The sequence below is a fragment of the uncultured Schumannella sp. genome (genome assembly GCF_905479755.1).
In the GTDB taxonomy this organism is placed as follows: Bacteria; Actinomycetota; Actinomycetes; order Actinomycetales; family Microbacteriaceae; genus DCRR01.
Window position 1 is genome coordinate 1 of record NZ_CAJQNT010000019.1, and the last position, 41,403, is coordinate 41,403.

Annotated in this window: 49 protein-coding genes, 1 tRNA gene and 1 pseudogene; 34 read left to right on the forward strand and 17 right to left on the reverse strand. The window is 69.7% G+C overall.

What is annotated here, in order from left to right; translation table 11 throughout:
• Together QZ258_RS05410 and upp are read right to left on the reverse strand one after the other, a co-directional pair.
• Nucleotides 1-180: pseudogene (locus QZ258_RS05410) on the reverse strand (winged helix family transcriptional regulator); the annotation flags it as partial.
• Between the two features lie 324 nt (nt 181-504).
• Entirely contained in the window at nt 505-1,137 is a 633-nt protein-coding gene (upp, locus tag QZ258_RS05415; protein ID WP_294179668.1) for a uracil phosphoribosyltransferase, read from the reverse strand.
• Nucleotides 1,138-1,246: 109 nt separating this feature from the next.
• Between upp and QZ258_RS05420 the strand changes: the two genes are divergently transcribed.
• On the forward strand, nt 1,247-1,696 hold the full coding sequence (locus QZ258_RS05420) for a nucleoside deaminase (RefSeq protein WP_294179669.1): 450 nt from the start codon (nt 1,247-1,249) through the stop codon (nt 1,694-1,696).
• A gap of 16 nt (nt 1,697-1,712) precedes the next feature.
• On the opposite strand, the gene QZ258_RS05425 is transcribed toward QZ258_RS05420, so the two are convergent.
• Nucleotides 1,713-2,066: a hypothetical protein gene (locus QZ258_RS05425; protein ID WP_294179670.1), complete on the reverse strand. Its 354-nt coding sequence runs from the start codon at nt 2,064-2,066 to the stop codon at nt 1,713-1,715.
• Nucleotides 2,067-2,084: 18 nt separating this feature from the next.
• Nucleotides 2,085-3,047: a cation diffusion facilitator family transporter gene (locus QZ258_RS05430; RefSeq protein ID WP_294179671.1), complete on the reverse strand. Its 963-nt coding sequence runs from the start codon at nt 3,045-3,047 to the stop codon at nt 2,085-2,087.
• Nucleotides 3,048-3,105: 58 nt separating this feature from the next.
• Between QZ258_RS05430 and proC the strand changes: the two genes are divergently transcribed.
• Nucleotides 3,106-3,951 carry a pyrroline-5-carboxylate reductase gene (gene proC, locus QZ258_RS05435; protein WP_294179672.1) on the forward strand — a complete coding sequence of 282 codons (846 nt, stop codon included), beginning with the start codon at nt 3,106-3,108 and terminating at the stop codon, nt 3,949-3,951.
• A 21-nt stretch (nt 3,952-3,972) separates the two neighbouring features.
• Here the strand turns inward: proC and QZ258_RS05440 are convergent, their stop codons facing one another.
• Together QZ258_RS05440 and QZ258_RS05445 are read right to left on the reverse strand one after the other, a co-directional pair.
• Nucleotides 3,973-4,641: a TrkA family potassium uptake protein gene (locus QZ258_RS05440; protein ID WP_294179673.1), complete on the reverse strand. Its 669-nt coding sequence runs from the start codon at nt 4,639-4,641 to the stop codon at nt 3,973-3,975.
• Nucleotides 4,634-6,016 carry a TrkH family potassium uptake protein gene (locus QZ258_RS05445; protein ID WP_294179713.1) on the reverse strand — a complete coding sequence of 461 codons (1,383 nt, stop codon included), beginning with the start codon at nt 6,014-6,016 and terminating at the stop codon, nt 4,634-4,636. Before QZ258_RS05445 ends, QZ258_RS05440 begins: the two co-directional genes overlap by 8 nt.
• A 116-nt stretch (nt 6,017-6,132) precedes the next feature.
• On the opposite strand from QZ258_RS05445, the gene QZ258_RS05450 reads away from it, so the two are divergent.
• The 3 genes from QZ258_RS05450 to QZ258_RS05460 all read left to right on the forward strand — a co-directional run bounded on the left by QZ258_RS05450 (nt 6,133) and on the right by QZ258_RS05460 (nt 7,153).
• On the forward strand, nt 6,133-6,645 hold the full coding sequence (locus QZ258_RS05450) for a helix-turn-helix transcriptional regulator (RefSeq protein ID WP_294179674.1): 513 nt from the start codon (nt 6,133-6,135) through the stop codon (nt 6,643-6,645).
• A 108-nt stretch (nt 6,646-6,753) separates the two neighbouring features.
• Complete coding sequence (locus tag QZ258_RS05455) at nt 6,754-6,948, forward strand: helix-turn-helix domain-containing protein (RefSeq protein WP_294179675.1); 195 nt, start codon at nt 6,754-6,756, stop codon at nt 6,946-6,948.
• Between the two features lie 106 nt (nt 6,949-7,054).
• A complete protein-coding gene (locus QZ258_RS05460; RefSeq protein WP_003792170.1) occupies nt 7,055-7,153 on the forward strand; it encodes a 30S ribosomal protein bS22 in 99 nt (32 codons plus the stop codon).
• Nucleotides 7,154-7,227: 74 nt separating this feature from the next.
• Here QZ258_RS05460 and QZ258_RS05465 read toward each other — a convergent pair whose 3' ends face one another.
• Entirely contained in the window at nt 7,228-8,004 is a 777-nt protein-coding gene (locus QZ258_RS05465; protein ID WP_294179676.1) for an HAD family phosphatase, read from the reverse strand.
• 33 nt (nt 8,005-8,037) lie between these two features.
• Here QZ258_RS05465 and QZ258_RS05470 point away from each other — a divergent pair, with 33 nt between their 5' ends.
• The 3 genes from QZ258_RS05470 (at nt 8,038) to QZ258_RS05480 (ending at nt 8,848) form a co-directional block, all read left to right on the forward strand.
• Complete coding sequence (locus tag QZ258_RS05470; protein WP_294179677.1) at nt 8,038-8,292, forward strand: glutaredoxin family protein; 255 nt, start codon at nt 8,038-8,040, stop codon at nt 8,290-8,292.
• Nucleotides 8,289-8,588 carry a Dabb family protein gene (locus QZ258_RS05475; protein WP_294179678.1) on the forward strand — a complete coding sequence of 100 codons (300 nt, stop codon included), beginning with the start codon at nt 8,289-8,291 and terminating at the stop codon, nt 8,586-8,588. Before QZ258_RS05470 ends, QZ258_RS05475 begins: the two co-directional genes overlap by 4 nt.
• Nucleotides 8,589-8,668: 80 nt before the next feature.
• Nucleotides 8,669-8,848 (forward strand): YegP family protein, encoded by a 180-nt coding sequence (locus QZ258_RS05480; RefSeq protein WP_294179679.1) that lies wholly within the window; start codon nt 8,669-8,671, stop codon nt 8,846-8,848.
• Between the two features lie 4 nt (nt 8,849-8,852).
• Here the strand turns inward: QZ258_RS05480 and aspS are convergent, their stop codons facing one another.
• From aspS to QZ258_RS05495, 3 genes are all read right to left on the reverse strand, one after another.
• The gene (gene aspS / locus QZ258_RS05485) at nt 8,853-10,184 is read right to left on the reverse strand and encodes an aspartate--tRNA(Asn) ligase (protein ID WP_294179680.1); all 1,332 of its coding nucleotides are present in this window, start codon (nt 10,182-10,184) and stop codon (nt 8,853-8,855) included.
• Nucleotides 10,185-10,245: 61 nt separating this feature from the next.
• On the reverse strand, nt 10,246-10,602 hold the full coding sequence (locus tag QZ258_RS05490) for an HNH endonuclease (RefSeq protein ID WP_294179681.1): 357 nt from the start codon (nt 10,600-10,602) through the stop codon (nt 10,246-10,248).
• Nucleotides 10,603-10,613: 11 nt separating this feature from the next.
• Entirely contained in the window at nt 10,614-10,970 is a 357-nt protein-coding gene (locus QZ258_RS05495) for a MerR family transcriptional regulator (protein ID WP_294179714.1), read from the reverse strand.
• Nucleotides 10,971-11,160: 190 nt separating this feature from the next.
• Here QZ258_RS05495 and QZ258_RS05500 point away from each other — a divergent pair, with 190 nt between their 5' ends.
• From QZ258_RS05500 to ccsB, 6 genes are read left to right on the forward strand one after another with little or no spacing between them, the layout of a single operon-like run.
• Nucleotides 11,161-12,684, forward strand: coding sequence for a SulP family inorganic anion transporter (locus QZ258_RS05500; protein ID WP_294179682.1), 1,524 nt, complete (start codon nt 11,161-11,163; stop codon nt 12,682-12,684).
• Between the two features lie 42 nt (nt 12,685-12,726).
• Nucleotides 12,727-13,359: a histidine phosphatase family protein gene (locus tag QZ258_RS05505; protein ID WP_294179683.1), complete on the forward strand. Its 633-nt coding sequence runs from the start codon at nt 12,727-12,729 to the stop codon at nt 13,357-13,359.
• Nucleotides 13,359-13,955, forward strand: a complete 597-nt coding sequence (locus tag QZ258_RS05510; RefSeq protein ID WP_294179684.1) for a TlpA disulfide reductase family protein — start codon at nt 13,359-13,361, stop codon at nt 13,953-13,955. The genes QZ258_RS05505 and QZ258_RS05510 overlap by 1 nt, the downstream gene beginning before the upstream one ends.
• The gene (locus QZ258_RS05515) at nt 13,952-14,683 is read left to right on the forward strand and encodes a cytochrome c biogenesis CcdA family protein (RefSeq protein WP_294179685.1); all 732 of its coding nucleotides are present in this window, start codon (nt 13,952-13,954) and stop codon (nt 14,681-14,683) included. Before QZ258_RS05510 ends, QZ258_RS05515 begins: the two co-directional genes overlap by 4 nt.
• Nucleotides 14,664-16,319, forward strand: coding sequence for a cytochrome c biogenesis protein ResB (locus QZ258_RS05520; RefSeq protein ID WP_294179686.1), 1,656 nt, complete (start codon nt 14,664-14,666; stop codon nt 16,317-16,319). The genes QZ258_RS05515 and QZ258_RS05520 overlap by 20 nt, the downstream gene beginning before the upstream one ends.
• Complete coding sequence (gene ccsB, locus QZ258_RS05525) at nt 16,319-17,287, forward strand: c-type cytochrome biogenesis protein CcsB (protein WP_294179715.1); 969 nt, start codon at nt 16,319-16,321, stop codon at nt 17,285-17,287. The genes QZ258_RS05520 and ccsB overlap by 1 nt, the downstream gene beginning before the upstream one ends.
• Before the next feature lie 9 nt (nt 17,288-17,296).
• Here ccsB and QZ258_RS05530 read toward each other — a convergent pair whose 3' ends face one another.
• Together QZ258_RS05530 and QZ258_RS05535 are read right to left on the reverse strand one after the other, a co-directional pair.
• Nucleotides 17,297-17,920 carry a hypothetical protein gene (locus QZ258_RS05530; RefSeq protein ID WP_294179687.1) on the reverse strand — a complete coding sequence of 208 codons (624 nt, stop codon included), beginning with the start codon at nt 17,918-17,920 and terminating at the stop codon, nt 17,297-17,299.
• Nucleotides 17,921-17,985: 65 nt separating this feature from the next.
• On the reverse strand, nt 17,986-18,981 hold the full coding sequence (locus QZ258_RS05535) for an o-succinylbenzoate synthase (protein ID WP_294179688.1): 996 nt from the start codon (nt 18,979-18,981) through the stop codon (nt 17,986-17,988).
• A gap of 45 nt (nt 18,982-19,026) precedes the next feature.
• On the opposite strand from QZ258_RS05535, the gene QZ258_RS05540 reads away from it, so the two are divergent.
• From QZ258_RS05540 to QZ258_RS05550, 3 genes are read left to right on the forward strand one after another with little or no spacing between them, the layout of a single operon-like run.
• The gene (locus tag QZ258_RS05540) at nt 19,027-20,013 is read left to right on the forward strand and encodes a 1,4-dihydroxy-2-naphthoyl-CoA synthase (protein WP_294179689.1); all 987 of its coding nucleotides are present in this window, start codon (nt 19,027-19,029) and stop codon (nt 20,011-20,013) included.
• Nucleotides 20,014-20,029: 16 nt separating this feature from the next.
• On the forward strand, nt 20,030-21,154 hold the full coding sequence (locus QZ258_RS05545; protein WP_294179690.1) for an AMP-binding protein: 1,125 nt from the start codon (nt 20,030-20,032) through the stop codon (nt 21,152-21,154).
• A gap of 9 nt (nt 21,155-21,163) precedes the next feature.
• Nucleotides 21,164-22,177: a 1,4-dihydroxy-2-naphthoate polyprenyltransferase gene (locus QZ258_RS05550; RefSeq protein WP_294179691.1), complete on the forward strand. Its 1,014-nt coding sequence runs from the start codon at nt 21,164-21,166 to the stop codon at nt 22,175-22,177.
• Here the strand turns inward: QZ258_RS05550 and QZ258_RS05555 are convergent.
• On the reverse strand, nt 22,174-22,425 hold the full coding sequence (locus QZ258_RS05555) for a DUF4229 domain-containing protein (protein ID WP_294179692.1): 252 nt from the start codon (nt 22,423-22,425) through the stop codon (nt 22,174-22,176). The genes QZ258_RS05550 and QZ258_RS05555 overlap by 4 nt on opposite strands.
• A gap of 39 nt (nt 22,426-22,464) precedes the next feature.
• Between QZ258_RS05555 and QZ258_RS05560 the strand changes: the two genes are divergently transcribed.
• Genes QZ258_RS05560 through QZ258_RS05570 form a run of 3 tightly spaced genes read left to right on the forward strand, consistent with a single transcriptional unit; the run spans nt 22,465 to nt 25,291 of the window.
• Nucleotides 22,465-22,809: a PLD nuclease N-terminal domain-containing protein gene (locus QZ258_RS05560; protein WP_294179693.1), complete on the forward strand. Its 345-nt coding sequence runs from the start codon at nt 22,465-22,467 to the stop codon at nt 22,807-22,809.
• On the forward strand, nt 22,790-24,457 hold the full coding sequence (menD, locus tag QZ258_RS05565) for a 2-succinyl-5-enolpyruvyl-6-hydroxy-3-cyclohexene-1-carboxylic-acid synthase (protein ID WP_294179694.1): 1,668 nt from the start codon (nt 22,790-22,792) through the stop codon (nt 24,455-24,457). Before QZ258_RS05560 ends, menD begins: the two co-directional genes overlap by 20 nt.
• A 9-nt stretch (nt 24,458-24,466) precedes the next feature.
• The gene (locus tag QZ258_RS05570) at nt 24,467-25,291 is read left to right on the forward strand and encodes a PPK2 family polyphosphate kinase (RefSeq protein ID WP_294179695.1); all 825 of its coding nucleotides are present in this window, start codon (nt 24,467-24,469) and stop codon (nt 25,289-25,291) included.
• Here QZ258_RS05570 and QZ258_RS05575 read toward each other — a convergent pair.
• Nucleotides 25,288-25,914: a GyrI-like domain-containing protein gene (locus QZ258_RS05575; RefSeq protein WP_294179696.1), complete on the reverse strand. Its 627-nt coding sequence runs from the start codon at nt 25,912-25,914 to the stop codon at nt 25,288-25,290. The two genes, QZ258_RS05570 and QZ258_RS05575, sit on opposite strands and share 4 nt — an antisense overlap.
• Nucleotides 25,915-25,921: 7 nt before the next feature.
• Nucleotides 25,922-27,154, reverse strand: a complete 1,233-nt coding sequence (locus QZ258_RS05580; RefSeq protein ID WP_294179697.1) for an isochorismate synthase MenF — start codon at nt 27,152-27,154, stop codon at nt 25,922-25,924.
• Nucleotides 27,155-27,213: 59 nt separating this feature from the next.
• Between QZ258_RS05580 and ubiE the strand changes: the two genes are divergently transcribed.
• The 12 genes from ubiE to QZ258_RS05640 all read left to right on the forward strand — a co-directional run bounded on the left by ubiE (nt 27,214) and on the right by QZ258_RS05640 (nt 38,323).
• A complete protein-coding gene (ubiE, locus tag QZ258_RS05585; RefSeq protein WP_294179698.1) occupies nt 27,214-27,984 on the forward strand; it encodes a bifunctional demethylmenaquinone methyltransferase/2-methoxy-6-polyprenyl-1,4-benzoquinol methylase UbiE in 771 nt (256 codons plus the stop codon).
• A gap of 26 nt (nt 27,985-28,010) precedes the next feature.
• Nucleotides 28,011-29,048: a polyprenyl synthetase family protein gene (locus QZ258_RS05590; RefSeq protein WP_294179699.1), complete on the forward strand. Its 1,038-nt coding sequence runs from the start codon at nt 28,011-28,013 to the stop codon at nt 29,046-29,048.
• 35 nt (nt 29,049-29,083) lie between these two features.
• Entirely contained in the window at nt 29,084-30,460 is a 1,377-nt protein-coding gene (locus tag QZ258_RS05595; protein WP_294179700.1) for an FAD-dependent oxidoreductase, read from the forward strand.
• Nucleotides 30,461-30,469: 9 nt separating this feature from the next.
• Nucleotides 30,470-31,123 carry a prepilin peptidase gene (locus tag QZ258_RS05600; RefSeq protein ID WP_294179701.1) on the forward strand — a complete coding sequence of 218 codons (654 nt, stop codon included), beginning with the start codon at nt 30,470-30,472 and terminating at the stop codon, nt 31,121-31,123.
• Between the two features lie 155 nt (nt 31,124-31,278).
• On the forward strand, nt 31,279-31,458 hold the full coding sequence (locus tag QZ258_RS05605; RefSeq protein ID WP_294179702.1) for a Flp family type IVb pilin: 180 nt from the start codon (nt 31,279-31,281) through the stop codon (nt 31,456-31,458).
• 72 nt (nt 31,459-31,530) lie between these two features.
• Nucleotides 31,531-31,914, forward strand: coding sequence for a TadE family protein (locus QZ258_RS05610; protein WP_294179703.1), 384 nt, complete (start codon nt 31,531-31,533; stop codon nt 31,912-31,914).
• Nucleotides 31,902-32,897, forward strand: coding sequence for a pilus assembly protein TadG-related protein (locus tag QZ258_RS05615; RefSeq protein ID WP_294179704.1), 996 nt, complete (start codon nt 31,902-31,904; stop codon nt 32,895-32,897). The genes QZ258_RS05610 and QZ258_RS05615 overlap by 13 nt, the downstream gene beginning before the upstream one ends.
• A gap of 21 nt (nt 32,898-32,918) precedes the next feature.
• The gene (locus QZ258_RS05620; protein ID WP_294179705.1) at nt 32,919-33,650 is read left to right on the forward strand and encodes a Flp pilus assembly protein CpaB; all 732 of its coding nucleotides are present in this window, start codon (nt 32,919-32,921) and stop codon (nt 33,648-33,650) included.
• Entirely contained in the window at nt 33,647-34,909 is a 1,263-nt protein-coding gene (locus tag QZ258_RS05625) for an AAA family ATPase (RefSeq protein ID WP_294179706.1), read from the forward strand. The genes QZ258_RS05620 and QZ258_RS05625 overlap by 4 nt, the downstream gene beginning before the upstream one ends.
• Complete coding sequence (locus tag QZ258_RS05630; protein WP_294179707.1) at nt 34,906-36,480, forward strand: CpaF family protein; 1,575 nt, start codon at nt 34,906-34,908, stop codon at nt 36,478-36,480. Before QZ258_RS05625 ends, QZ258_RS05630 begins: the two co-directional genes overlap by 4 nt.
• Nucleotides 36,477-37,430 (forward strand): type II secretion system F family protein, encoded by a 954-nt coding sequence (locus tag QZ258_RS05635; RefSeq protein WP_294179708.1) that lies wholly within the window; start codon nt 36,477-36,479, stop codon nt 37,428-37,430. Before QZ258_RS05630 ends, QZ258_RS05635 begins: the two co-directional genes overlap by 4 nt.
• A gap of 8 nt (nt 37,431-37,438) precedes the next feature.
• The gene (locus QZ258_RS05640) at nt 37,439-38,323 is read left to right on the forward strand and encodes a type II secretion system F family protein (protein WP_294179709.1); all 885 of its coding nucleotides are present in this window, start codon (nt 37,439-37,441) and stop codon (nt 38,321-38,323) included.
• A gap of 7 nt (nt 38,324-38,330) precedes the next feature.
• Here QZ258_RS05640 and cls read toward each other — a convergent pair whose 3' ends face one another.
• Together cls and QZ258_RS05650 are read right to left on the reverse strand one after the other, a co-directional pair.
• Nucleotides 38,331-39,812 (reverse strand): cardiolipin synthase, encoded by a 1,482-nt coding sequence (gene cls / locus QZ258_RS05645; RefSeq protein WP_294179710.1) that lies wholly within the window; start codon nt 39,810-39,812, stop codon nt 38,331-38,333.
• A gap of 28 nt (nt 39,813-39,840) precedes the next feature.
• Nucleotides 39,841-40,329: a YajQ family cyclic di-GMP-binding protein gene (locus QZ258_RS05650; RefSeq protein ID WP_294179711.1), complete on the reverse strand. Its 489-nt coding sequence runs from the start codon at nt 40,327-40,329 to the stop codon at nt 39,841-39,843.
• A gap of 22 nt (nt 40,330-40,351) precedes the next feature.
• Here QZ258_RS05650 and QZ258_RS05655 point away from each other — a divergent pair, with 22 nt between their 5' ends.
• Both QZ258_RS05655 and QZ258_RS05660 read left to right on the forward strand, forming a co-directional pair.
• Entirely contained in the window at nt 40,352-41,092 is a 741-nt protein-coding gene (locus tag QZ258_RS05655) for a lytic transglycosylase domain-containing protein (protein WP_294179712.1), read from the forward strand.
• Between the two features lie 85 nt (nt 41,093-41,177).
• Nucleotides 41,178-41,262 (forward strand) — tRNA-Tyr (locus QZ258_RS05660).
• Nucleotides 41,263-41,403: the final 141 nt, after the last annotated feature.

The window sequence follows — 41,403 nt, forward strand, 5'->3', positions numbered from 1 at the left end:
GCCGACGTACAGGGCGAATCCGCGCGCCTCGGTGCCCTCCGGCACGGCACGGATGCGGGAGACGGGGCTGGTGGTTTCGTCGGCGCGCGCGGGCGCGGTGGGGAGGTCGTCCACCGGTCGCGGTCGTACAGGGGTGCGTGCCGGCGGCTTGCGGAGTGCGTCGAGAGTGGCGAGAGACATGTCGTCGAATCCTTCATGGGCGGGCGACGTGGGGGTGTGATCATCCACGGTGGTTCGCCTCGCGAGAGTGGAGCGGGTGTGCGGGGTGGCGGAGTCGATGCCCCGAACGGGCAGATTCCGGGAGTCCGTCGGGCTCAGACATGGGAGCGCATTCGGGACTCGGCGAGAGAGAAGAAGTCTCTACGCACACATTCGACAACAGGTGACCGCGCGCGCCGACATCATGTCGGCGGTCCCACAAGCCTCGAAGGAGGTCAGGACATGCGTACGGTCGGTGGTCATGCCTGTCAGTTTCTTGCACCGGGCCGCAAAACGCAACCTGGCTCAGACGGTTCCGTACAGCCGATCGCCCGCGTCGCCGAGGCCCGGGACGATGTAGCCGACCTCGTTGAGCTTCTCGTCGAGCGCGCCGAGCACGACGGTGACGTTGCGACCCTCGGTCGCCGCGCGCACGGCCTCGACGCCCTCGGGCGCCCCCAACAGGCAGATCGCGGTGACGTCGACCGCGCCGCGGTCGAACAGGAAGTCGATCGCTGCCACCATCGAGCCGCCGGTCGCGAGCATCGGGTCAAGGAGGAAGCACTGGCGGCCCGCCAGGTCATCCGGCAGGCGTGTCGCGTAGGTCGTCGGCTGGAGCGTCTCCTCGTCGCGCACCATGCCCAGAAAGCCCACCTCGGCCGTCGGGACGAGCGCGGTCATGCCGTCGAGCATGCCGAGGCCGGCGCGCAGGATCGGCACGACGAGCGGGCCGGGTTCGGCGATCTCGACGCCCATCGTCTCGGTCACCGGCGTGGTGACGCTTACCCGGGTGACCCGCACGTCGCGCGTCGCCTCGTAGGCGAGCAGCGTGACGAGTTCGCGCGCCAGGTTGCGGAACGTCGGGCTCGGGGTGCGCGCGTCGCGCAGCAACGTGAGCTTGTGCGTGATGAGCGGGTGGTCGGCGACGTGGAGGCGCATAGGCTCAATCTATCGGACCGCGCACCCCGCCCCGGCGGGTGTCCGTTTCGGATGGTGCCAATTCAGCTTGGCGCCAAGTTCAATTGGCACCACGGAAAAGGGAGGGTGGATGACCGACGACGAGGTCATGGAACTCGCCCTCGCCGAGGCGCGCGCCGCGCTCGCGACCGGCGATGTTCCGGTCGGCGCCGTCGTCCTGGACGGTGCGGGGCGCATCCTCGCGACGGGGCGCAACGAACGCGAGCTGCACCAGGATCCGACCGCGCACGCCGAGGTGGTCGCGATCCGCCGCGCCGCCGAAGCGCTCGGGGCCTGGCAGCTGGCCGACACGACCCTCGTGGTCACGCTCGAGCCGTGCGTGCTGTGTGCGGGGGCCATCCTCGCGGCCCGCATCCCGCGACTGATCTTCGGCGCCTGGGACGAGAAGGCGGGGGCGGTGGGCAGCGTGCACGACCTGGTCCGCGACCGACGCCTCCCGCACCGGGTCGAGGTGACCACGGGTGTGAGAGGCGTCGAGGCGGCGGAGCTGCTCCGCGAATTCTTCGAACAGCGGCGCTGACGGCGCCGCGCGCGACCTACTCCCAGAGCACCGCGATGACCACGTTGACGATCGCGAGTCCGCCCGCGGCGTGGAAGGCGGGCTTGATCTTGCGGTGCTTGCGTTGGTTGACGTTCGCGACGATCGCGGCGACGAGGACGACGAGGGCGACGATCAGCTTGACCGCGATCTTCGCGTTGTCGACGCCCAGGTCACCCATCTGACGCATGCCGACGAGGGCGAGACCGGTCACGACCTGCGTGATGGCCCCGGCGAGCAGGATGTCGGTGCGAAAGCCCGAGTTCGCCCGCATCTGCACCAGAAACACTCCGATGATCGCGGCGAGTCCGAGGAAGTGCAGGACGAGGACGAGGTTGAGGGCGAGTTCCATGGTGCTCCTTTGCGCGCCTCAGTCGGCGCTCTTGATGACGATGGCGTCGGTCGGCGGGTTGAAGTCGTCGGGGGAGTGGAACACGTCGGGTTCGATGTAGATGATGCGGGCGTGGGGAACAGCCTCGCGGACCTGCACCTCGACCGAATTGATCGCGCTGGCGACGTTCGACATCGAGGTGCCCTTGGGGAAGGCGAGCTTCGCGCCGACCATCAGCTCGTCCGGGCCCACGTACAGGGTCTTCATGTGGATGATCGTCTCGACCTGCGGGTGCGAGACGAGCGCTTCGCGGATCTTCGCGACGTTCGCCTGATTCGCGCCTTCGCCGACAAGCAGGCTCTTCGTCTCGATGCCGAGGACGAGGGCGACGAGCACCAGCAGGACGCCGATCGCGATGGTGCCGATCGCATCCCAGACGGGGTCGCCGGTCACGATGGTGAGGCCGACGCCGACGAGCGCGAAGGTCAGGCCGAGCAGTGCGGCGATGTCCTCCAGCAGTACGACGGGCAGCTCCGGCTGCTTGGCGTGGCGCACGAACGCGACCCAGCCCTGGTCGCCGCGGGCGAGGTTCGACTCGATGACCGCCGTGCGCAGCGAGAACGACTCGAGCACGATCGCGATGACGAGCACGACGATCGGGAGCCACGGCACCTCGAGCGGGTGCGGGTTCTGCAGCTTCTCGATGCCCTCATAGAGCGAGAAGACGCCACCGACGGAGAACAGCACGATGGCGACGACGAAGGCGTACACGTAGCGCTCGCGCCCGTAGCCGAAGGGGTGCTCGGCGTCAGCCTTGCGTTTGGCCTGCCGGCCGCCGAACAGCAGCAGGCCCTGGTTCGCCGCGTCGGCGACCGAGTGCACGCCTTCGGCGAGCATCGCGCTCGAACCGGAGAATGCGAACGCGACGAACTTGGTGATCGCGATGCCGGAGTTCGCCAGCAGGGCCGCGACAACGGCCTTTGTTCCGCCCGAGGTGCTCATCGATCAGGTCCCCTCTGCGCTCGAAACTGGGCGCGCGGTCCCAAGTTACACTCTGCGAGTGACCGCTTCCTCCTCCGAAACGACTCGTCTGCCCCGTATCGCGATCCTCGGCGCAGGGTCGATGGGAGGGGCGATCCTCGCGGGGCTGCGCCGCTCCGCGGCGGCCGACGATGGCGTGGTCGTCACGACGCGCAGCGCCGAGAGCGCCGCGCGCATGTCCGCAGACGGCATCGAGGTCCTCTCTCTCGAGACGGCGCCCGACGCGAATCGTCGCGCCGTGGCGGGCGCGGGGCTCGTTCTCCTCGCCGTCAAGCCGGCGATGATCGCCGACCTGCTGCGTGAGATCGCCGACGCGCTCGAACCCGACGCGATCGTGGTGAGCGTGGCCGCGGGCGTGACGACGGCGTCAATGGAGGCACTGGTCGCCAACCCGGTGGTTCGCTCCATGCCGAACACTCCGTCGCTGGTGGGCCTCGGGGTGACCGGGCTCTCGGCGGGCTCCCGCGTGGACGACGCCCAGGTGTCGCTCGTGGCGGCGCTCTTCGCGACGGTCGGAGAGGTCATCGTCGTGCCGGAGGCGCAGTTGGACGCGCTCTCCGCGGTGTCCGGCTCCGGCCCCGCCTACGTGTTCCTGCTGATCGAGCGCTGGACGCAGGCCGCGATCGATCTCGGCTTCGCTCCCGAGCAGGCGCGGCTGATGGTCGAGCAGACGGTGCGCGGCGCGAGCGAGCTGCTGGCGGGGGCCGACGTCGATGCCACCGAGCTGCGTCGCCGCGTGACCAGCCCGAAGGGCACGACCGAGCGCGCGGTCGCCGTGCTCGAGGAGGCCGAACTTCGCGACCTGTTCACGCGTGCCGCCGACGCTGCCGTCGCGCGGGCGAAGGAGATCGCCGCAGGGTCCTGACCTGAGCGGGCGTTCGGCGACTCAGCCGAGGGTCGCGAAGCGGTCGAGGTCGGCGACCTTTCCGCTGGCGATGATGAGGTCGTGGTTCGAGACCACCGTGTCCGCTGTCGCGTAGGTGAACTCCTTGCCGGGGCTCTTCACGCCGACGACGGTGATGCCGTACTTGGTGCGCACGTGCGAGTCGGTGAGACTGAGTCCGCGGATCGGCTTCGGCGGGTACATCTTGACGATCGCGAAGTCGTCGTCGAACTCGATGAAGTCGATCATGCGGCCCGACACGAGGTGGGCGACGCGCACGCCGGCCTCCGCCTCCGGGTAGATCACGTGGTTGGCGCCGATGCGCGAGAGGATCTTGCCGTGCGACTGGCTGACGGCCTTCGCCCAGATCTGCGGGATGCCGAGGTCGACCAGGTTCGCGGTGATGAGCACGCTCGCCTCGACGTAGGAGCCGACCGCGACGACCGCGACCTTGAAGTCGGCGGCGCCGATCTGCCGGAGCGCGTCGATCGAGCGCGCATCCGCCTGCACGGCGTGCGTGACACGGTCTGCCCACTTCTGCACGAGGTTCGGATCTTCATCGACCGCGAGCACCTCACGGTCGAGTCGCTGAAGCTGCCCGGCGGTCGCGGCGCCGAATCGGCCGAGGCCGAGCACCAGAACCGGGGCGTCGTGCGGGATTCGCTCAACCAACGATGGGCCTCTCTTCGGCGCGCGTGAACAGCTGACGGCGTTGGCTCGCCGCGAGTGCGGCGGCCAGTGTCACGGTACCAACTCGGCCCGCCCACATGGTGGCCGCGAGGACGTACTTGCCCGCATCCGGCAGGGTCTCGGTCAGCCCGGTGCTCAGCCCGCAGGTGGCGAAGGCGGAGATCACGTCGAACAGCACGCGGTCGAGCGGCTCATCGGTGATCCGCAGGATGACGATCGAGGCAGCGGCGACGATCGTCGCTCCCCAGAGCACGACGCTGACCGACAGGCGCAGCACGTCGTTCGGGATGCGGCGGTCGAAGACCTGCATATCGGTGTCGCCCTTGGCCTCGGCGTAGGCCGCGAGGAAGAGGACGGCGAGCGTGGTGACCTTGATCCCGCCCGCGGTGGAGGCGGAGCCGCCGCCGACGAACATCAGCATGTCCATGACGAGGTACGAGGCGCCGTCCATGGCGCCGACGTCGACGTTGGCGAAGCCGCCCGAGCGGGTCATGAAGGAGAGGAAGGTCGCCGTCATGGGCCGGGCCGCCGCGTCTTGGCCGCCCAGGGTGGCCGGGTTCGACCACTCGAGGACGAGGATCGCGACGGAGCCGAGGATGACGAGCGCGATGGTGGTGACGAGGGTGAGCTTGGCGTGGATCGGCAGGCGGACCCGAAAGCGCACGGTGCGCAGCACGGCGAAGATGACCGGGAATCCGAGGCTGCCGAGGAAGACGCCGAAGGCGATCGTGGTGAGGAACCAGGGGTCGGTCGCGAACGGCTCGACGCCGTCGACGGTCGGCACGAAGCCGGTGTTGGTGAAGGCGGAGGCCGCGAAGTAGAAGCCCTTCCACGTCGCCGACCAGGGGTCGAGGCCGTGCGCGAGCAGGCGCGGCACGAGCGAGAGCATCAGGATCAGCTCGATGATCAGCGTGGACAGCGCCACGGTCGCCAGCAGCCCGCCGATCTCGCCCAGCCGCACCGCTTGGGATTCGGCGACCGGGCCGGCGTGCAGGCGTGAGGCGTTGGTGTCGCTTGCCGCGATGAGCCGAGCGCGCAGCCCGAGACGCCGTGAGACGACCAGGCCGAGGATGCTCGCGAGCGTCAGCACGCCGATGCCGCCGACCTGCAGGCCGATCAGAATGGCGACGTTGCCGAAGGTGGACCAGTGAGTCGCCATGTCGACGACCACGAGTCCGGTGACGCAGATCGCGGAGACGGCGGTGAACAGAGCATCGACGATCGGCGTCGCCTGCCCGTCGCGAGCAGCCCACGGCGTTGCGAGAATCGCCGTCAGCGCGAGGATCAGTCCGGTGAAGATGAGGATCGCGAATCGCGAGGGCGAGCGCCGGGCGAAGTCGTCGAAGGCGTCCCGGATTCGCGCCGGGCGCGACCGCGTGTCAGGGAACCGACCGGCTCCCCGCCGCCTTTTCGCAGGATTCGCGCGCACAGGGGGCCATGGTACTCGCGCCGCGACCGATCTAGTCTTGGGTCATGGCTGACATCTTCACGTGTCTCGCGGACGGGACGCGCCGCCACCTGCTCGAACTGCTGCTTGCGCGCGCCCAGGCGGACGAATACGTGGGCGAGGTATCCGTGGGGGAACTCGTCGAGGCGCTCGGGCTGAGTCAGCCCACCGTGTCGAAGCATCTCAAGGTGCTGCGCGATCACGGGCTGGTCGCGGTGCGCGAAGAGGGGCAGCATCGCTACTACCGGATCGACCCCGCGCCGCTGGAGGAGCTCGACGGGTGGCTCTCGCCGTTCCTCGCGCGCGATGCCGAGCGGCTGTCGCAGGAGAGTGACGCCTCGGCGCAGTCGACGGTGTTCGCCGCCTGGGCGGGAACCGGCGTCGCTGGTCGCGTCGGTCGTGCGGCCGCCGACACTGCGCACTCCGCGCGCGCAGCCCTCGATGCTGCGCAGGACCGGCTGCACGGGGCGCAGGCGCGACTCGAGCGGGTTCAGCACAAGGTGACGGAGATCCTGCCGTTCCGCGGCTCGAAGGACTGATCGAGGCCTAGACAGGGCCGTCCGGCACCGCTAGTCTCGCGATGCACTCCTGTCACAGGAGTCACACAGATCACACGAGACACGACAGCGAGTCGGAACGGAGGCGGCATGGCTCAGGACCTGTCCGACGTGCGCTTCCTCACCGTCGCCGAAGTCGCCGAGATGATGCGCGTCTCGAACATGACCGTCTACCGGATGGTCCACGCGGGGGAGCTCCCCGCGGTGCGCTTCGGCCGCAGCTACCGCATCCCCGAGTCGGCGGTCTCGCACGCGATCGAGCTGCCCGAGTCGAACGTCGGCTGAGCGCTCGTTTCGCTCGATCCAGGGTCTCCGGGTAGACTCTGGAGGTTAGATTTCCGCGGTTCGGCCTAGGACCCGGTGGTCCCGACTCCGAACAAGCGAGGTGAACATGGGTTCCGTCATCAAGAAGCGCCGCAAGCGCATGGCGAAGAAGAAGCACCGCAAGCTGCTGCGCAAGACGCGCCACCAGCGTCGCAACAAGAAGTAAGTCGCTCTGCGGATTGAGTAGCGCGAAGCGCGTATCGAAATCCCAGCAGCGCGCACCAGGAACGCCCGAGCCGTCTAGGCCGGGCGTTTCTGCTGTGCCGAGCGCTTCACGCGTCGCGCCTCGCGCGCCACGCGCTTCCGCGCCGCCCGGATGCTCTTGGCTGTCAGTCGCAGGATCGGCCAGCCGTGCTTGTGCGCGTGGTGGGTGAGGATCGCGTCCGGGTTCACGGCGATCCGGTTGCCGACCAGCTCCAGCAGGGGGATGTCGTTGCGGCTGTCGGAGTACGCCCAGCAGTCGGCGACATCCGCTCCCGCCTTCGCTGCGAGCGCGCGCGCCGCCGCGGCCTTGCGCTCGGCGTGGAGCACGTGACCGACCAGTTCCCCGGTGTAGACGCCGTCGACGGTCTTCACCTGGGTGCCGAGCGCGCCGGTGAGTCCCAGCTTGCGGGCGATCAGGTCGCCGACCTCCCAGGGTGTCGCCGAGACGAGCCAGACCTCGTGGCCTTTGCGCAGGTGGTCGCGGGCGAGCTCGACCGACTCGGGGTAGAGCCGCGGCTGGATCCGACGCTCCCAGATGCGCTCGCCGAGTCCGATGATCTGCTCGCGAGTGTGGCCGGCGGCGAGCCCGAGGGCGCGCTCACGGGCCGAGACGAGGTGCAGGTCGTTCTCGCCGACCGCGATGAATCGGGCTTGATGCCAGACGAAGCGCCAGATGTCGCGCCAGCGCACGAGTCCGCTTGCCACGGCTTCGCGGCCGACCTGGAAGATGCTCGTGCCGCGCATGAGCGTGTTGTCGACATCGAAGAACGCGATGATCGGGCGATTGCTCGGGCTGAGGTCGGAGGCGGACATCGGCGCAACTCTAGCCGCCGGTAGGGTGGCGACGTGAGTGCACCACGCCTGACCCTGGTCGGAAAGCCCGGCTGCCATCTGTGCGACGACGCACGGGCCGTGGTGCTGCAGGTGCTCGACGAGTTCCCGGGCTTCAGTTTCGATGAGCGATCGATTCTCGACGATGCGGAGCTCTTCGACGCGTACGTCGAAGAAATCCCGGTCCTGCTGATCGACGACCGGGTCCACACCATCTGGCGCGTCGACCCGGAGCGGTTGCGTCGTCGACTCGAGGAGGTCACCGCATGATCCGTCACATCGTCGCCTGGAAGCTCAAGGCCACCGAGCCGGCCGAGAAGGAGGAGGCTGCCCGGCGTCTCGCGGTCGGGCTGCAGGAGCTCGTCCCGATCATCCCGGAGATCCAGCATCTGACCGTCGGCGCCGACCTCGGCGTCGTCGACGGCAACTGGGACGTCGCGTTCTGGGTCGACTTCGCCTCGCTCGCCGACCTCGACACGTACCAGTCGCACCCCGCGCATGTGGCCTTCGCGGCGCTGCCGCGCGAGCTGACCGCCGACCGGGTCTGCGTCGACCTCGATCTCTAGGTCGCCCGCGTCGCTCTGGTCAGCGCGGCGGCTCCATGCTTAGGTGGAGGTCCTGTCACTCGAATGAAGGAGTTCGCACTATGAAGTTCCAGATCGTCAAGGGCAAGAGCGAGAAGCAGCCGTACTTCTGGCGCATCGTCGCCTCCAACGGGCAGACGCTCGCGGTGAGCGAGAACTACGTGCAGAAGGCGTCCGCGAAGAAGGCCGTCGAGTCGGTCATCAGCAACGCGGCCGGCGCGACGATCGAGGACCTCGCCTAGCGCGCTACGGAGTGAGGCGGTTCGGTCCGCGGAACAGGTACGTGACCTCGCGGATCGACGACTGGTGCAGCAGCAGCATGATCACGCGGCTGAGGCCCATGCCGAACCCGCCGTGCGGTGGCACGCCGTAGCGGAAGAAGTCGAGGTAGAAGTCGAGCTCCTCGGGCTCGAGGCCCTTCTCCTTGGCCTGCTCGATCAGCACATCGACCCGGTGCTCGCGCTGGGCACCGGTCGAGATCTCGACGCCGTTGAAGACGAGGTCGTAGCTGTTCGTGAGGCTCGCGTCGCCCTCGTGGCGCATGTGGTAGAACGGCCGGATTCCGGTCGCGTAGTCGGTCACGAAGACGAACTCGTGGCCGAGCTCCTCGCGCACGTACTCGCTCAGGCGGCGCTCGCCCTCGGGGTCGAGGTCGCCGTCGGCGCGCAGCACCGTGTAGCCGCGCTTCTCGAGGATCTGGTGCGCCTCGGCGAGCGGGATGCGCGGGAACGGCAGGCTCGGAACCGTGACGGTGACGCCGAACGCGGCCTCGATCTCGGCGCCGTGCTTCTCGGCGACCGCGGTCAGGCCGGCCACGAGCAGCTGCTCGTGCATCCGCATGACGTCCTCGTGGCTCTCGACCCAGCTCATCTCGGCGTCGACCGAGATGAACTCGGTCGCGTGGCGGCTCGTGAAGCTCGGGTCGGCGCGGAACGCGGGCGCCACCTCGAACACCTTGCCGAAGCCGGCCGGCTGCGCCATCTGCTTGAAGAACTGCGGGCTCTGCGCGAGGTAGGCGGTGGTCTCGAAGTACTCGACCTCGAACAGCTCGGCGCGCGATTCGGAGGCGCTGGCCATGAGCTTCGGGGTGTGGATCTCGATGAAGTCGTTCTCGACCCACCAGGTGCGCAGCGCGTGCAGGAACGTGGTCTGCACGCGGAAGATCAGGTTCTGCTCCGGGCGGCGCAAGTCGAGGAAGCGCCAGTCGAGGCGCTTGTCGATCGACGAGTCGTCGGCGATCGGCGAATCGAGGGCGGATGCCGCCACGTCGAGTCCGGAGATCTTGATCTCCAGGCCGCCGAGCTTGACGCGCTCGTCGTGCTTGAGCTCGCCGGTCACCGTGAGGAAGGTGCCGCTCGAGAGCGCCGAGATCGACTCGGTGAGCTCGAGCGCGGGCTGCTGCTCGGGGCTCTCGGCCTCGCGTGTCGCCGGGTTGACGAGCTGAACCGCTCCCGATTCGTCGCGCAGGATGACGAACTGCACCTTCTTTTGATCCCGCACCGTTTCCACCCATCCGGAGACGGAGACGGGGCCGTCGGCAAGCGCGGCGAGGTTCTTGATCAGAGTGCGGTCGGTCACGGGGGTCGAGTCTACTTCGACGGCGCCGACCGCACGGTGCGCGGCCCGGAGTCGGCGGCGCTCAGGCCTCGGGCGAGCGCGGGCGCAGCTCGGCGAGAACCTCGGCGAAGCGCACCAGGAAGCGCGGCTCGTCCAAGCGCTTGCGCCGCATCCACGAGGTGACCTCGTCGTTGCTCTTGCTCGCGTTGCACGAGGCGCAGGCCGGCACCACGTTGTCGATCGTGTACCGCCCGCCGCGCGAGATCGGCAGCCCGCAGTCCTTCTGCAGCGCGGGGGAGAGGCTGCCGCAGTAGGCGCAGCCGCCCCAGGCCGCAACGATCGCCTCCCACTCGGGCGGCGTCAGGTCGTTGTCGGCGAGGGCGACGCGCCGCCGGCGACGCCGGGCCGCCCGCACGCGTCGAGAGCCGCCGGTCGCCATGACCTCAGAACCTAGCCCTCGGCGCCGCGCAGCGAGCGGAGGCGCGTGAGGAACTCGTCGGCCATCGCCACCTGCCCCAGCAGCGCGGTGCGGCGATCCTCCGCATCCGCGATGAAGCGGTCGAGCTCGGCGATGTCGTGCTGCTGGGTGGCGTCGTTGATGGCCGCGAGCACCGTCGTCATCTGCTCGAGCGAGTAGCCGAGCGGCTTCATGCGGCGGATGACGAGCAGACGCTCGAGATCGGATTCGGTGTACTCGCGGTACCCGGCGGTCGTGCGCCCGCTCGGCGTCAGCAGGCCGATCTCGTCGTAGTGGCGCAGCGTGCGCAGCGACAGCCCGGAGCGCTCGGCGAGCTCGCCGATGTGCATGACGCTGCCCGGTGCTGTGCTCACGAGATCCCTCCCAACCCTCACGTTACGGTAGTGTTCCTGGGGGCGCGGCTCGCCGTGCTCTCCGCCGCCACGGCGGTCCACTCTCTCGTATCGTGCGACGCGGCGCGGTATCTCCGCCCCAGTGTCTCGTGCCGAGCGCTCTCGGGGCCTGTCCCCCAGGAGTCCCATGACCACGCCTGCCCCCGCGCCCATCCGGCCGAACCGCTACAAGGCCGAGCCGAGCGTGCTGACCGTGCTCCGCACGCCGCGCATCCTGACCCGCGAGGTGCTCGCCGGTCTCGTCGTCGCGCTCGCGCTCATCCCCGAGGCCATCTCGTTCTCGATCATCGCGGGCGTCGACCCGCGGGTGGGCCTGTTCTCCTCGTTCGTGATGGCCGTCTCGATCGCCTTCCTCGGCGGACGCCCCGCGATGATCACCGCCGCCACCGCGGCCGTCGCCGTCGTCATCGCGCCGGTCATGCGCGACTACGGTTTCGACTACTTCATCGCGACCGTCATCCTGGGCGGAGCGTTCCAGGTGATCATGGGCGTGCTCGGCGTCGCCAAGCTCATGCGCTTCATTCCGCGCAGCGTCATGATCGGATTCGTCAATGCGCTCGCGATCCTGATCTTCACCTCGCAGCTGCCACACCTGATCGGCGTTCCGTGGCTCGTGTATCCGCTGGTGGCCGGCGGCATCCTCATCATGGTGCTGATGCCGAAGCTCACCAAGGTGGTCCCGGCGCCGCTGGTCGCGATCGCGCTCACCACCGCCGTGGTCGTCGTGATGGCGCTCAACGTTCCGACGGTCGGCGATGAGGGCGAGCTGCCGAAGAGCCTGCCCGAGCTGTTCATCCCGAGTGTGCCGCTCACCTGGGAGACGTTCACGATCATCGCGCCCTACGCGCTGGCCATGGCCGTCGTCGGTCTGCTCGAGTCGCTCATGACCGCGAAGCTCGTCGACGAGGTCACCGACACCCACTCGCGCAAGACCCGTGAGGCGTGGGCGCAGGGCGTCGCCAACCTCCTCTCCGGCTTCTTCGGCGGCATGGGCGGCTGCGCGATGATCGGCCAGACGATGATCAACGTCAAGGCCTCCGGGGCGCGCACGCGCATCTCGACCTTCCTCGCCGGCGTGTTCCTGCTGATCCTCGTGGTCGGGCTCGGCGACCTGGTCGCGATCATCCCGATGGCCGCGCTCGTCGCCGTCATGGTGATGGTCTCGGTCGCGACCTTCGACTGGCACAGCATCCGGCCCTCCACGCTCAAGCGCATGCCGAAGAGCGAGACGGCGGTCATGGTCGCCACCGTCGTGATCGTCGTGCTGACCCACAACCTCGCGATCGGCGTCGTCGCCGGCGTGCTGGTGGCGATGGTGCTGTTCGCACGGCGGGTCGCGCACTTCGTCACCGTGACGCGCGTGCTTCCGGAAGACGAGCAGGTCCCCACCGCGTACTACACCGTCGACGGCGAGCTGTTCTTCGCCTCGAGCAACGACCTGACCACCCAGTTCGAGTACGCCGACGACCCGGAGCGGGTCGTGATCGACATGTCGAACTCGCACATCTGGGATGCCTCCACCGTGGCGGCGCTCGACGCGATCGTCACCAAGTACGACCAGCACGACAAGCGCGTCGTGCTGGTCGGAATGAATCAGGCGACCACCGATTTCCACGGTCGGCTCAGCGGGGGCGTGGGCGGCGGTCACTGACCCCGTCCGGCCGCACTCGGCAAGCCCGCGTACAATCGAACCGTGCCTGCTGACCTCGTTCATCTCGTCCGTCACGGAGAGGTCGAGAACCCGACCCGTATTCTCTACGGTCAGCTGGAGGGCTTCGGGCTCAGCGAGCTGGGCCACCGGATGGCGGAGGCGGCCGCCGCGTCGCTCGACGGCCGCAGCATCACCGGCATCCTCTCGAGCCCGCTGCAACGCGCGCAGGAGAGCGCCGCGCCGTGGGCCGCGCGCTTCGGTCGCGGCGTGGTGCTCGACGAGCGACTCATCGAACCGCGCAACCGCTTTCAGGGCATCAATGTCCGGCGCGACCTGCGTCGTCGGCCGGGGCTCTGGCCGTACGCCGTCAACCCGCTGCGTCCCTCCTGGGGGGAGTCGTTCGCCTCGATCCGCGCCCGCATGATGTCCGTCATCGCCGAGGCGCACGACGTGGCCAGCGGGGGAGAGATCGTGCTGGTCAGCCACCAACTGCCGATCTGGATGGTCGCACGCAGCGTCGCCGGACGCCGGCTCGCCCACGACCCGCGCGCCCGCCGGTGCACCCTGTCGAGCATCACGACGCTCGCCAAGGAGGGCGAGCGCTTCGTCGAGGTCGACTATCAGGAGCCGGCCGGTCACCTCCTCGCCCAGTCGATCGACCTCGGAGCCGTCTGATGCGCGCCCCCACCGCGGCCATCGCGCTGCTTCTCGCCGGTGCCCTCGCGGGCTGTTCGACCGCCTCGGGCGGTCTGCTCGACGACTACAACGCGGGCGACGACGGCGGCAACTACGTCTCCGGCGACGGCACGACCACCGCGATCGTCGCCGAGAACCGCGGTGAGCCGATCGAGTTCGCGGGCGAGACCGAGCTGGGCGACGCCGTCTCGAGCGAGGAGCTGCTCGGCCGGGTCGTCGTCGTCAACTTCTGGTACTCGACCTGCCCGCCGTGCCGGATCGAGGCCCCCGACCTCGAGCGGCTCCACCTCGACTACCTGGATGACGAGGTGACCTTCCTCGGCGTCAACGTGCGAGACGACGCCGCCACTACGCGAACCTTCGCCGCCGAGTTCGGAATCACCTACCCGTCGATCGTCGACGCGGCGACCAACGACGTTCAGCTCGCCTTCGCCGGCAAGATCGCGCCGAACGCGGTGCCGACCACGCTCGTCCTCGACCGCGAGGGCCGTGTCGCGGCGCGCATCTCCGGCCTCGTCTCCGACCCCGGCCTGCTCGCTCAGTTCATCGACGACGCGCTCGCCGAGGAACTGTGAACCCGGGCGACCTCGCCTTCGCCGGCGACCTCTGGCTCGCGCTGCCGCTCGCGCTCGCCGCGGGGCTGCTCTCGTTCGTCTCCCCGTGCGTGCTGCCGCTCGTGCCCGGCTACCTCGGCTACGTGAGCGGGGTCGCGAACGGCGCAGAGCACTCCCGCGGCCGGCTGGTCGCGGGCGCCGCCCTGTTCATCGCCGGGTTCTCGGTGATCTTCCTGGCGGTCTTCGTGCTGATCGGCAGCGTGAGCTCGTTCTTCCTGCGCTACCAGCAACTGCTGCTCTCGATCGGCGGCGTGATCGTGATGCTGATGGGGCTCGTGTTCATCGGGCAGGTCACGATGCTCCAGCGCCAGGTGAAGCTGTCCTGGCAGCCGCGCACCGGACTGCTCGGCGCCCCGCTGCTCGGCGTCGTCTTCGCGGTCGGCTGGACGCCGTGCATCGGGCCGACGCTCGCGGCGATGTCCACGCTCGCGCTCACCGGCGATGTGCCGCGGGCGCTCGCGCTCGGCATCGCCTACTGCCTGGGCCTCGGGATCCCGTTCCTGTTGGTCGCGCTCGGCTTCGGCTGGGTCGGCACCTCGATCGCGTGGGTCAAGCGCCACCTGCGCGTGATCAACATCACCGGCGGCGTGCTGCTCATCGTGCTCGGCGTGCTCATGGTGACCGGGGCATGGGGCGCCGTCATGACGGCCTTCGGGGGGGTGCTGGCGGGTGTCCTCCTCCCGATCTGACCGCGGCGTCGACCCGATGCGGCCTGACGACCATGTCGACGCCGCTCCGGCATCCGGCTCTCCGGCGCAGCCGCGCCTCGACGCCCGCGGCTACGCCCGCTTCTTCTGGCGCCAGCTCACGAGCATGCGCACCGCAATCGTGCTCCTGCTTCTGCTGGCCGTCGCGGCCGTGCCCGGCTCGCTCGTCCCGCAGCGCTCCTCCGACCCGAACGGCGTCATCCAGTACAAGCAGCAGTACCCGGAGCTCTTTCCGGTGCTCGATTCGCTGAGTCTGTTCGACACCTTCAGCTCGCCGTGGTTCTCGGCGATCTACCTGCTGCTGTTCGTCTCGCTCGTCGGCTGCATCCTGCCGCGCACCAAGCACCATTTCGACGCGCTGCGGGCCCGCCCGCCGCGCACCCCCGCGCGCCTGGAGCGCCTCGTCGGGTTCCGTCGCGTGGCGGTGCAGGTCGACCCGGAGAGCGCGGTGGAGTCGGCGCGCTCGGTGCTGCGCGGGCAGGGCTACCGCGTCGAGCGCTACGACGGAAGCGGCGTCCGCTCGATCTCGGCCGAGCGCGGGTACCTCCGCGAGACCGGCAACCTGATCTTCCACATCTCGCTCGTCGGCGTGCTGATCGCAGTCGGCATCGGCGGCGGCTTCGGCTACAGCGGCCAGCGGATCCTCGTGCAGGACACCGCGTTCACCAACAGCCTCGGCAGCTACGACTCGTTCAATCCCGGTCGGTTCTTCACCGACGATCAGCTCGACGCCTACGCGATCCGGCTCGACGACTTCGTCGCCGAGTACGAGTTCGACCTGGACACCATCAGCTGGCAGCCGCTCGACTTCGACGCCCAGCTCAGCGTGCGCGAGCAGGGCGGCGAGTGGGAGGCGCAGAGCCTTCGCATCAACGCGCCGCTCGACATCGCGGGAACCCAGGTGTATCTGCTCGGCAACGGCTACGCGCCGATCGTGACCGTGCGCGACCCTGCGGGAACGATCGTCTCGAGCGGGCCGGTCGCCTTCCGCCCCCAGGACAACAACCTGTTCAGCCTCGGGGTGATCAAGGTCCCTGACGGGCTCGACGAGCAGCTCGGGATGGTCGGGATCTTCGCCCCCGACGCGATCGAGGTCGCCGGCGTGCTCGCCTCGTTCTCTCCCGAGCCCGCGGACCCGCTGCTGCAGCTGGAGGTCTACTCGGGCGACCTCGGGCTCGACGACGGCGTCTCGGTCAACGCCTACGCGCTCGACACCGACGACCTGACCCCGCTGGCCGGACGCACCGCTGACGAGCCCGCGCTCGAGCTCGCGCTCGGCGACGAGGTGGAGCTGCCGAACGGCCTCGGCACCGTCGAGTTCACCGAACTGCGCCGCTTCGTCAGCATCGAAATCCACCACGACCCCTCGCAGGTCTGGGTGCTGCTGTTCTCGATCACGCTGCTCGGCGGGCTGCTGGTGAGCCTGTTCGTGCCGCGTCGCCGGGTCTGGATCAAGGTGCGCGACTCCGCGGAGGGAACCGTGCTGGAATACGCCGGCCTCGCCCGCGGCGAAGACGCCCGACTGGCCGACGCCGTCGCCGACCTGGCGATCCGGCACACGACCGCGCTCGGGGTGCCCGCCCCGGAGCGCCACACCGAACCTAGGATGGACGCGTGATGGACACCCTCGCCGCGTACTCGCTGATCGCGAACTACTCCGCGATCGCGCTCTACGTGCTCGCATTCCTCGCCTTCGTCGGCGACCTCAGCGCCCGCTCGGCCGCCGTGACCGCCGGGGCCGAGGAGGCCCGGGCGCTCGCCCGCGAGCAGCCTGCCGAGCGCGACGTGGGCGCCCGGACGGCCCTGCTGGAGCGGCTTGCGCGCCCCGCCTCCGACCGCGGTTCCGGGTGGCAGCGCCTCGGCTTCGCGCTGACGGTGCTCGGCTGGCTGCTCCACCTCGCCGCCCTCGTGATGCGCGGCGTCGCCGCCGAGCGCGTGCCGTGGGCCAACATGTACGAGTTCGCCCTCACCGGCACCGCGCTCGCCGTCGCCGTCTTCCTCGGCGTGCAGCTGTGGCGCGATGTCCGGTTCCTCGGCGCCTACGTGACCGGCATCGCGTCGATCCTGCTCGCGCTGGCGACCGTGAACTTCTACGTCGCCGTGTCACCGCTGCCGCCGCCGCTGCAGTCGATCTGGCTTGTCATCCACGTCTTCGTCGCGACGCTCGCGACCGGCTTCTTCGCGATCGGCGGCGGCCTCTCGATCGCGCAGCTGCTGCAGGCGCGTCGCGAGTCGGGCCGGGCGGCGGGACTGCGATTCCTGCAGACCTTCCCCACCTCGGACACGCTCGACCGCCTCGCCTCCCGCGTCATCGTCGTGGGCTTCGCACTGTGGACCTTCACCCTGATGGCCGGGGCGATCTGGGCCGAGCGCGCCTGGGGTCGCTACTGGGGGTGGGACACCAAAGAGGTGTGGACCTTCATCGTCTGGGTCGTGTTCGCGGGCTACATCCACGCGCGCGCGACGAAGGGCTGGCGCGGCTCGCGCAGCGCATGGCTGGCGATCGTCGGCTTCGCAGCCGTGCTCTTCAACTTCACGGCGGTCAACCTGCTGTTCAAGGGCCTGCACGCCTACAGCGGACTGTAGGCGACGGCCTCACGACGCGGGCGTCAGCGCGACCGGAACCCGACCGTCGCCGGTCGAGAACTGGATGACGACCTCGTCGGCGGTGCACTCGTAGGGCGCCTCGTTGAACGGGTGCGAGGCGAGGATGTCGCCGAACAGATCGCTGCCGTCCATCTCGACCCCGCCGACGTCGACCGTCATCGAGACGTCGCTCTCGTTGTGCGAGGTGGCGATCACGCCGCCGGCGACCTCGTAGTCGCCACGGATGCTGCCCGTGATCGTCCCGGTGCCGTCGATCCCCGCATCGAAGGTCAGCGTCAGCGTGAAGTCGGGCGTGTAGGTGTAGCTCGTCTCGGTGAAGCTCAGCCCGGTGTCGCCGTCGATGGTCATGGTGAGACCGCCGCCAGATTCTGCGCCGACGGCGTCGTAGAAGACCTGCATCTGGTCCTGCGTGATGCGCCAGTCGCCGATCAGGCAGGTCGACTGATCGATCTCCGTGTCGCCGCCCGAACCGTCGCTGCCGCCGGTCGCCTCGCCGCTGGGTGAGGCATCCGGGTCGGCGGTCGTCGCGCCGCCGGTGCACCCGGTCAGGGCGAGGGCGACGGCGGTGCCGGCGATGAACAGGGCAGGCGTGGAACGCGGAAGGGTGATCATGAGGCCTCCTCGGTGCGGTGCCTCGACCCTAACCGGGGTCCGGGGGCGCCAGATAGGGGCAGAAACTACTCACCTTCGGTCAGCAGCCGGTGGCACCGTTCCAGCCGATCCCGCCACCACGCGACCCGGTCGGGCGCGGCCGCATGCTCCCGCACGAGGTCGCCGTCGACGTCGATGCGGCGCACCGGCACCTCGCCGTTCACCGGCACCAGCGGCTCTCGGGTCACGTCGGCGGCGAGCAGCGCGGCCGTGCCGAGGCCGCAGTCGAACAGCAGCTCCGGCACTGCGGCAGCGAGTCGTGCGCCCATCGAGAGGCCGACGCTCGACTCGAGAGCGCTCGAGATCACCACGGGAAGCCCCGCATCGGCGGCGATCGCCAGGGCGGCGCGCACCCCGCCGAGCGGGGCCGCCTTGATCACCAGAAGATCTGCCGCGCCGGCACGGGCGACGGCGAGCGGGTCCTCGGCCTTCCGCACGCTCTCATCGGCGGCGATCGGCAGCTGCCAGTCGCGCAGCCGTTCGCGCAGCTCGGCGAGCTCGTCGACGCTCGCGCAGGGCTGCTCCAGGTACTCGAGGTCGAAGGGCGCCAGCAGGTGGGCCGCGTGCTCCGCCTCGTCCACGTTCCACGCCCCGTTCGCATCGACGCGGATGCGCCCGGCCGGACCCAGGTGCTCGCGTGCGGCGCGAACACGCGCGACGTCGTCGTCGAGGGTCTGGCCGCGCTCGGCGACCTTCACCTTGACGGTGCGCACGGCGCCGAAGCGCTCGAGCACGGCCGGCACCTGCGCGGCGGCGACGGCCGGCAGCGTCGCATTGACCGGGATGCTGTCGCGATAGTGCGGGACCTCCGGCCCCCAGCCCTCGTCGCAGGTGGCTTGCAGCCAGGCGGCCGCCTCCCGGTCGTCGTACTCGACGAACGGCGAGAACTCGGCCCAGCCGCGGGGACCGCGCAGCAGCATCAGCTCGCGCCGGTCGAGGCCGCGGAAGCGGGTTCGCAGCGGCAGCGACACGACCGCCGCGTCGGAGAGCAGCGCATCCAGGCTCGGCACCGTCGCATCCATTCCCCCATCCTGCCCTTGAAACGTCCGGCTCAGTAGGCTGAACCCGTGAATCCCGTCGTCTCCGAACTGTTCGATGCGAGCCGGTGGGTCGAGGTTCCCGGCTTCACGGAGCTGACGGACATCACCTACCACCACGACGTGACCGGGCGCATCGCGCGGGTCGCGTTCAACCGGCCCGAGGTGCGCAACGCGTTCCGGCCGCGCACCGTCGACGAGCTCGCGGCCGCGCTCGACGACGCCCGGCAGAACGCGCGCGTCGGCGTCGTGCTGCTCACCGGCAACGGGCCGAGCCCGAAGGACGGCGGCTGGGCGTTCAGCTCGGGCGGCGATCAGCGCATCCGCGGCCGCCACGGCTACCAGTACGAGGAACGCGGGTCGAGTGCCGAAGGCGGGTCGAGTGCCGCCGAAGGCGGTGTATCGAGACCGGGATTCGCTACGCCTGCTGCGCAGGCTACTCAACCCGCGGGCGCCATGCCCGCGGGGCGCCTGCACATCCTCGAGGTTCAGCGCTTGATCCGCTTCATGCCGAAGGTCGTCATCGCGGTCGTGCCCGGCTGGGCGGCCGGCGGCGGCCACTCGCTGCACGTCGTCTGCGATCTCACGATCGCGAGCGCCGAGCACGCCCGCTTCAAACAGACCGACGCGGATGTCGGCAGCTTCGACGCCGGGTACGGCAGCGCCTACTTCGCCAAGCAGGTGGGGCAGAAGGTGGCGCGCGAGGTGTTCTTCCTGGCGCGGGAGTACGACGCGCAGCGCGCCTACGAGATGGGCACCGTCAACGCGGTCGTGCCGCACGCCGAGCTGGAGGCGACGGCCCTGGAGTGGGCGGAGGAGATCCTCGGCAAGAGCCCGACCGCGATCCGCATGCTCAAGTACGCGATGAACCTCACCGACGACGGGCTCGTCGGCCAGCAGCTGTTCGCCGGCGAGGCGACGAGGCTCGCCTACGGCACCGACGAGGCGGTCGAGGGTCGGGACGCGTTCCTGGAGAAGCGCGCCCCCGACTGGTCGCCCTACCCGTGGCACTACTGAGCGGCGGCGGCTTGCGATGACGCGCGCCCTGCGGATCGTTCGGGCGGGCCCCGGCGTGCTCGACGCGCTGCGCACCGCTCTTTCGGGCGGGCCGGCGATCCTGGTCACGTCCGATGGCGCGCGCCCCGAGGATGTGCCGGGCACCGTGTCGCTCCGGACCGCACTCGTGGTTGAGAGCAGCGGGTCGACGGGGCGCCCCAAGCGCATCGCGCTCGGTGCGGACGCCGTGCTGGCGAATGCGGCGGCGAGCGAGTCGGCACTCGGCGGGCCGGGCCAGTGGGTGCTCGCGCTGCCGACCCACTACGTCGCGGGCCTCAACGTGCTCGCCCGGTCGATCGCGGCGGGCACCATCCCGGTCGCGGTCGCCGAGGGGCCGTTCACGGCGGCGGCGTTCCTGGCGGCGGCGGAGCGGCTCGACGCCCCTGACCGTTTCGTCTCGCTGGTGCCGAGCCAGCTCGCGACGCTGGTCGCCGATCCGTCGGCGCGGGTCGCGCTCGCCCGCTTCGCCGCGGTTCTCGTCGGCGGGCAGGCGACCCCGGCCACCCTGCTGGCCGAGGCTGCCGACCACGGCATCCGCGTCGTCCGAAGCTACGGCTCCAGCGAGACGAGCGGAGGATGCGTCTACGACGGCCGCCCCAACGGCACGACCGAGGTGCGCATCCGCGACGGCGAGGTGCAGCTCGCCGGGCCGACGCTCGCCGAGGGCTACCTGGGCGACCCGGCGCTGACCGAGGAGCGCTTCATCCACGATGAGGGCCTGCGCTGGTTTCGAACCGCCGACGCCGGTTACCTGACCGAGGAACCGGAGCCTCGGCTCGTGGTGACGGGGCGCCGCGACGACGTGATCATCTCCGGCGGCGTGAAGGTGGCGCTCGGCGCGATCGAGCAGGCGGTGCGCGAGCTGCCCGGCCTGTCGGATGCTGTCATCGTCGGCGCGCCGGACTCCCGCTGGGGCGAGGTGCCGGTGCTCGTCTCCGTGCACGATGCCGACCTCGCGGCGGTGCGCGCCGCGGTCGAGTCGGTGCTGGGCCCCGCGGCGAGACCGGCCCGGGTGCTGCGGCTCGCCGAGCTGCCGCTGCTGCCCGGCGGCAAGCCGGATCGCCTCGCGCTGCGGGCCCTCGTGTTCGCCGACAGCGCCTAGGCTGACGTCGTGGCCAAGCAGCAACGCATCGACCCCCGCAACATCGAGCGCACCCGCGCCAAGCAGAGCGCCGCCCGCAGCGGCAACCCGGCCAAGCGCGCCCAGAGCGCCCAGGCCGCCGCTCGCGCGCGCGGCCCGGTGCGCCCGGCAACTCTCGGAACCTGGATCGCCGCCTCGCGCCCGCAGACCCTCGCGCTGGCGATCGCTCCGGTCGCCCTCGGCACCGGAGCCGCCGCGCTGCTCATGGAGTCGTGGACCGAGCACTGGGTGCGGGCGCTGCTCGCCCTCGCCGTGGCAGTGGGCCTGCAGATCGGCGTGAACTACGCCAACGACTACTCCGACGGCGTTCGCGGCACCGACCGCGATCGGGTCGGGCCCGCGCGTCTCGTCGGATCCGGCCGGGCGAAGCCCCGCCAGGTGCTCACCGTCGCGCTCGTGTTCTTCGCCCTCTCGGCGCTCGCCGGCCTCGTTCTGGTGTGGCGCAGCGAGCAGTGGTGGCTTCTCGCCGTCGGCGCGGTGAGCCTGCTCGCCGCCTGGTTCTACACCGGCGGCAAGTGGCCGTACGGGTATCTGCCCCTCGGCGAGCTCGCGGTGCTGATCTTCTTCGGCTTCGTCCCGGTCGCCGGCACGATGCTCGTGCAGGCCGGAACAGTCAACATCGAGGCCTGGCTCGGCGGTTCGGCGCTCGGCTGCTTCGCGGCCGCCGTGCTGCTGGTGAACAACCTGCGCGATCGGGAGCGCGACGCGCTGCACTCCAAGCGCACGCTCTCGGTGATCATCGGGGCCACCGCGTCGAAGGCGCTGTTCACCGTGCTGATCCTGGTGCCCTACGGCATCCTGGCCTTCTTCGTGCTCTTCTACGAGTTCGCCCCGTACGTGTACTTCTCGCTGCTCGCCGCCGTCCCGGCGCTGCTGATCGTGTGGACGGCCAAGACCGCGCGTGAGCTCGTGATCGTGCTGCAGCTCGTGCTCGTGACGTCACTGACCTTCGGGATCGGGCTCGCCGCCGCGATCGGCTTCTAGTCGCCGTCCTCGGCGGCTTCGTCCTCGCCGCGGGTGACGATGCCCGCTTCGCGCCGCTTGCGCGCCGCGAACAGGTCTTCCGCGACTCGGTTGCGCAGGCGTCCGAGCGCGAGATACGAGATCGCGAGCGCCATGAGCGTGGCCGCGATGGCGGCGATCCACCACTCGATGCCGAGCACGAGCAGAACCACCAGGAGCGCCAGGAAGATTCCCACGCGCGCGAGGCTGTAGATCACCCAGGGATGCATTCTCCGAGTCTACGCGGGCGAGCCGCCTAGAATCGGGGCATGCGTTACGTCCTGATCGGTGGCCTGGCCCTGTTCGCGGTCATGGTCTTCTCCATCGTCGACATCCTGGCGATCGACCGGTCCCGTGTGCGTCACCTGCCCAAGGTCGTGTGGGTTGTGCTCGTCATCTTCCTGTCGGCCATCGGCTCGGCCCTGTGGTTCACGCTCGGGCGTGAGCGTCTGAACGGGGGGCGAGGCCCGTCGAGCACGGCGGGTCCGGCGCTCGGCCCCGACGACGACCCCGAGTTCCTGCGCCGCATCGCCCACGACCAGGAACGCGAAGAGCGCATTCGCAAGCTCGAGGAGAAGCTCGCCGAGCTCGACGATGACAACCCCAAGGACTGACCCGGTCTCGCCCGCGAGCGCCTTCGCGACGGCCCTGCTGGGGGAGTTCGCGCGCGCCGGGGTGACCGACATCGTGGTGTGCCCGGGCTCGCGCTCGCAGGCGCTCGCCCTCGCCGCCGCCCGGTTCGAGCGGGCCGGGCTCCTGCGCCTGCACGTGCGCATCGACGAGCGCGCCGCCGGCTTCCTCGCCCTCGGCCTGGCGCGCGAGAGCGAGCGGCCCGTCGCCGTGGTGACGACCTCGGGAACGGCGGTCGCGAATCTGCTGCCAGCGGCGCTCGAGGCGGCGCACTCCGGGATTCCGCTCGTGCTGCTGACCGCCGATCGCCCCGACGAGCTGCGCGGCGTCGGCGCCAATCAGACCACCCGTCAGCCGGGAATGTTCGACGTCGCCACTTCGCGCGGCTGGGATGTGCCGGCACCGAGCGCCGGCGATCCTGTCGAGACCGGCGCGGCGGAGCTCGTCGCGGAGGCGCTGCGCGACATCGCCGGGCCGGTGCACCTGAACCTGGCGTTCCGCGAGCCGCTCTCGGGCGCCGCGCCGCTGCCGGACATCGACCCGGGCAGCTGGGCTCCCGCGCCGGCGTCGGCTGATCCGGTCGTGCTGCGCGCGGCCCCCGGCACCGTCGTGGTGGCGGGCACGGGCGCGGGCGAGCAGGCCGAAGAGGCGGCGCGGGCGCTCGGCGCCCCGCTGCTGGCCGAGGTGACCAGCGGCGCCCGCTTCGGCCCGAACCTCGTCGCGGCGTATCGCGAGCTGCTCGACACGGCGAACTTCGGCGACCGCATCGAGCGCGTGATCGTGTTCGGGCACCCGACGCTCAGCCGCGAGATCCCCGCGCTCATCGAGCGCCCCGGGGTCGAGACGATCGTCGTGCGAAGCCCCGGGGTCGAGGACTACAACCCGGGCCGCGCGGTCGCCCGCCACCTCGACACGGTCCGCGTGGTCGACGATCCCGCGGCGGTGGAGTCGGCGCGGTCCTGGGTGGGGCGCTGGGTGCACGCCTCCCGGCAGCTCGTGGCCGTTCCCGAGCAGCGCGGCGCCGTGCTGACCGAGGATCTCGCCGAGCGCGCCCAGTTCGCCCGCGATCAGCTCGCCCACCTGCGCGCCCCGGTGACCCGGCGGATGCTCGTCGACGCGGTCTGGAACGCGAGCTGGCCGCACGATCGCCTCGTTCTCGCAGCGTCGCGCCTGATCCGCGAACTCGACCGGGTCGCGCCGGGCAAGAAGCTCCGCGTGCACGCCAACCGTGGGCTCGCCGGCATCGACGGCACGATCGCGACGGCCACCGGCATCGCGCTGGCGGCCGAGGCGGAGGGAGCCGAGGGCATCACCCGGCTGCTGCTCGGCGATCTGGCGCTGCAGCACGATCTCGGCTCGCTGCTGGCCGCCGCGGGGGAGGCCGAGCCGCGCCTGCAGGTCATCGTCGGCAACGACGGAGGGGGCTCGATCTTCGATCTGCTCGAGGTCGCAGCCCAGGCCGAGCCCGAGCTGATCGATCGCGTGCTGTACACCCCGCACACCATGGACATCGAGGCGCTCGCGACCGCCGCCGGCTGGGAGTACCGCCGCGTCGACACCCGCGCCGACCTCGACGGCGCGCTCACGCCTGCCCCGGGTCGCACCCTGGTCGAGGTCGCGCTCGCCCGTTAGGGTCGCCGCATGAGAGAACTGCTTCGCGTCGGCGACGGATTCGACCTCGGGGCTGTGGACCCGTCATCGACCCCGGGGGTCGACCTCGACAAGTCGGAGGGGCGGGAGGCGCTGGCCGAGGGGGCAGCCGAGCTCGCGACGCTTCAGGAGCTGATGTGGGCCAACTCGCGACACGGCGACGAGCGGCGGGTGCTGCTGGTGCTGCAGGCGATGGACACCGCGGGCAAGGGCGGCATCGTGCGGCACGTGGTCGGCGCTGTCGATCCTCTCGGGGTGCGCATCGCGGCGTTCAAGGCGCCGACCGAGGAGGAGAAGGCCCACGACTTCCTGTGGCGCATCCGCAAACGGCTGCCGCAGCCGGGAGAGCTGGGGGTCTTCGACCGCTCGCACTACGAGGATGTGCTGATCCACCGGGTGCGCGGCCTCTCGAGCCCGGAGGTCGTCGAGGAGCGCTACGGCCTCATCAACGACTTCGAGCGCGAGCTGGTCGCGGGCGGCACGCGCGTCGTCAAGGTGATGCTGCACATCTCGAACAGCGAGCAGCGCGAGCGGCTCGCTGAGCGCCTCGACCGCGCCGACAAGCACTGGAAGTACTCGCCGGGTGATGTCGACGAGCGGCAGCTCTGGCCCGCCTACATGGACGCCTACCAGCTCGCGCTCACGCGCACCTCGACGCCGGAGGCGCCCTGGTTCGTGGTGCCCGCCGATCGCAAGTGGTACGCCCGGCTGGCGGTGCAGAGTCTGCTGCTGGACGCGCTGCGCGGCCTCGACCAGCGCTGGCCGCTCGCCGACTTCGATGTCGAGGCCGAGAAGAAGCGCCTCGCCGGAAGCTAGCCGCCCGCGGACTCGACCGGCTGGCGCAGGATGGTGCGCAGCTTCTCGGGAGCGGACTTCCGGACGTCGCTGAGGTAGATCTCGTGGTGGCGGCCGGTCATCCGCAGCCCCTCGGCGGGGATGAACTCCTCGTGCATCCGCTGCAGAACCGGGCCCTCGTCGTCGAAGGATCCGAGGTGCAGGGTCTGCACGCAGCGTCCCTCCGACAGCGTCTCGAACCGCACATCGCCCAATCGCGCGGGCGGGGTCTTCGCTCCCGCGCGCTCGATCGCCGTCTCGACCAGGGCGACATCGATCCAGTCCGGCACCATGATCATCAGGGTCCAGTCCCACTGGGTCTTGTCGCGCGAGCTGGTGAACACGCTCATGTCCTCGGCCCACCACAGGCCTTCCAGCGGCGGCACGACGTAGTCGCGCCCGAGGTCGAGCTTGCTCGCGAACTTGAGCTTGTAGGCCACCGGATAGAGGGCCTCGAGGGCGCCGGTGTACTGCGCTGAGGCGCCCGGGGCTCCGTGCCCGTCGACCATCAGGTAGCTCAGATCGGGCACCTCGAGCAGGCGGAACTCGCCGATCGGGGCCCGGAAGCAGTCCAGGCTCTTCTTCAGATCGACCTTGTCCGACATGGTCGACCTAGCCGAACGCCTCGACCACGGGTCGGAACTTGAGCCGCGTCTCGGCCAGCTCATGCTCCGGGTCGGAGCCGGCGACGATCCCGGCGCCCGCGAAGGCGCGGATGTCGCCCTCCTCGCTGACCTCCGCGGAACGCAGCGCGACCGCCCACTTGCCGTCGCCGGCCGCGTCGACCCAGCCGACCGGCCCGCCGTAGAGGCCGCGGTCGGACGGCTCCAGCTCGTGGATGAGCTCGAGCGCGGCGCTGCGCGGGGTCCCCGCGACGGCGGCCGTCGGGTGCAGCTCGGCCACGAGGTCGAGGCTTGTGGACCCGTCGCTCAGGGTGCCCTCGACGTCGCTGGCCAGGTGCCAGAGGTTCGGCAGCTTCAGCGCGTACGGCATCTCGCTCGCCGCGATGTGCGGGGCATGCGGCGCGAGCGCCTGGACGACGCTGCGCACCGCATAGCCGTGCTCGTCGAGATCCTTCGTCGAGGTCGCCAGCCGCACGGCGGCCGCGTGGTCGGCGTCGGCGTCCGCCCCGCGACCGATGCTGCCAGCCAGCACGCGCGCACTGACCGTGCCGCGCTTGACCCGCACGAGCGTCTCGGGGCTGGAGCCGAGGAACCGGTCGACCGCGAACGTCCAGGTGTCGGGGTAGCTCAGCGCAAGATGCATCAGCACCCGGCGGAGGTCGGCAGTCTGCGGGAGGTGCCCGACCATGTCGCGCGCCAGGACGACCTTGTGCAGGCTGCCCTCGTCGATCCGGGCGACCGCCTGGCGGACGGCGGCCGCGTAGGCGTCGCCGTCGAGTCGGCCCGGATGCAGACGCAGCCGGTATTCGGGCCCGAGCGGCTCGGCCGTGACCGCATCGCCGGCCCCGTCGATGCGGGTCACCCAGCTCACGCCGCCGCGACGGCCGAGGATCACGCGGGGCACGATCAGCACGCTCGCGCGCTCCGAGTCGTCGGCGAAGCCGAATGCGCCGAAGGCGATCAGGCCGCTGCCGGAGCGCTGCACCGGGTCGTCGATCGTGGCGGCGGCGACGATGCGGCGCCAAGTCTCGGCGGCCTCACGCACCCGGTCGGGCCCGCGGAACTCGAGGCGCAGCGCCTCGCCCAGACCGGCGACGCCCTCGCCGCGACGCACGAACAGCAGAGGGTGCTGGGCATCGAGGAGGGGCAGCAGTGAACCGAAGGGTTCGACCGCGCGGGTCTCGACTGTCAACGCAGGGATCTGCGACCGAAGTTCCGTCACCTCCCTAGCCTAGATCGCGCACGGCAACCATGCGGGCGGCCTTACTAGGATGGGTTCCCGTGAACAGAGCCGACATGGACAAGGCCCCGGACGACGTCGCCGGGATGTTCACCGAGGTCGCAGCCCGCTACGACGTCACCAACACGGTGCTCTCGGCGGGCAATGCGGCCCTCTGGCGGATGGCGACCGTTCGCGCGGTCTCGCCGCAGCCGCGGGAGCGCATCCTCGATGTGGCTGCCGGGACCGGCACGTCGTCGGCCGCGCTCGCTCGGCGCGGTGCCACGGTCGTCGCCGTCGACTTCTCGCCGGGCATGGTCGAGGTGGGCCGCACGAAGCACCCCAAGATCGAGTTCGTCGAGGCGAACGCCGAGCGCCTGCCGTTCGGCGACAACGAGTTCGACGCGGTCACGATCAGCTTCGGCCTGCGCAACGTCGAGCACCCGAAGGTGGCGCTCGCCGAGATGTATCGGGTGCTGAAGCCCGGCGGTCGTCTCGTGATCTGCGAGTTCTCGCGGCCGCCGCAGGTGCTCGTGCGCGCCGGCTACCACGCCTACCTCAAGCACGTGATGCCGCTGGTGGCTCGAGCCTCGAGCTCGAACCCGGAGGCCTACGACTACCTCGCCGAGTCGATCGAGGCCTGGCCGGACCAGGGAACGCTGAGCCAGTGGATCCGCGGCGTCGGATTCACGCGGGTGGCGCACCGCAATCTGACCAGCGGCGTCGTGGCGCTGCACCGCGGGCGGAAGCCGGAAGACGCGGCCATCCGGGCGACGACGGCGAAGCGCCGTGCCACGCGCCAGCGGCGCTCGACGACTGAGCCCGCGGCGTGAGCCCGCACGAGACGAGCGGTGCCGACGTGACTCCGAACCCCCCGCTGGCCCGGCGGAGCAATACCCTGAGCTCCTCTTTGGGGCTGGGTGAGAAGCTGTTCGCCTCCAGTGAGGAGCGGCGCTTCGCGGCGGCCATCGAGGCGGGGCTCGACCGCGTCGAGGCGGGACTCGTCACCGACACGGCCTTTGCCGACGACATCGCCGACGCGGCGGGCCGTTACCTGTTGGAGGCCGGTGGCAAGCGCATCCGCCCCACCCTCGCGCTGTTGACCGCGCAGCTCGGCGACGGCGTGAATGACGACGTGATCGCGGCGGCTGAGGCGGTCGAGATCACCCACCTCGCCTCGCTGTACCACGACGACGTGATGGATGATGCGGAACTGCGGCGCGGGGTCCCCACCGCGCAGAACGTGTGGGGCAACTCGGTCGCGATCCTCACCGGCGATCTGCTGTTCGCGCGCGCCAGCCGGATCTTCGCGGGTCTGGGCGAACGCGCCCTCGAGCTGCAGGCCGAGACTTTCGAGCGGCTGTGCCTCGGCCAGCTGCACGAGACGATCGGCCCGAAGCCGGAAGACGACCCGATCGAGCACTACCTGCAGGTGCTCTCGGACAAGACCGGATCGCTCATCGCGCTCGCCGCCTACGTCGGGGTGGTCTTCTCGAACGCCGCGAGCGAGTACCGCGAGCCGGTGCAGCGCTTCGGCGAGAGCATCGGCGTGGCCTTCCAGCTGATCGACGATGTCATCGACCTCTCGGCGTCCACCGCCGAGACCGGCAAGACGGCGGGCACCGACCTGCGCGCCGGCGTGCCGACGCTGCCGTTGCTCTACCTGCGCGAGCGGGCCGCATCCGAGCCGGATGCGGCCGCGCTGCTGGCGCGCATCGAACAGGATGTCGACGCGGCGATTCCCGAGCTGCGCGAGCACCAGGTGACTCGCGATACGCTCACGGAGGCCCACCGTTGGGCCGCCATCGCGGTCGACGCGCTGGCCCCGCTGCCCGACGGCCCGGTGAAGAAGGCGCTCACGCGCTTCGCCGAGGCCATCGTCGAGCGCTCGCACTAGGAACTGCTCTCGCGAGCGCCCCGAAAGGAACACCCGTGAAGCTTCGTCTCGCCATCGTCGGTGCCGGCCCGGCCGGAATCTACGCCGCCGACATCCTGCTCAAGCACGAGCGGAGCTTCGACGTGTCGATCGACCTGTTCGACCAGCTCCCCGCGCCCTACGGTCTGGTCCGCTATGGCGTCGCCCCCGACCACCCGCGCATCAAGGGCATCATCAACGCATTGCGCGACGTGCTCGACCGCGGCGACATTCGCATCTTCGGCAACGTGCGCTTCGGCGAGGATCTCACCCTCGACGACCTGCAGAACCACTACCACGCGGTGATCTTCTCGACCGGGGCGGTGCGGGATGCGGAGCTGCGCATTCCCGGAATCGAGCTGCCCGGCAGCTATGGCGCCGCCGACTTCGTGAGCTGGTACGACGGCCACCCCGACTACCCGCGCGAGTGGCCGCTCGAGGCCGAGTCGATCGCGGTCGTCGGCAACGGCAACGTCGCACTCGACGTCGCGCGCATGCTCGTGAAGCACCCCGAGGATCTGCTGCCGACCGAGATTCCGACGAACGTCTACGAAGGCCTGCAGACGAGTCCCGTCACCGACGTGCACGTGTTCGGTCGTCGCGGCCCGATGCAGGTGAAGTTCACCCCGCTCGAGCTGCGCGAGCTCGGCGAGCTGCGCGACGTCGACATGATCGTGCACGAGGAGGACTTCGACTACGACGAGGCCTCGAAGGCGGCGATCGAGAGCAACAAGCAGGTGCTCGTCATCGACCGCGTCTTCACGCAGTGGCGGGCGCGCGAGGTGGGCCAGGCGAGCCGTCGCCTGCACTTCCACTTCTACGCCAAGCCGTTGGAGGTCGTCGCCGGCGAGGACGGCTGTGTGGGCGCGTTCCGCTACGAGCGCACCGAGCCCGATGGCCACGGTGGCGTGCGCGGCACGGGAGAGATCCGCGAGGTCCCGGTGCAGGCGGCCTACCGCGCGATCGGCTACTTCGGGTCGCCGCTGGAGGGCATCCCGTTCGACGCCCAGCGCGGCGTCATCCCGAACCACGAGGGACGCGTGCTGCGCACCGACGCCTCGAGCCCCGACCAGGCCAACGAGGTCATGCCGGGCGTCTACGCGACCGGGTGGATCAAGCGCGGACCGGTGGGACTGATCGGCCACACCAAGTCGGATGCGATGGAGACTATTTCGCACCTGGTCAAGGACCAGTCCAACTGGTGGTCGCCCGCCGAACCGGGCGAGCAGGCCGTCGTCGATCTGCTCGAATCGCGCGGCGTCGAGTACACCGATCTCGAGGGCTGGCACCGCCTCGACCAGCACGAAATGGCGCTCGGCGAGCCGGAGGGCCGCGTGCGCATCAAGGTCGTGCCGCGCGACGAGATGGTGCGCGTCTCGCGCGGGGACGCCTAGGCCGACGTCGTGTCCGCCGCCGAGTTCGTTCTCTTCGTGCTCGGGGCGGCTGTTGCGGGGGCGGCATTCGGAGCTGGCATCGGGGGCCCGCTCGCGACGCGCGTGGCGCGCGACGAGCGAGGCGCGCGGGGGTGGCGCCACCCGGCCGCCGGGGCCGCGGTCGGCGCGCTTGCATTCGCCGCGGTGGCCGCAGCGACCGGTTTCGCTCCCATGCTGATGCCGGCTCTCGCGTTCGCGGCGACCGCGACGGTGCTGACGATGACGGATGCCGCTGAGCGGCGCATCCCCCATGTCGTTCTGGGGCCAGCGCTTGCGATCGTCGCCGGCCTTCTCGTCGTCGCGACGCTGCTTGACGGCGAGCCGGAGCGACTTCTCGGGGCGCTTCTTGGGGCCCTCGCGTACTTCGTGCTGCTTTTCCTCATTGCGCTTGCGGCGCCGCGCGGGATGGGCATGGGCGACGTCAAACTGGCGCTTTTGACCGGCATGATTCTCGGGTCGGGCGGGGTGACCGCGTGGCTGGTCGGAGTCGTCGCGGCCACTGTTTTCGGGGGAATCGTGGCCGTGGGAGCGCTCGCGCTGCGGCGGGTGGACCTGTCGGGCTCGGTCCCGTTCGGCCCCGCCATGCTCGCCGGAGCGATCGCCGGCCTCGCCGTCGCGGGGTGACCGGGCAGACCGGTCTGACTTCTTGTGCTCGCAAAAACGCGAGCGTACCTTGACCATTCCCAGGTTGCTCTTCGGTTTCCCGTCTCGCGCCACCTGGCCGAGACGGGTCGCTCGAGGGGTCACACCACACGCGTTCTCCCCCATAAGGACATCTCATGAACACCTTCCTTACCCGCGTTTCCTCCTCCGTTCGCTCCCTCGCGTCACGCGATGACGGCAACGCCGCCGAGTACGGGCTCATCGTCGGACTCGTCTCGGTCGCCATCATTGGTGCGCTGATCGCGCTCGGACTGGCGCTCTCGGGCACCTTCGGCGACATCACCGGCGCTCTGTGATCCGCTCGGTCCCGACGGTCTGAGGGGGCCGACTCGACGAAGCCGTCTGGTCGGCCCCGTCACTCCACGACCATGCGCCGTGATCCCGAACGGGGCGCAGCAGCCGTTGAATTCGCGCTGATCCTCCCCGTCCTCCTCGTGCTCGTCCTGGGGATGTTTGAGTTCTCCCGGGCTTTTCATACGCAGATCGCTGTCACCAACGCGGCCCGTGAGGGCGCACGCGTGATGGCGATTCACGACGACCCCGCGAAGGCGTCCAGCGCCGCGATCGCGGCAGCCCCGACGCTCGATCCCGCGATCGGTGCCGGTCAGGTCTCGATCTCGCCCGCCTCGTGCGCGGCGAACCCCGGGGGCACGGTCAGCTTCGCCATCAGCTACGACCTCGCCCTCATGACCGGATTCTTCGGAGTCTCGATCCCGATCCACGGAGTTGGGGTGATGCTATGCGGCGGCTGATTGCGCGCCTGACCCGGGACGACACCGGTGCCAGCGCCATCTTGATCGGTCTGTTGATGATTCCGCTCCTCGGCGGACTCGCCATTTCGGTCGATGTCGGCATGCTCTACTCGGAGCGAGCCCAGTTGCAGAACGGTGCCGACGCGGCCGCGCTCGCCGTGGGCGCAGATTGCGCCGACGCGGGCGGATGCAGCCAATCGGTCTCGATTGCGAACCAGTTCGCCGACCTGAACACGGTTGACGGCAGCGCGTTCGCGTTCAACCCGACCTTCCCGACCTCCACGAGCGCCACGGTCGTCGCGCGGACCGAGCAGGCGGACGGGGGGATCGGGGTCCGGCATCCCTTCGCCCAGTTCCTCGGGTTCACCGAGACCACGGTGACCGCGGAGGCCACGGTCGAGTGGGGGTCGCCGCGCGCGGGCTACGTTCTGCCCCTCGCGCTGTCCTACTGCGAATTCGAGAACGCTGACCTCGAGGTGCGGACTCTCATCCAGTACGACACCAATAAGCCGTGCAAGGGGCCCATCGGCCAGCCGATCGCCGGCGGCTTCGGATGGCTGGACCAGTTGCCGGACCGCTGCGAGGCCTTCGTCGACCTCGACGACCCGCTCGTCGGCAGCGACCCCGGAAACGATCCGCCGAAGAACTGCGAGGACCTGTTCCAGACCTTGGAGGGCACGACCGTGCTGATCCCGGTCTACGACTGCAGCTACGCCGCGAACAAGCCCGGTGACTGCTCCAACGGTGTCAACGGCCAGAAGGGCGTGTACCGGATCTGGGCCTTCGCCGCGTTCTACGTCACCGGCTGGAAGTTCAGCGGGAACGGCAACGGCATCATGCACAACCCCGACCCGCTTGCTCCGGCGTGCACGGGCAACTGCCGTGGCATCCAGGGCTACTTCCAGGAGTGGGTCGAGGTCGGCGGCGACTGGGAGCTGGGTGGGCCCGGACTCGCGGTCACCGTCGTCCGATTGATCAACTAACCCGAGGGGCGCTGCTGACTCATGAGAATTCGCATCATCGGTGGAATCATCGCCGTCCTGCTGGCCGCCGTCGGCGCCTTCGCCGTCATCCTTTATGTGCAGGATGCCGACCGTCGCGCCGCGGCGGGAGCGGAGTTCGTTGATGTCTATGTCGTGCAGGAACTCGTGCCGAGCGGCACCGCGGGAAGCGAGCTGGCGGAATTCGTCAGCCTCACGAGCCTTCCCGCGCTCGCGGTGAGCACCGACCGCGTGCGCACCCTCGAGGACGTCTCGGCGCTCGTGGCGACGGCCGACCTTCTGCCCGGAGACCAGCTCGTGCAGGCGAGATTCGCGAGCCCCGAGGTGCTCGCCGCCCGCGGCGACGTGGCCATCCCGGACGGCATGCAAGAGGTGACGATCGCCTTCCCGCTCGAACGGGTGGTCGGCGGCAGCATCGTGGCCGGCTCCACGGTGGGTGTTGTTGTCACCTCGACGGATGCGGACGGCTCCACCACCCAGTTCGTCTTCCACAAGGTCCTGGTCACGCGGACGCAGCCCGGCGACAGCATCTCGGCGAGCGCGGACGAGGCCGACAGTGGTCCGGTCTCCACGATCATGGTGACCCTGGCGGTGACCACGCGGCAGGTGGAGAAGCTCGTCTGGGCGGCCGAGTTGTGGGCCGACAACCGCGCCGGGATCTGGTTGACGCTTCAGCCGGAGTCGGCGAGCGAATCGGGGTCAGCCGCGGTCACCGAGGGCAGCATCTTCCCGTGAGCCGCTACTTCCTCGTCACGCGCAGTGCCGACTTCGGGGAGCGACTGCACCAGTTGCTCGGGAGTCGGCTGACGAGTGTGGCCGGGGAGCAGCTGGCACGGGGAGTCGGCGGGGTCGCCGAGCAGGCCTCGCCGCGTCACAGCGTCGCGCTGCTCGGCCCCGCGGTGTCGTTTCAGGAGACGCGCGAACTGACGGGGGCGCTCACCGAACGCTATCCCGGGATCGGCCTGGTCATCGTGCACGAGGGGACCGCCGAGCTCGAGGATTGGGTCGATGATCTCGGGATCCACGCCGTGCTCGATCCGCGCTCCGACGACCCGACGATCACGCAGCTGCTCGATCGCCTGGACACCTGGTGGGCCGCCGTCCGCGGCGAGGCGTTCGTCGACGCGGAGTCCGAACCCGCACCCGGGGTCGCCTCGGGCGAGGTCGTCGAGACGGATGCCGAGGAGGGAGCGCTCGAGCCCGCGTTGCCGGAACCGATCGCGGAGTCGGCGCGCCGAGCGGTGGTCGCCGTGGTCGCCCCCAAGGGCGGACAGGGCAAGACGACGATGGCGATCAACCTGGCGACGGCGCTCGCGGAGGTGGCTCCGAACTCGGTGGTCCTCGTCGATGCGGATCTGCAGTTCGGCGATATCGCCAACAGCCTCGAGCTGCCCGTCAATCGCACGGTCAGCGAGATCGTGGAGCGGCTCGGCGACGAGATGGCGATCAAGACCGCGATCGTCCGGCATCCGGACGGGTTTTTCGTGATTCCCGCGCCCGTCAGCCCCGAACTCGCCGATGCCGTTCGGCCGGCCCAGGTGTCACGGCTCGTGCAGGAGCTGGCGGCGATCTTCCGGTATGTCGTCATCGACACGACGCCGGGGCTCGGCGAGAACTCGCTCGCCGTGGTGGAGGCCGCCACGGACCTCGTGCTCGTCTCCACGTTGAGCGTGCCGAGCTTGCGGGCGCTGCACAGCGAGCTCGCCGTCTTGGCGTCGATCGAGCTGCTTCCCGCCCGCCGCTACATCGTGCTCAATCAGGTGGATCGAGTCAGCGGCCTCACCGTCTCCGACGCCGAGACGATCCTGGGCGCGTCGGTCGAGGTGACGGTCCCGCGTTCGCCCGCCGTTGTTCTCGCCAGCAATCGGGGCCGACCGCTGTTGCGCGACGACAGCCGTGACGCCGCCGCGCAGGCGATCCGCGATCTCGCCGCCCGCATCGATCTCGCCGTCGTCGTCTCGCGGCGCCGCACGCACAGGAGGTTTCGCTCGTGAACCTGAATGAACGACTCGAGGCCGCTCGGGCCCGTCACCGCCGCTCCGATGCCGAGGAGTTGGTCGCCAAGCGCGTGGCGACGCCGCCCCCCGCGGCGCCGCTGTCCGAGGCGACCGCGTCCGAGCCGGCCGTGCCCGAGCCGACCGTGCCCGACGTTGCGCTCGCGACGACGGAGGCGCCCGAGGTGACGGTGACCCGGACTCCCGCGTCGGGGGTCCGCGTGCCGGAACCGGAGGCCGAGGAGCGGCCCGCCGCCCCGCCACCCGCGGCCCGCGCACTCGATCCGCTCGCCGACCTGAAGGAGCACGCGGCCCAGGAATTGTTCGTGCGCATCGGCGCGCGACTCAACGATCCCTCGCTCACGGAGGAGGGCCTGCACGAACTCGCTCGCGCCGAACTGAGTCGCATCGTCGCGGCTGAGCCCGTCGCGCTCTCGGTCGCCGAACGCAATCGACTCCTCGACGAGATCGGAGCCGACGTGCTCGGCTACGGCCCCCTGGAGGGCCTGCTGGAGGACGAGACGATCACCGAGATCATGGTCAATCGCTTCGACCAGATCTACGTCGAACGCGAGGGTCGCATTGTCGAGCTTCCGGCGCGGTTCTCCAGCGAAGCCCAGCTGCGCCGGGTCATCGAACGCGTCGTCTCGCGCGTCGGGCGCCGCATCGACGAGTCCTCGCCGCTCGTCGACGCTCGGCTCGAAGACGGATCGCGCGTCAACGCCATCATCCCGCCGCTCGCGGTCAACGGGGCCTCGCTCACGGTGCGCAAGTTCTCCCGCGTTCCCCTCACGGCGGCCGACCTCGTCGCGTTCGGCACGATGTCCGAGGGGATGCGCGACGTCCTCGACGCCGCCGTCCGGGGCCGCCTCAACATCCTGGTCTCCGGGGGAACCGGAACCGGAAAGACGACCCTGCTGAACGTCCTCTCGGCGTTCATCCCCTCCGACGAACGGATCATCACGATCGAGGATGCGGTGGAGCTGCAGCTCCAGCAGGAGCACGTGGTGCGGCTGGAGTCGAGGCCGCCCAACATCGAAGGTCGCGGCGAGGTGACGATCCGTGATCTCGTCAGGAACTCGTTGCGAATGCGGCCCGATCGGATCGTGATCGGCGAGGTGCGCGGCGGCGAGAGCCTCGACATGCTGCAGGCGATGAACACCGGTCACGAGGGCTCGATCTCGACCATCCACGCGAACTCGCCGCGCGACGCGATCTCACGGATGGAGACGCTCGTGCTGATGGCGGGAATGGATCTTCCCCTTCGCGCCGTTCGCGAGCAGATCGCGTCGTCTCTGGATCTCATCGTGCAGATCGCCCGCATGAAGGACGGGCAGCGCCGCGTCACCCACGTCACCGAAGTTCAGGGCATGGAGGGCGAGGTCATCACGCTTCAGGATGCGTTCTTGTTCGACTACGACGCCGGGATCGACGACGACGGCAAGTTCCTCGGCCACGCGGTGGCGACCGGGATCCGTCCTCGGTTCGTTGAGCACCTGCACGATGTCGGCATCCGTCTGGACCCGTCGCTGTTCGGCGACCTCGCCACGGCACCGAGGAGGGCACGATGACTCCCGGGGTGCTGTTCGGCGGCATCGTCCTGGTCGCCTTCGCTCTGCTCGCGATCGTGTTCTTCGTGATCGCGCCGCCGACGCCGCGGGTGCCGATCGAGCGGCGCATCGAGCCGGGAACGCGGCACGTTCCCGCGCTCACCCGAGCAACCGACCTCACCGTGGCGGCGATCGAGGCGACCTTCCGCGGGCGTCGCGGCGTGTTCTCGGCCGACGAGCTGGAGTTGGCCGGGGTCAAGGCGAGCCCGTCCGCCTTTCTGTTGCGGGTGTTCATCGCGGCGGCGGTGCTCGCCCTGCTCGGCGTGCTGCTCGGGTTCGATTCGTTCTGGTCGATTCCGCTCGCCCTCGGTTTCGCGCTCACGGCGCCGATCGGAGCCAAGGTGATTCTGAGCGTGCTCACGTCGCGCCGCTGTGCGCGTTTCGCCGATCAGCTCGACGACACCCTTCAGCTGCTCGCGGGCAACCTCCGCGCGGGCTACGGATTGGTGCAGAGCCTGGATGCGGTCGCCCGCGACGCGGAGGAGCCGACCGCATCCGAGTTCGCCCGTGTCGTCAACGAAACCCGGATCGGCCGCGAGCTCGGCAACGCGTTGGAGGACTCCGCTCGCCGCATGCGCAGTGACGACTTCGTCTGGGTGGCGCAGGCGATCGCGATCAACCGCGAAACCGGCGGCAATCTCGCCGAGGTGCTGCACCAGGTGGCGGCGACCATCCGCGAGCGCAGCCAGATCCGCCGGCAGGTCGTGGCGCTGAGCGCCGAGGGTCGGCTCTCGGGTCTGGTGCTGATCGCGCTGCCCTTCGTCGTGTTCGCGGCCGTCCTTCTCATCCAGCCCGCCTACTTCGCGATCTTCTTCACCTCGGTCGTGGGTGTGATCGCGCTCGTCGCCGCCGTGCTCCTGCTCGGTGTCGGCGCCGCCTGGATGTCGGCCGTCACCCGGGTGAAGTTCTAGGAGTCGTCATGCCGATCGAAATCATTCTGGGAGCCGTCGCCCTCGCCGTGGGGGTCGTCGGAGTTTTGTTCTTCGTGTTCTTGGCGGTTCCGGTCGGTGCGCCGACCGTGCACGAGCTTCCGCCGGAGCGCCCGAGGGGGCCGAACGCGGCCGCGTCGACTCCCGGCGCGCGGTCGGCGCGGCTGGTGCGCCGCGTCCCGAGCGGGTACATCGGGTGGATCGAACGCCAGATCGTGTACGCGGGTCGGCAGTCCGATTGGACGGCGGGCGGATTCCTGGTGATCAAGCTGGTCGTCTCGGCGGGTGCCGTGGTGCTCGCCGGCCTGTGGATCGCCGTCGACCCTCAACAGCCGCTTCGCGTCGTTCCTGCGTTGGTGATGCTCGCGCTCGCCCTGGTCGCCCCGGAGGTGATCCTGAACAGCCGCGCCGACGATCGCCAGACCGCGATCCGCCTCGCGCTTCCGGACACGCTCGACCAGATGACGATCGCCGTGGAGGCGGGACTCGGGTTCGATGCCGCGATGGCGAAGGCGGCGCACAACGGCTCGGGGCCGCTCGCCGAAGAACTGATTCGCGTCATCCAGGACATGAGCATCGGGCAGTCGCGACGGGATGCCTACCGGGCACTGGAGCGTCGAACCTCGAGCGAGGATCTGCGCCGTTTCATTCGCGCGGTGGTGCAGGCGGATGCCTACGGAATCGCGATCGCCGACGTGCTGCGCGTGCAGGCGGGGGAGATGCGCGTCAAACGGCGGCAGCGCGCCGAGGAGCTGGCCATGAAGGTCCCGGTGAAGATCGTGTTCCCGCTCGTGCTGTGCATCCTGCCGGTGCTGTTCATCGTGATTCTGACGCCAGCCGTGATCGGGATCTTCTCCGCATTCAGCGGCCTCTGACCGGTTCCTACTGCAGCGCCGCCGTCAGACGCACGACGTTGTCGACGGCTTGTTTCGCGAACGGCCGCGACAGCCACTCGTCGAGGGTGAGCTCGCGCGAGTGCGCGCGGTATTCGTCTTCGATGTCGCGCAACCGCGCCAGGAAGTCGCCGCCGCGCACCATGATCGACAGTTCCAGGTCGAGCGTGAACGAGCGCATGTCCATGTTGCTCGAGCCGATGATCGAAATCTCGTCGTCGATCGTGATGTGCTTGGCGTGCAGGATGGTGGGCGCGCGATACATGAAGATCCGCACCCCCGCGCGCAGGAGCGCCTCGTAGTAGCTGCGCTGCGCGTGGAACACCAGGAACTGGTCGCCGATCTCGGAGACGAACAGTTCGACATGGATGCCGCTCTGCGCGGCGGTCGTGATCGCGTAGAGCATCGAGTCGTCGGGCACGAAGTAGGGGCTCGTGAGGATGATCTTCTCGGTGGCGGCGTAGACGAGCGAGTTGAACAGCCGCAGGTTGTTCTCGCCCTCGAAGCCGGGTCCGCTCGGCACCACCTGGCAGTCGAGGTCGCCGTCGCTGGCGAGTCGAGCCGGATCGACGTTGCGGGTCAGGAGTTCGTCGGTCTCCGAGTACCAGTCGGTGACGAAGATCGCGTCGATGCCCGCGACGACCGGTCCCTCGAATCGCACCATGAAGTCTTTCCAGACCAGGCCCCGGCGCGCGTTCCGCTTCCGCTGGTATCCGGGGTCGATGACGTTCGCCGAGCCGGTGAAGGCGACGGTGCCGTCGACCACGACGAGCTTGCGGTGGTTCCGCAGGTCGGGGCGCTGGATGCGCCCGCGCAGCGGCTGGAAGGGCAGCAGCAGGTGCCAGTCGGCCCCCATCTCGTTGAGGCGCTTCTTCGTGCGTCGGAATCCCGGGTACTGCCAGTTGCCGAGGTGGTCGAGCAGCACCCGCACGGCGACCCCGCGGCGGAGGGCGGCGTCGAGCGCGTCGAAGAACGGCGCCGTCGTGGCATCCAGCGACAGGATGTAGAACTCGACGTGCACGGAGCGCTGGGCGGCGTTGATCGCTGCGGTCATCGCGGCGAGCGCCTCGGCGTTGTCGGAGTAGAGCTCGGCGCTGTTCCCGCCGACGAGCGGCATCGCGCCGAGGCTGCGGTTCAGCTCGACGACCGGTTCGAGCCACGTCGGGTCGCTGTCGTGCGGCGTGACGCGGTCGATGCCTTCCGTGGTGGCGTGGAGGTACCCGTTGATTTCGCTCTGCTTGCGGCGGCGCTCGCGCGGGAGCTTCGCCGAGCCGAGCATCAGGAACAACAGGATGCCGAGGTAGGGCAGGAAGAAGATCGCAAGCAACCAGGCCGCCGCCGTCTGCGGGCGTCGGTTGCGTGGCACGAAGATGAGCGAGAGCACGCGCACCGCGACGTCGATGGCCAGGGCGAGACCCAGGATGATCAGCGTGACGAGTGCGACTTCGGGAGTTTCCGCCTCGGGGTCCATGCTCAGCTCATCGCGTGGTGGCGCCCGCTCAGCGCATGTTCACGAACTGCAGGGCGACGTCGAGGTCTTTGCCCTTCAGCAGCGCGATGACCGCCTGCAGGTCGTCACGGCTCTTCGACTGCACGCGCAGCTCGTCGCCCTGAATCTGGCTCTTCACCGACTTGGGGCCTTCGTCGCGGATGATCTTGGAGATCTTCTTGGCGTCGTCGCTCGAGATCCCCTCCTTCATCTTCGCTTCGATGCGGTACTCCTTGCCGCTCGCGAACGGCTCGCCCGCGTCGAGCGAGCGCAACGAGATGCCGCGCTTGATGAGCTTCTGCTCGAAGACGTCGAGCACCGCCTTGACGCGCTCTTCGGAGTTCGCCTTCATCAGGATCTTCTCGCCGCTGAACTCGAGCGAGGCGCCCACGTTCTTGAAGTCGTAGCGCTGCGCGATTTCCTTCTGCGCTTGGCTGAGGGCGTTCTGCGTCTCCATCGTGTCGACCTTGCTGACGATGTCGAATGAGGAATCTGCCATGTCCCCATGCTAGAACGAGCGGATGCGTGAATCGGGGAGGCTGCTGACCGTCGGGGTGATCGGGGTCCTGCTTCTGTCGGGCTGCGCCGCCGTCGACGAGGTGCTGGATGCCGCGACCGTGGAGCCCGCGCCGAGTTGGGTGCCGCCGGTTGTGGCCCCGGACGCCGCGGCCGAACGGGGCTCCGGGATCGCGGGCCGGGTGGACGCCGACTGGCTGGCGACGGTGAGCGCGGAGACGGGAATCCCCGAACGGCAGCTGGCCGCCTACGCCGGCGTCACGCTGTGGAAGAACCAGACGATGCCGGAGTGCGTGTTCTCGTGGCCGACGATCGCCGCGATCGCGGCGGTCGAGAGCGACCACGGCCGACATGGCGGCTCGAGTGTGGCCGATGACGGGCAGGTCTCGCCGCCGATCATCGGCATCGCCCTCGAGGGCGGCGACACCGATCTCATTCCGGACAGCGACGGCGGTGAGCTCGACGGCGACACCGAGTTCGACCGCGCGGTGGGGCCGTTTCAGCTGATCCCGCAGACCTGGCGCAATTGGCACGTGGATGCCAACGGCGACGGCGTCGAGGACCCGCAGAACATCGACGACGCCGCGATGGCGGCCGTGAACTATCTGTGCCGCGCGAGCGCTCCGCAAGACACCGAGGCGGGCTGGCGGGCCGCGATCACCGCCTACAACTCGGCGCCGAGCTACATCGACGCGGTGGCGCGCGCGGCCGCGAGCTACGCCGAGGCGGTCGCCGCACTGGAGTGAGAGCGGCGCGGTCGTAGAAGGCTCCCGGACCTTGTATCCTTGTCAGGCGCGTCCGGTCGGTGAATACACCGGAAGGGCGCAGCCCGGCGAGTTACCCAAGCGGCCAAAGGGATCTGACTGTAAATCAGACTGCTCTGCATTCGGGGGTTCGAATCCCTCACTCGCCACCACTGTGATGTCTCACGACATCGTGGACGGGCGAACCCCCATTTTCGGGGTTCGCCCGTTTTTCATTCTTTGGCTTGGTAGCCCTTGTTCGGGTTGATGATGTGCTCAGCGATGACTTCTCCGTCGGGGGTGATCGTGGTGGC

Bases quoted from the DNA above. Each gene is read 5' to 3' on its own strand.
- QZ258_RS05420 (WP_294179669.1), top strand. From the start codon at position 1,247: ATGACCGACGACGAGGTCATGGAACTCGCCCTCGCCGAGGCGCGCGCC.
- QZ258_RS05490 (WP_294179681.1), bottom strand. From the start codon at position 10,602: ATGGCGACCGGCGGCTCTCGACGCGTGCGGGCGGCCCGGCGTCGCCGG.
- QZ258_RS05570 (WP_294179695.1), top strand. From the start codon at position 24,467: ATGAGAGAACTGCTTCGCGTCGGCGACGGATTCGACCTCGGGGCTGTG.
- QZ258_RS05450 (WP_294179674.1), top strand. From the start codon at position 6,133: ATGGCTGACATCTTCACGTGTCTCGCGGACGGGACGCGCCGCCACCTG.
- QZ258_RS05555 (WP_294179692.1), bottom strand. From the start codon at position 22,425: ATGCATCCCTGGGTGATCTACAGCCTCGCGCGCGTGGGAATCTTCCTG.
- menD (WP_294179694.1), top strand. From the start codon at position 22,790: ATGACAACCCCAAGGACTGACCCGGTCTCGCCCGCGAGCGCCTTCGCG.
- QZ258_RS05475 (WP_294179678.1), top strand. From the start codon at position 8,289: ATGATCCGTCACATCGTCGCCTGGAAGCTCAAGGCCACCGAGCCGGCC.
- QZ258_RS05430 (WP_294179671.1), bottom strand. From the start codon at position 3,047: ATGAGCACCTCGGGCGGAACAAAGGCCGTTGTCGCGGCCCTGCTGGCG.
- QZ258_RS05510 (WP_294179684.1), top strand. From the start codon at position 13,359: ATGCGCGCCCCCACCGCGGCCATCGCGCTGCTTCTCGCCGGTGCCCTC.
- QZ258_RS05500 (WP_294179682.1), top strand. From the start codon at position 11,161: ATGACCACGCCTGCCCCCGCGCCCATCCGGCCGAACCGCTACAAGGCC.
- cls (WP_294179710.1), bottom strand. From the start codon at position 39,812: ATGGACCCCGAGGCGGAAACTCCCGAAGTCGCACTCGTCACGCTGATC.
- QZ258_RS05495 (WP_294179714.1), bottom strand. From the start codon at position 10,970: ATGCACATCGGCGAGCTCGCCGAGCGCTCCGGGCTGTCGCTGCGCACG.
- QZ258_RS05575 (WP_294179696.1), bottom strand. From the start codon at position 25,914: ATGTCGGACAAGGTCGATCTGAAGAAGAGCCTGGACTGCTTCCGGGCC.
- QZ258_RS05605 (WP_294179702.1), top strand. From the start codon at position 31,279: ATGAACACCTTCCTTACCCGCGTTTCCTCCTCCGTTCGCTCCCTCGCG.
- QZ258_RS05465 (WP_294179676.1), bottom strand. From the start codon at position 8,004: ATGTCCGCCTCCGACCTCAGCCCGAGCAATCGCCCGATCATCGCGTTC.
- QZ258_RS05635 (WP_294179708.1), top strand. From the start codon at position 36,477: ATGACTCCCGGGGTGCTGTTCGGCGGCATCGTCCTGGTCGCCTTCGCT.
- QZ258_RS05620 (WP_294179705.1), top strand. From the start codon at position 32,919: ATGAGAATTCGCATCATCGGTGGAATCATCGCCGTCCTGCTGGCCGCC.
- QZ258_RS05650 (WP_294179711.1), bottom strand. From the start codon at position 40,329: ATGGCAGATTCCTCATTCGACATCGTCAGCAAGGTCGACACGATGGAG.
- ccsB (WP_294179715.1), top strand. From the start codon at position 16,319: ATGGACACCCTCGCCGCGTACTCGCTGATCGCGAACTACTCCGCGATC.
- QZ258_RS05530 (WP_294179687.1), bottom strand. From the start codon at position 17,920: ATGATCACCCTTCCGCGTTCCACGCCTGCCCTGTTCATCGCCGGCACC.
- QZ258_RS05545 (WP_294179690.1), top strand. From the start codon at position 20,030: ATGACGCGCGCCCTGCGGATCGTTCGGGCGGGCCCCGGCGTGCTCGAC.
- QZ258_RS05460 (WP_003792170.1), top strand. From the start codon at position 7,055: ATGGGTTCCGTCATCAAGAAGCGCCGCAAGCGCATGGCGAAGAAGAAG.
- QZ258_RS05640 (WP_294179709.1), top strand. From the start codon at position 37,439: ATGCCGATCGAAATCATTCTGGGAGCCGTCGCCCTCGCCGTGGGGGTC.
- QZ258_RS05560 (WP_294179693.1), top strand. From the start codon at position 22,465: ATGCGTTACGTCCTGATCGGTGGCCTGGCCCTGTTCGCGGTCATGGTC.
- QZ258_RS05535 (WP_294179688.1), bottom strand. From the start codon at position 18,981: ATGGATGCGACGGTGCCGAGCCTGGATGCGCTGCTCTCCGACGCGGCG.
- upp (WP_294179668.1), bottom strand. From the start codon at position 1,137: ATGCGCCTCCACGTCGCCGACCACCCGCTCATCACGCACAAGCTCACG.
- QZ258_RS05455 (WP_294179675.1), top strand. From the start codon at position 6,754: ATGGCTCAGGACCTGTCCGACGTGCGCTTCCTCACCGTCGCCGAAGTC.
- QZ258_RS05615 (WP_294179704.1), top strand. From the start codon at position 31,902: ATGCGGCGGCTGATTGCGCGCCTGACCCGGGACGACACCGGTGCCAGC.
- QZ258_RS05610 (WP_294179703.1), top strand. From the start codon at position 31,531: ATGCGCCGTGATCCCGAACGGGGCGCAGCAGCCGTTGAATTCGCGCTG.
- QZ258_RS05655 (WP_294179712.1), top strand. From the start codon at position 40,352: ATGCGTGAATCGGGGAGGCTGCTGACCGTCGGGGTGATCGGGGTCCTG.
- QZ258_RS05480 (WP_294179679.1), top strand. From the start codon at position 8,669: ATGAAGTTCCAGATCGTCAAGGGCAAGAGCGAGAAGCAGCCGTACTTC.
- QZ258_RS05425 (WP_294179670.1), bottom strand. From the start codon at position 2,066: ATGGAACTCGCCCTCAACCTCGTCCTCGTCCTGCACTTCCTCGGACTC.